Here is a 55,820-nt window from a genome sequence, read left to right as displayed (position 1 = left end):
TCGTGGGCGCGGTTCTCGTGTCCGCGCTCGGCGGCGGCCAGATCGCCCAGCAGCTTCCGCGTGCCGGCGTCCTGGCTGACCTGGGCGGCATGGGCATAGAACTCGGCCGCGTCGCGTTCCATGCCCGCGGCCTCGGCGCGGATGCGGTCCAGCGACAGGTTCTCGATCATCCAGGCGGGGCGGCGGGTGACATAGCCCGCGACATGTTCGCGGCGGATCACGGCGATGGCGTCCCCCCACCGGCGCTGGTGCATGTCCAGCAGCAGGCGGCGGTGGCCGTCCTCCTCGGCGCTCATGGCGTCGAACACGGCGGCGCTGGCGGGATAGTCCTTGCGCAGGAACGCCGCCCAGTTGCGATAGATGCGCGCGTCATCCTCCTCGGAGGCGATGGCCAGGGCCACGATCTCTTGCTCCGTCAACTCCGACAGGCGCTTGCGGGAGGGCAGGAAGGGCATGGTCATCGTCGGTGCTCAACTCTCTTCGGGGGCAGGATCGGCTGCCTGTCCGGTCGCGGGGCCGCGCCTGACCGTGAATTCCGTGACGCCGTCGCCCAGATCGCGCATCCCGATCATGGCATGCCCGGCCTGCCCGCAGAAATGCGGCACATCGACCATCGCCATGTCGTCCGTCGCGATCAGCCGCACGATGCCCCCTTCGGGTATCGCCAGCAGCTGCTTTCGCAGCCGCAGCACCGGCAGGGGACACAGCAGCCCCCGCGCGTCCAGGTCCGTCACGACGCCGCCGCGAATTGGTCCAGGCACCAGGACCGCAGCTGGTCGGGCCGGATCCGCACCGCCAGATCGCCCGCGAAATCCAGGAACGCCGCCTGCTGCTGGCGCGGCACATACAGGATCACCGGCTGCCCGTCGGCCACCGCCTGGCCGATCAGGTCACGAAAGCCGCGGCCCATCGCCTCCTGCCGGCCGAACTTGGGGATCACCACCAGGCCCGCGCCGGCCAGGCGGGGCGCGGTGCGCGCCACTGCCTCCTCCAGCGCGCCGGTATCCAGCCTGCAGCCCTGCGCCCCCGGCCCAAGCGACTGAGAGATGCGGACCGGATCGCCGGGATCGCCCAGCACGATCATCTCCATGTCGCAGGCGCAGTCGGGGCCCAGGTCCAGGTTGCGCTGCACCGCCCCCGCCACGGGCAGGCCGCGCGCCCGCAGGTCCGCCGCCAGCGCCTCCAGCGCCAGGTCGGCCGCGCCGGGCGTCGTGTCGGTGTCGTTCGTGAACCAAGCCAGCATGCCGACCCCCTATACGCCGCTGTCCAGCGCGAATTTCATCAAGCCGTTGATTCCGTCCACGCCCAGCTTCTTCTTGAGCGCCGACGAGGTGTTGGCCGCGGTCTTGTAGCTGACGCCCAGCTGATCCGCGATGGCCTGCAGCGCATGTCCCTGCCCGATCAGGGCCAGGACCTGGCGTTCGCGGTCCGACAGCGCGCCCAGGGGGTCGCCCGCCGCGCCCGCGCGCAGCGTGGCCAGCGCCATCGCCTGCTTGGGGGCCAGATAGAACTCTCCGGCCTCCAGCGTGCGCACGGCGTCGCGGAAATCGGACGGCGGGGCGTTCTTGGACAGGAACCCCTGCGCGCCCGCCTGCAGGGCACGGGCGGCAAAGCCTGTCTGGTCGTTCATCGAAAAGACCAGGATGCGCGCGTCGGGTGCGGCGGCCAGCAGCGGGGCGACCAGGTCCAGGCCACCCGCGCCGGGCAGGCTGATGTCCAGGACGATCAGGTCGGGGGCGGGGTCGCGGGTCAGCTGGTCCAGCGCCTCCTCTCCCGACATGGCCTGGCCCACCGGGTCATAGCCCAGATCGCGCAGCAGGCGGCTGGCGCCCAGATGGGTGATCGGGTGGTCGTCGATGACCAAGGCGCGTTTCGTCACGGGGTCGTCCTGTCCTCAGTGCTGGCGGTCGTCAGGGCTGTCCGGCCTGCCGGGGCAGGTCCGCGATCAGGCGCGTGCCGGGCGACCCGGCCTCGAGGCGCAGGGTGCCGCCCAGCAGGGTGATGCGTTCGCGCATGCCCGTCAGGCCGGTCCCCTCGCGCCGGTCGGGGGCCATGCCCACGCCGTCATCGGCCAGCACCATGCGCCAATGCGCCGGATCGGTCCAGAGCCGGATGTCCACCCGGTCCGCCCGGGCATGGCGCAGGGCGTTCGTGGTGCCCTCCTGCAGGATGCGGAACAGGGTCAGGGCGGTGGCCTCGTCGGGCTCGGGCAGGCCCGCGGCCATGTCCAGGGCAAAGCGGGTGCCCGGAAAGCGGCGGTTCAGATCGGCCACGTAATCCGCCAGCACCGTGGCCAAGGGCAGCTGTCCCACCGCCATCGGGCGCAGATCGTCCAGCAGGGTGCGGTTCACGCGGGCGATCTGTTCCGCGATCGCCGCGATCTGGTCGGCCGACGCGGCGGTCGCGGGGTCGGGCGCCGCCTCGCGCAGCGCATCGGCCTCGACCCGAAGGCCGAACAGGCACGGGCCCATCTCGTCGTGCAGGTCGCGGGCGATGGCCTTTCGTTCGGCGTCCGCGCGGGCGATCACCTGGTGCTGCAGGCGGGTGCGGTCGGTGCGGGCCTGTTCCAGCGCCTGCGCCAGCCGGTCGGCATGGGTGGCCAGCGCCGCCAGGTCGGGATGGGGCAGCGGGCCGATGCGGCTGTCCAGGTCGCCCCGCGTCATGTCGGACAGGCGCGCGGCGATGGTCGCGACCGGGCGCAACCCCTGTGCCAATGCCCCGGCGATCAGCGCCGCCTGCAGGACGGCCGCCGCCGCCGCCAGCGCCATCAGGTCGCGGATGTCACGCCAGGCGCGGGCGATCTCCTCGGCCGGGTCGCCGGTGATCAGCACATAGCCACGCGGGCGGCCGTCGATCACCACCGGCAGGCGGGTCTCCTGGGGGTCGGGGGCGACCAGGGCCGCGAACCAGCCGGGCGCGCGCAGCGCCGGGTCGGGCGGACCTGCGGGCTGGCGCAGCGTGCCGTCCAGCGCGTTCAGGATGCCGATGCGGGCATGGCGGGGTTCGGTCAGCCGTTCGGGCAGCCGCGCCATGATGCGGTCGGGCGGCACGGCCCCCTGCATCGTGCCAATCGTGGCCAGCACCAGGTTGCGCGCCGTCTCGGCGCCCATGCGCGTTTCGGTGGCGATGTCGCGGCGCAGCCGGTCCAGGCTGCCCAGGGCCAGCAGCGCGATCAGGCCCAGTTGGACGATCAGGATCAGCGTCAGGATGCGGGTGCGCAGCGTCATGGCGCGACAGTGCCGCCAAGCGGTTGCCGGGGCAATGGTCCGCGTCCCCGCCGCAATCGTCGCGGCGGTGAACGGGCGGGCTTTCCTGTCCCGACGGCCCCGCGTAAGGATATGCGGATGAGCGATTATGACGATCTGTCGGCCCGCATCCGGGCCCTGTGTGTGGGCGAGACCGACGAGGTCGCGCTGATGGCGACCGTCGCCTGCGAACTGCATCATTCCGACGACCGGTTCGACTGGACCGGCTTCTATCGCGTAGTGGACCCCGAACTGCTGAAGATCGGGCCCTATCAGGGCGGGCACGGCTGCCTGGTCATCCCGTTTTCGCGCGGGGTCTGCGGGGCGGCGGCGCGCACGCGCACGGTCCAGATCGTGCCCGATGTCGAGGCCTTCCCGGACCACATCGCCTGTTCCAGCAGCACCCGATCCGAGATCGTGCTGCCTGTCCTGGGCGCAGGCGGGCGGCTGATCGGGGTGCTGGACATCGACAGCGACCGTCCGGATGCCTTTGGTCAGGCCGACGTGGATGCGTTGACGGCGATTCTGGCGGACGCCTTCGGGCATCTGTGATCACGATGGGGACGGCAGCACGATGATCTGGGACACCTTGGCGAACATTCCCGCGGGACAGCTGACCGCGTTCATCGCGGGCGGGCTGGTCCTGAACTTTGCGCCCGGTCAGGACGTGTTCTTCGCTAGCGCCTGCGGCATCCAGGGCGGGCCGCGCGCCGGGGCCTGGGCCGGGTTCGGCGTGGGCCTGGGCGTGCTGATGCACGTGGCGCTGGCGACCGTGGGCCTGGGCGCGATCGTCGCCGCCCATCCCGAAGCGTTGCGCGCCATCAAATACGCGGGCGCGGCCTATCTGCTGTGGCTGGCGTGGAAAAGCTGGCGGTCGGGCGACATCGACCCGTCGGCCCGGGGCAGCGTCAGGGTCTGGAACATCATCCGCCGCGGGTTCCTGTCCAACGCGCTGAACCCCAAGCCGGTCCTGTTCCTGCTGGCCTTCCTGCCGCAGTTCACCAACCCCGCCTGGGGCCCGGTCTGGCAGCAGATCCTGGGCCTGGGGTTGATCTTCGCATTCACGGGGACGCTGGTGACCATGGGATACGGCATCGTCGGCGGGATCGCAGGTGGGGTGATCGGCAAGCGGCTGGGGATGGTCAACAAGATCGCCGCCGTCATGTTCGCGGGGCTGGCGCTGCGCCTCGTCTGGAAATGACCGAATTCGTCTATGCCCCGCCGCCGGACATCCCGGTAGTCCTGCATGCCGACGACCACGTTCTGGTGGTGGACAAGCAGGCGGGGTTGCTGTCGGTGCCGGGGCGCGGAGAGGATCGGGCCGACTGCCTGATCGCCCGCCTGCGCGAGGCGTTTCCGACCGTGCTGCTGGTGCATCGGCTGGACCTGGACACGTCGGGGGTGATGGTCTTTGCCTTGACCCCGCAGGCGCAGCGCGACCTGTCCAAGCAGTTCGAAGATCGGCTGACCAAGAAGGTCTATGTCGCACGGCTGTCGGGCCGCCTGCAGCCGGAAACCGGTCGGGTCGACCTGCCGCTGATCGTGGACTGGCCGAACCGGCCCCGCCAGAAGGTCGACCATGCCGAGGGCAGGCCCGCCCAGACCGATTGGCGCGTCGTCCGCGCGACCGATGCGGAAACACGGGTGCGCCTGATGCCCGTCACAGGGCGCAGCCACCAGCTGCGGGTGCACATGGCGTCCCTGGGCCACCCGATCCTGGGCGATCCGCTTTATGCGACGGGGACGGCCGCCGACCACCCCCGCCTGATGCTGCATGCCGAAAGCCTGCGGTTCCGCCACCCCGACACCGGGGTGCAGGCCGGGTTTTCGGCAAAGGTGCCGTTCTAGGCGTCCGCTTCGGCGTACCACGGCGCCACGACGACCTGGGTGCCCGACCCGCCCTCGGCCACCAAGGCCGCGAACGCGTCCAGGTCGCTGCCCCGGTGGTGGTAGGGATAGACCACGTCGGGGGCAAAGGCGGTGACTGCCGCCGCCGCTTGGTCCACCGACATCGTATAGGGCAGGTTCATCGGCAGGAACGCCACATGGATGTCGGTCAGGGCGCGCAGTTCGGGCGTATCCTCGGTATCGCCGGCGATCAGGAAACGCTGGCCCCCGATGGTCAGGATATAGCCGTTGTCGCGGCCCTGCGGATGGTTCTGCAGCCGGTCCTCGGTGATGTTGTATGCGGGGATGGCCTCGATCGGCAGGCCCAGGGCCTCTCCGCTGTCGCCATTGGCCATCGTCGTGGTGCGTTCGGCCATGGCGGCAGGCAGCATCCCGGCCACGGCGGGGTTGGCGATCATCGGCACCTCGGGCAGGGCGTCCACCGTCGGCTGGTCGTAATGGTCGCCGTGTTCATGGGTGATCAGGATCAGGTCGGGCGCAGGCAGGTTGGCATAGGCCTCGGCCCCGCCGACCGGATCGACATAGATCACCCCCGCAGGCGTCTCCAGGACCATGCTGGCGTGATCGACGGGGTGGATCACGACCTCTCCGCCCTCGACTGCATGGCGGAAGCCGCCGTCCTGTGCACGGGCGGCGCGGGGCAGGACCAAGGCGGGCAGGACGGCAGTGCCCATCAGGGCTGCGGCCAGTTTCAGCCCGGTGCGACGGGTCAGGTGCATGCTGTCTCCTGCGGAACGGCGGAAAGAAAGGCAAACCCCGGCGGCGTGCCGGGGGTTCCGGCCCGTGCTTGCGGCGCATTGCCGCGTGACCTACAGCTTGGGGCGCAAGCCGTGGCAGGGGATCGGGATGACACATCTGTGGGTCAGGGCGGAAAGCCGCTCGAACGAGGATCGCGTGGGCATCACCCCGGACGGGGTCGCCGCGCTGATCGGGCAGGGCATGCGCGTCACGGTCGAGGACAGCCCCCGCCGCATCATCCCGACCGAAGCCTATGCCAAGGCCGGCGCGACCATCGCCCCCGAGGGCAGCTGGCCCACCGCGCCCGACGACGCAATCGTCTTTGGCCTCAAGGAGCTGCCCGAGGACGGCACCCCCCTGCGCCATCGCCATGTGATGTTCGGCCACGCCTTCAAGGGCCAGCCCGCGGGTCGGGTGCTGCTGGACCGGTTCCGGGCCGGGGGCGGGGCGCTGTATGACCTGGAATATCTGACCGACGACACGGGGCGCAGGCTGGCGGCCTTCGGGTACTGGGCGGGCTATGCGGGGGCGGCGGTGTCGCTGATGGCCTGGGCCGCGCAGCAGTCGGGCGGCATCTGCGGGCCGGTGGCCGCCTATCCCGACCGGCACCGCCTGCTGGACGACCTGCGGGCGCGGCTGGACGCCACCGGCCGCCCGCGTCCGCGGGCCATCGTCATCGGCGCCAAGGGCCGCGTTGGCAGCGGCGCAGCCGACCTGCTGACCGCGATGGGCGTCACCGTGACCGGGTGGGACATGGCCGAGACCGCCCATGGCGGCCCCTTCCCCGAGGTGCTGATGCACGATGTCTTCGTCAACGCGATCCTGGCCCATCCCGGCGCCCCGGTCTTCGTGCCCGCCGATGCCGTGGCGCCGGGTCGTGCGCTGAGCGTCATCGGCGATGTGGCCTGCGACCCGACCAGCGATTTTTCCCCGATCAAGGTCTATGACCGCACCACCACCTGGGACGCGCCGGTCCTGCGGGTGGCGGATGCGCCGGTGCTGGACGTGATGGCGATCGACAACCTGCCCTCGATGCTGCCGCGCGAAAGCAGCGACGATTACGCGGCCCAGCTGCTGCCCGTGCTGCAGGGGCTGGACGACCTTGACGCGGGCGCCTGGGGCCGGGCGGGTGCGCTGTTTCGCGACCATCGCGACGCGCGCTGACATGGGCGCCGTCACGGCCGCCTGACAGGGACGTGTTGCCGCAGGGGGGAACGCCGGGCCGCGTCACGAATTGGGCAGGGTATTCACCGGATCGGAGGACCCCATGACGCGCCGTACGACGACAAGCCTGACCACCCTTGCCGCCACAGGATTCCTGGCCTCGATGGCCGCGGCGCAGGGTTTCAACGATGCCGCCCCCAACGGGGCCGCCTATGACCAAAAGCCCGCCTTCGAAGGCCAGACCCGCGCGCCCATGCTGGACAGCACCGGCCTGCAGCAGCAGGTTCTGGTCGAGGGGCTGGAGCATCCCTGGGGCCTGCAGGAGCTGCCCGACGGGAACTGGCTGATCACCGAACGCCCCGGCCGGATGCGCATCTATACCACAGACGGTACCCTGTCCGAACCCATTCAGGGGCTGCCCGAGGTCGATGCCCGCGACCAGGGCGGCCTGCACGACGTGTCCGTCGCGGACGATTTCGCCGACACCCGCCGCGTCTGGTGGACCTATGCCGAACCCCGCGGCAACGGCACGAACGCCACCGCCGTCGCGACCGGCATCCTGTCCGAGGACGGCACCACGATGGATGACGTCCAGCGCATCTGGCAGCAGCAGCCTGCATGGGCCTCGACCAAGCATTTCGGCGCGCGGATCGTGCACGACGGTGAGGGCCACATCTTTGTCGGCCTGGGCGAACGCAGCGACCCCGAACCCCGCCAATATGCCCAGGACCCGCAGGCGACATTGGGCAAGATCATCCGCATCAACGCCACCGACGGCACCCCGGCCGGGGCCGGAATCGAGGGCGCGCTGCCCGAGATCTGGTCCATCGGCCATCGCAACATCCAGGGCGCCGCGATGGGCCCTGACGGCCAGCTGTGGATGAACGAGCACGGCCCCAAGGGCGGTGACGAGCTGAATGCCGTCAATGGCGGCCTGAACTATGGCTGGCCCCTGGCCACCTACGGCACCGACTATAGCGGGGCCCAGATGGGCGCGACCCAGGTCGAGGGTACCGAACAGCCGGTCTATTACTGGGATCCGTCGCCCGCGATCAGCGGCATGGCCTTCTATGACGGCGACATGTTCCCCGACTGGCAGGGGGACGCGCTGATCGGCGGGTTGCGGTCGGGCGACATCATCCGGCTGGAACTGGACGGCACCACCGTGACCGGAGAGGCGCGCCTAGCCCAGGGCATCGGCCGCGTCCGCGAGGTCGAGGTCGCCCAGGACGGCGCCCTGGTCGTCATCACCGACGAGGAGAACGGCCGTCTGGTCCGCCTGACCCCGGAAGGGTGATCCGGCCACGATCGGTCTTGGTCTTGGGGCGGTCCTGCGGGGCCGCCCTTCGTCATACCGGACGCTGCAGGTCGTCCTCGATGTCGCCGGGAGAGATGCCCAGCCCTTCCAGCCCGGCCTCCAGCAGGTCGGCCAGTCGGGGTTCGCCCATCAGGTAATCCTCGGTCGGGATGGTCCGTTCGATCCGGGCGGTGCGGGTCGCCTCCTCCAGTTCGGACGGCTCAAAGCTGTCGCGCCCGATCCACATCACGGCGACCAGGCTGGCCTGCTCATCCTCGTTCAGGCCCGCGATGAAATCGTGCAACTCGCTCCGGGTGCCATGCTGGCGTCCGCCGCCCTGATGGGCCCAGGGATTCACGCCGCTTTCGTAATCGCGGGCGCGGATGATCACGTGGGCGATCTTGTCGACGGCAATCTGCAGCATCGCGGCACCTCCTGTCTGGGCACAGGATCGATCCGCGCGCGCCCTGCGTCAATCCCTGCGACCGAACAGGCGTTCGATGTCCGACAGCTGCAGCTTGACCCAGGTCGGGCGGCCGTGATTGCACTGGCCCGATTTGGGTGTCCGCTCCATCTCGCGCAGCAGGGCGTTCATCTCGTCCGCGCCCATCCGGCGGCCGGACCGGACCGACCCGTGGCAGGCCATCGACGACAGCACCGCATCGATGCGCGCCTGCAGCCGGTCCGACGCGCCCTGATCGGCCAGATCGTCCAGGATGTCGCGGATCAGCGCGCGCCCGTCCAGCCGCGCCAGCATTGCTGGCACCTCGCGCAGCGCGACCGCGCCCGGGCCGAACGGCTCGACCACCAGACCAAGCGCGACCAGATCGGCGGCGATGAACAGGATGCGATCGGCATCGGCCGGGGACAGCTCGACGATCTCGGGGATCAGCAGGGCCTGGGCCGGGATGCCCGCGGCCTGCGCCTGCGCCTTCAGCCGCTCATAGACCAGCCGTTCATGGGCGGCATGCTGATCGACGATCACCAGTCCGTCGGGCGTCTGCGCGATGATGTAGTTCTCGTGGATCTGCGCGCGCGCGGCCCCCAGGGGCGCGTCCTCCATCGGCGCGTCGGCCGCGACCGGGTCGAACCGCGCCGACGGCGTCTCGGCAAAGCCCGGCATCTGCAGGTCCAGCGCCGTCCGCACGGCCGCCGCTGACGGCCTGTCGGCCTGCCATGCGGGCCGCGGGTCTGACCGGTTTTCGGCCAGAGGTTCGGGTCGCGGTTCGACCTGCACCGCCTGCAGCGTCGCGTGGCCCACCGTGCTGGAGGCGCGGTGCCCGGCCCCCGCCATCGCGTGGCGCAGGCTGCCCACGACCAGCCCGCGGGCCGATTGCGGGTCGCGAAAGCGCACCTCGGCCTTGGCGGGGTGGACGTTCACGTCCACCATCTGCGGATCGCATTCCAGAAACAGCACCGCCGCCGGATGCCGGCCCGCCGCCAGCACGTCCATGTAGCCCGCCCTGAGCGCCCCGGTCAGCAGCTTGTCGCGCACCGGCCGCCCGTTCACGTACAGATGCTGCGCCACCGCCGCCCCGCGCGAATAGGTCGGCAGGGCGGCATAGCCCGTCAGGGTGATCCCGTCGCGTTCGGCATCCATGGGCAGGGCGTTGTCGATGAAATCCGTCCCCATCAGCCGGGTCAGCCGCATGGTCAGCGCCCCGAACAGCTCTCCCTGCTCGGCATCGGCGCGAAAGATCTCACGCCCGTCGGCGGTCAGCGAAAAGCCCACATAGGGTTCGGCCATCGCCAGGCGACGCACCGTGTCGGCCACCGCCTGCGTCTCGGCCCGGTCGGTGCGCAGGAACTTCAGCCGCGCGGGCGTGGCAAAGAACAGGTCGCGCAGCTCGACCACGGTGCCGCAATTGGCGGCCGCCGGGCGCAGCGGGTCCAGCCGCCCCCCGGTGACCGCGATGGACGCCCCCTCGCCCCCCCGGGTGCGCGAGGTGATGGTCAGCCGCCCGACCGCGCCAAGCGAGGGCAGCGCCTCGCCGCGAAAGCCGAAGCTGGTGATGGCCAGCAGGTCGGTCCCGTCGATCTTGCTGGTGGCATGGCGCGACAGGGCCAGCGGCAGGTCGTCCGGCACCATGCCGCAGCCGTCGTCGGTGACGCGGATCAGCCGCTTGCCGCCGTCCTGGATGGCGATCTCGATCCGGGTGGCGCCGGCGTCCAGCGCGTTCTCGACCAGTTCCTTGACCGCCGAGGCCGGGCGCTCGACCACCTCGCCCGCTGCGATGCGGTTGGCGGTGGCCTCATCCAGCTGGCGGATCACGGGGCGGCCGTCGGGGCGTATCTTGGGGGCATGGCTGTTCATCGCCCCAAATCTAGCAGGACCGCCCCGCCGCTGCCAGAGATTCGCGGGACATCAGCCCCCCGGAACGACCGCGCCGCGCCCCTTGGGGCGCGGCGCCACCGCTGTTGTCGGCTCAGTTGGTGACAGGGTCCGATTCGATCCCCTCGGGGCGGCCGACCAGCACGAAGCGCAGCCGTTCGGGGTCCAGCAGGCGCTGCGCCACGCGGGACACGTCCTCGGACGTCACCGCCTCGACTTTGGCATTGCGGGTATCGATATAGTCGATCGCGAATCCGATCAGCTGCATGCCTGCCAGGATCGATGCGATGCGTCCGTTCCCGTCGAACCGCAGGGGATATTCCCCGGTCAGATAGGTCTTGGCATCGGTCAGTTCCTGGTCCGTCACGCCCTCGGCCATGCGGGCCCATTCGGCGCGGATCAGCTCCACCGCCTCGGCCGTGGTGGCGTTCGATCCCGACATGCCGCCCTGCCAGGTCTGGCCGTACAGCCCCGTGGCCAGCGCCGTTCCCACGCCATAGGTCAGCCCGCGCTTCTCGCGGATCTCCTCCATCAGGCGAGAGCTGAAGCCCCCGCCGCCCAGGATGTGGTTGGCAACGAAAGCCGCGAAATAATCGGGGTCGTCGATCGGGATGCCCGGCCCGGCAAAGGCCACCACGGTCTGCGGACTATCCCAATCGATGACCGTCGTGCCGCCGGTCACCTGCAGCTCCGCCTGCTCGGGCAGGGGAGCGGTCGCCTGTTCCGGCAACCCGCCCAGGATGCGGTCCAGCAGCAGCCCCAACTCCTCGGCCGAGATGTCGCCCGCCGCGCCCACGACGACCCGGTCGCGCGCCAGTACGCGGTTCTTGGCCGCCACCAGGTCCTGCCTGGTCAGGGCCGCGACGCTGTCCGCCGTCCCGTTGATCGAGGTCGCATAGGGATGCGCGCCCCAGGCCAGCGCCGCCATCTCCTTGGCGGCGATGCTGTTCGGATCGGTCGCCTCGGACCGGATCACCGCCTGCACCTGTCCGCGCACGCGGGTCAGCGCATCGTCGTCGAACCGCGGCTGCGCCAGCGCCTGGGCCAGCAGGTCGGCGGCGGCGTCGCGGTTCTCGGTCAGGGACTGGAAGCCCACGGACACCGTGTCGTCGCTGGCCGAAAAGGACAGCCGCGCGCCCAGGTCCTCGACCGCCTGGGCGAACTGCGTGGCGCTGTTCGACCCGGCGCCCTCCTCCAGCAGCGCGGTCATCATGTTGACCGCGCCGCGCTTGCCCTCGGCGTCCATGCTGGCGCCGCCCCGGAACTGGATGTCCAGCGCCACAAAGGGGATGCTGTCGTCCTGGACCAGCCAGGCCTTGATCCCGCCCGGAGAGGTGACGTCCTGGATCTCGATCGCCTGCGCCGGCACGGCCAGCAGGGCAAGAACGGTGGCGATTGCGGCACGGATCATCCTTGCACCTCGGTCTGTTCGTCGGGGGTGGCCGGGGCCGGTTCCTGGGTCGCGGCGGCCTCCGCCTCTGCGGGGGCGGGCAGCAGCCAGCCGGTCACGGCGGGCGCCTGCAGCACGTCGCGGGCGGCGGCCATCACGTCCTCGGCGGTGACCGCGTCCAGGATGTCGGGCCAGTCATTCACGTCCTGCACGGTCAGGCTGGTCGACAGCCCCTGGCCATAGTCATAGGCCCGGCCATGCGCCGAATCGCGCGAATAGATCTCCTCGGCCCGGATGCGGGTCTTGACGCGCTCCAGGTCGACCTCGTCCGGACCCTCGGCCAGAAACTGCGCCAGCGCCTCGTCCAATGCCGCTTCGGCCTCCTCGGGCGGGGTGCCCTCGGCCGGAACCAGCGACAGCATGAATTCGGTCCGGTCCAGCGACAGCCCGTCATAGCTGGCCCCCGCCCACAGCGCGGTTCCCGGCAGGGTCAGCTGCTGCGCCAGATACGAGGTCTGCGACGACCCGCCCAGCAGCGCCGCCAGCACGGTCAGCGCCGCCGCATCCTCCTGCGCGCCCGGATCGCGCTCCGCGGCCAGCACGGTGCGGATCATCCGGGGCTGCGCAACGCGCGGGTCCGACATCTCCAGCCGCCGCGCGGTCCGCTTGGGCGGCTCTTGCGGGCGGGTGCGCGGTTCGGCCTCGCCCTTGGCGGGGATGGCACCGTAATGCTCCTCGGCCAGGGCGCGCGCCTCCTCGGGGGTGACGTCGCCGGCGATGACCAGAACGGCTTCGTTCGGCGAATAATGCGTGTCGTACCAGGCGACCGCGTCGTCGCGGGTCAGCGCCTCGATCTCGTCGCGCCAGCCGATGATCGGCCGGCCATAGGGGTGGTTGTCATAGACGACCGCGTTCAGCTCCTCGGCGAACAGGGCGGCGGGGTCGCTGTCGACGCGCTGCGCACGCTCCTCCAGCACGACCTGGCGTTCGGCCTGCCAGTCCTCGTCGCGGATGTTCAGGTTGGCCATGCGGTCGGCCTCCATCCCCATCACCAAGGGCAGGCGGTCGCTGGCGATGCGCTGGAAATAGGCCGTGAAATCCCACGATGTGAAGGCGTTGTCGCTGCCGCCGTTCGCGGTCACGGTCTTGGACAGCTCTCCGGGCTCTAGCGTGTCGGTGCCCTTGAACATCAGGTGTTCCAGATAGTGCGCGATGCCGGACTTGCCCGGCACCTCGTCCGCCGCGCCGATCTTGTACCAGACCATCTGCACCACGACGGGCGCGCGCTCGTCCTGGATGACCACCGTCTCCAGGCCGTTGGGAAGGGTGAAATGGGTGACGCCGTCGGGCATCGGGGCGGCGGCGTCCTGCGCCAGGGCGGGCAGGCCGGTCAGCGACGTGCCAAGCGCCAGGGCCACGGCCAGGGCGGAACGGGATGCGGAAAGACGCATGGGTGGAGCAACCTCCTCTTGCTGAGGGGCAACTTGGACTTCAGGGGCAAGCCGCGCAAGCCACGCTCGCGGGAATGTGCAGCGCCGGCGGCAGGGGTCGCGGCGCCAGCCGCACGCCCGGACGGCCCCCTCGATGGGGGCGGGCCGGGCGACCCGTTCCGACCCGCGCGCCGGTCAGGCGGTCAGACGCACCGGTAGGGACAGCGGCCCATGCGCCTGCAGCCCCTGCTTCCACCGCACTGGCCCATCCACCGCCATCCCCGGCGCGCGGGCCAGCAGGGCCGTGAACAGCGTCTCCATGTTCAGTCGCGCCAGATTGTTGCCCAGACAGACATGCACGCCTGCGCCAAAGGCCAGATGCACGTTCGGACGGCGGGTGACGTCAAAGCGGTCGGCATCGGCAAAGGCTTCGGGGTCGCGGTTGGCCGACGCGTAAAGCAGCCCGAACAGCGTGCCCTTGGGCCAGTCCCGCCCGCAGATCGTCAGGTCCTCGGACGCATAGCGGTGAAAGAACGGCAGCGGCGCGGCAAAGCGGAACATCTCCTGCACCGCCTGCGGCATCAGGTTCGGCTGCGCGCGCAGCAGCGCCGCCTGGTCCGGGTGATCCAGCAGCGCCACCATCCCCGACCCCAGCACGTCGATGGTCGATCCGTGCCCCGCATGCAGGATCTGCATGATCGTGGCGATCAGTTCGTCATGGGTCATCAGGCCCGCCCGCTCTGCCTCGATCATCGCGGACATCAGGTCGTCGCGCGGGCGGGCGGCGCGTTCGGCGTGCAGGTCCTCCAGCAGCGCCGCGAACAGGCGCGTGGCCTCCTCGGCGCGGGCCTTCTTGGCGGGCGTCCGGTCGATGTCGAAATAGCTGACCACGTGATCGGACCATTCGGTCATCTGCGGGGCCAGCGCCGGGTCCGTGCCGATCAGGTGGCCGATCACCTGCCCCGGCAGGTGCGCCGCCAGATCGGCGATGAAATCGATCCGCCCCTGCGGGACCAGGCGATCCAGCGCGGCATCGACCCAGGCCGTGACGAAGCCGCGCATCCCCTCCAGCCGGGTCCGGGTAAAGAACGGAAACACCGCGCGGCGCAGCCGGTCGTGATCCGGCCCGTCCGTGTCCAGCATCGAGGTCTGCACGAAGCGTTCGTGGAACGGCATGTCGTGGAAGTTGCCCGCGACCTGCATCGCGCGCACCTGTTCGGGCGGGGCAAAGGCCGCGGGCGCGCGCACCATGCGCCGGTCCAGCGCGATGGCGCGCACATCCGCCATGCGCGATGCCAGTTGGCCACCGAAGCCCGGCCAGAGGGGCAGGCCCGGCTGCGCCCTGAGCGCCGCATAGGCGGGCCAGGGATCGGCCCCGAAACCGGGGTCCGTCGGGTCGAAGACGGCGGTGCTCACTCTGCCGCGGGCGCCGGCGCGGTCGAGGTGATGGCCCCGGCGCGCTGCCAGCGCCGCTGTTCGCTGACGGGGTCCAGCGCCATTGGCGCATAGGCGCGCTGATAGACCGGCGTGCCCATGATGCGCTCCAGCGGGCGGCGGCCGTTGCGGGCCCGCCATTCGGCGTCCGATTGTGCAAGGCGTTCGCGGATCTGCGGGTCGGTGCCCGCGCGGGCGGCCTGCGCGACCAGCGCTTGGTCCGCGGCCCCGATGCCCTGGTTCGCCAGGCGTTCCGGGTTGCCGCCCAGGGCGGCGACCGCGTCGCCGCGGGGGTTCGGATCGGTGATGTTCGCGCCGCCCGGCGTGGGTGCGGGCAGCACCGCCAGATCGGGCGGCATCGACAGCGACCGCGTGGGCAGGATCGCGAATTCATCCGGCCCCACCTGGCCCGCGCCGATATTGTTCAGCGTCCCGCCGCCACAGGCGGAAAGCCCCATCGCGGCCGCAAATCCGATCACCAGCGCGCTTGTCCGCATGTCCTGCCCCCTTTGGTCCGTTGCGCCGTTCTAGCCCGGTTTTCCGTCGCCGTCACGACCCTGTTGGTCGGCGGGCGCGAACAGGTCGGGCTGGCGCGGACCGGCGGGCGGCGGCGAAGGCACCTTGGGTGCCGGACGCGCAGGCGGCTTGGGCGCCGTGCGCTGTGTGCGGGGCTTTGCCGGGGCGGGGGTTTCTGTCGTCTTGGGCTGCGGCATCAGCACCAGCCCCAACGCGCCCGCAAAGATCGAGATGTCGGCCACGTTGAAGCTGTAGGGGTTCTGCCAGCCCGGCAGCGACATGTTCAGGAAATCGGCCACCGCACCATAAAGAACGCGGTCCACCACGTTGCCCAGCGCGCCGCCGATCAGCAGCCCGGCCGAGATGCGGGCGAACCGCCCCAGGCCCGCGCGCCAGACCCAGATCCACACCCAGGTGCAAATGACCAGCGCCACCCCGATCAGCACCCAGCGCATGATGTCCGTATCCGACGCCATCAGGCCAAAGTTCACGCCCTGGTTCCAGGCCATGCGCAGGTTCAGCCAGGGGGGGAACACGTCGATCGACCGCACGCGGTCCAGGTCCAGCATGTGGACGACGACGTATTTCAGCGCCTGGTCGGCCAGAAAGATCGCCAGCGCGACCCAGATCACCGGCCGCATGTCGCTGCGCGCGGGCTGGGGTGCCGGGCGCGCCTTGCGGGCGGCGGGTTTCGCGGGCGCGGCCATCAGTGGCGGAAGTGACGCTGGCCGGTCAGGACCATCGCCAGCCCAAGGCGGTTGGCCGCCGCGATCACCTCGTCGTCGCGCATCGAGCCGCCGGGCTGGATCACCGCGCGGGCGCCCGCCTCGGCCAGGGCCTCGATGCCGTCGGCAAAGGGGAAGAACGCGTCCGAGGCCACCGCCGCGCCGTTGGTCAGCGGTTCCGACAGGCCCAGGACCTGGGCCATGTCCTCGGACTTGCGCCGCCCGATGCGGGTGCTGTCCACGCGGCTCATCTGGCCCGCGCCGATGCCGACGGTGGCCAGGTCTTTGGCATAGACGATGGCGTTGGATTTCACGTGCTTGGCGACGGTCCAGGCGAACATCAGGTCGGCCAGCTCCTGTTCCGACGGCTGGCGGTCGGACACGATGCGCAGGTCGGCGCGGGCCACATGGCCGTTTGTCGCGACCCTGGATCAGCATGCCGCCCGACACCTGCCGGAAGGTCAGCCCGCCCGCGCGCGGATCGGGCAGACCGCCCGTGGTCAGCAGGCGCAGGTTCTTCTTGGCGGCAAAGATGCGGCGCGCGTCGGCGTCGGCATCGGGGGCGATGACGACCTCGGTGAAGATCTTGACGATCTCCTCGGCGGTGGCCCCGTCCAGCGGCTGGTTCAGCGCGATGATGCCGCCGAAAGCGGAGGTGCGGTCGCAATCAAACGCCCGCTTATAGGCCTCCAGCGCGGTCGCGCCCTGGGCCACGCCGCAGGGATTGGCATGCTTGATGATCGCGCAGGCGGGGCCCTCCGCCGGGTCGAACTCGGACACCAGCTCGAAGGCGGCATCGGTGTCGTTGATGTTGTTGTAGGACAGCTCCTTGCCCTGATGCTGTTTGGCGGTGGCAACGCCGGGGCGCGCATCGCCCGTGACATAGAAGGCCGCCTGCTGGTGCGGGTTCTCGCCATAGCGCAGCCCCTGCGCCAGCGTGCCGGCGAAGGCGCGGCGGCGGGGCGTGGCCTCTCCGATCGCATCCGCCATCCAGGTGCTGACGGCGGCGTCATAGGCCGCGGTGCGGGCATAGGCCGTCTGCGCCATCCGCTGCCGGAAGGGCAGGGTGGTCCCGCCGTTGGCGTCCAGTTCGGCCAGAACGGCGTCGTAATCCTGAACGTCCACGACAACGGTGACAAAGCCGTGGTTCTTCGCGGCGGCGCGGATCATCGCCGGGCCGCCGATGTCGATGTTCTCGATGCAGTCGTCATGGGCCGCGCCCTTGGCGACGGTCTCCTCGAACGGATAGAGGTTCACGACCAGCAGATCGATCGCGCCGATGCCATGCTCCTCCATCGCCGCCACGTGGTCCGCGTTGTCGCGCAGCGCCAACAGGCCGCCATGCACCGCCGGATGCAGCGTCTTGACGCGACCGTCCATCATCTCCGGGAAACCCGTCACGTCTGCCACGTCGGTCACGGACAGGCCCGCGTCGCGCAGGGCCTTGGCGCTGCCGCCGGTGGACAGGATCTGGACGCCCCGCGCATCCAGGGCACGGGCGAAATCGATCAGGCCGGTCTTGTCGGAAACGGAGAGAAGCGCGCGTCGGATGGCGACGGGGTCGGACATGGGGGCCTCGTGTCTCTGGGTGACGCCCAATTACCGAAACCCCCGCCGAAGGTCCAGCGCCTCAGCGCTTGCGCGACGAGAACAGCTGCTGCGCCAGCTGCACCGCCGCCACGACCATCACGGCCGTGCCGATCCCCGAGGCAAGGCCGCCCGCACCCTTGGCCGCCGTGCTGGCGCCGCGCGTGCGCAGGACGGCCTGCGCCAGTTTAAGTCCCATCGCGACAGTGGTCAGCCTCATCTGGTCATCCTTTCATCCGCATTCGCGGAAGGAAGGCGCAAGGCGGCCCGACGGTTCCGTTCAGCCGGGCTTGCGCAGGCAGGCCATGTAGAACCCGTCCATCCCGCCCCGGTCGGCCCAGTAATCCGGGCGCAGGCGCAGGCCGCCCTCCTCGGTGATCCAGGCGGGGTCGATGCCGGGCAGGTCGATCCGCGCCAGATCCGGGCGTTCCACGATCAGGCCGGGATGGCGGACCAGCACCTCGTCGATCTGGACCTCGCCCTCGTCGGGGATCAGCGAACAGGTGGAATAGACCAGCCGCCCACCGGGCCGCAGCACCGACAGCGCGTGATCCAGCAGGGTCGCCTGCAGCTCGATCAGCTCGGCGATGCCGTGGCCCGTCGCGGATGAAGGGCAGGTCGGGATGGCGGCGGATGGTGCCCGTGGCGCTGCAGGGCGCGTCCAGCAGGATCGCGTCGGGTGCCACGTCGGGGCGCCAGTCCAGCACGTCGGCCGCGACCAGATCGGCGGTCAGCCCGCAGCGGGCCAGGTTCTCGGTCACGCGGCGCAGGCGCTGTTCGCTTATGTCCACGGCGGTGACATGGGCACCGGCCGCCGCCAGCTGCAGCGTCTTGCCGCCGGGCGCCGCGCACAGGTCTGCGATGCGTTCGCCGGGCCGCGGGGCCAGCAGGCGCGCGGGCAGGGCCGCGGCGGCATCCTGGACCCACCACTGGCCCTCATCGAACCCCGGCAGGGCAGTCACCTGCGCCGGACCCTGCAGGCGCCACGACCCGGTGGGCAGCGCATCGGCGCCCGGCACCGGGTCCGCGCCGGGCTTCATCGTCAGGTCCAGGGGCGCGCCGCGCTGATGGGCGGCCTCGATGGCGGTCATCACCGCGTCGCCGTAAGCTTCGACCAGCGGGCCGCGCAGCCATTCGGGCAAAGGTTGCGGTGCCAGATCGGCCCAGCCCTGATACGCGCCCGCCTTGCGCAGGACCGCGTTGACCATGCCCGCCGCCGCCTGGCCGCGCGCGCCCAGCGTCCGGGTCAGGTCGACCGCCGCACCCACGACGCCGTGGGCAGGGGCGCCCAGCTCCAGCATCTCGACCACGGCCAGGCGCAGCACGTCAGCGATCTGGGGGGCGGGCCTGCGGTTCACGAAGGCGTCGATCACCACGTCCGCGCGACCCTGATGGCGCAGCGTCTCGACCGCCAGCCGGGCCGCCCGGGCCTGTTCGGCAACCGGCAGCGCGCGCAGGCTGCCGGACTGGTCCGACAGGGACCGCCCGTCGCGCACGCCCTGGATCAATCGCAATGCGCCCTTGCGCGCCATATCGCCGCCCGGCTTTGCCAAAACGCTTTCCTTTGCCTAAGTGATGTTCAACACTGTTCCGCGACCCCTTACGCCCATTCGGAGGATCTTTCCATGAGCGATGACACCCCCGCCCTGCCCGCCGCCGCACAGCGCGCCCTGGCCGAGGCCGAGGCCCGCAGGAAACAGCAGGCCGGGCAGATCCTGCCGGTCGAATACGGCGGGCGCGACGGGCCAGAGCCGGTCCGCTATGGCGATTGGGAAAAGGGCGGAATCGCGGTGGATTTCTGAATGGACTGGTTGCGGGCATCGGCCACCCAGCAGGGCCGCGCCATCATGGCGGGGGTCCTGGACCCCATCGACCAGACCGAGGCCTATCTGGCCGCCGCGAAGGATCACCCCGACTGCGCGCGCATCTATGCCCGCCTGACCGCCGCCCGCGCCCGGTCCGAGGCCGTGGCCGCCCATGACCGCGCGAAACAGGAACGCCGCCACAGCCTGCTGGACGGCGTGGCCATCAGCTGGAAAGACAACATCGACAGCGGCGGCACCGTGACCGAGGCCGGATCGCGCCTGCTGGAGGGGCGCGTGCCGCGCAAGGACGCCAACATCCTGGCGCGCGCGGCCCGTCGCGGCATGGTCTGCCTGGGCAAGACCCACATGACCGAACTGGCGTTTTCCGGGCTGGGGCTGAACCCGCGCACGGCGACGCCGCCCAATGCGCTGGACCCGGACCTGGCGCCGGGGGGCTCTTCCTCCGGGGCGGCGGTGTCGGTGGCGCTGGGGCTGGCGGCGGCGGCGGTTGGCACCGACACGGGCGGGTCCGTCCGCGTGCCCGCGGCGTGGAACGGGCTGGTGGGGTTCAAGCCCACGCATGGCGCGCTGCCCGAAAAGGGCGTGGTGCCCTTGGCGCGCAGGTTCGACATCGCGGGCCCCATCGCCCGCAGCGTCGAGGACTGTGCCCAGATCTTTGCGATCATGGCCGACCAGCGGGCCCCCGACCTGGACGGCGCCAGCGTGCAGGGCCTGCGCCTGATGGTGCTGGAGGGGCTGCCCTTCGACGACGCCGAATCCGGGCCGGTGACGGCGTTCCAGGACGCGGTGGATAGGCTGGGTCGGGCCGGTGCGCAGATCGCGCACGTCTCGACCGACTGGCTGGACAAGGCCATGGCCCTGTCGCCGCAGCTGTTCGCCCCCGAGGCCTATGGCATCTGGCGCGCCCAGATCGAGGATGCGCCGGAACTGATGTGGCAGCCCATCCTGGAGCGGTTCCGCGGCGGGGGCAGGGGTCAGCGCGCCCGACTATGTCGCGGCATGGGAAAGCCTGGCCCGCGTGCGCCGCAAGTGGATCAAGGAGGTCGTCGGCGGATACGACGCCGTGCTGCTGCCGACGGTGCCGATCCTGCCGCCCGCGACCCAACGGCTGATGACCGACGGGTCGGAATTCGTGCGCGCCAACCTGCTGACCCTGCGCAACACCCGGATCGCGAACCTGCTGGGCCTGCCCGCGATCACCCTGCCCACCGGGCACCCGGCCTGCGGGATCAGCCTGCTGGGCCATGCCGGTCAGGACCGGCATCTGCTGCGCGTGGCGGCGGGGGCCGAGGCCGCGCTGGCGTGACCGGGTCTTTGCTGGACGCAAGGCCCGGATCACGCTAATGTTTCCGCCAAGGAACGGGGCGCAGACCCTGAAAAGCGAGGCAGAGATGGCATTCCCCGAGCGGTTCTCGAACCTGCCGGACTACGCGTTCCCGCGTTTGCGGGCGCTGTTGTCGGATATCGAGCCGGGGTTGGCCCCCGGCGAATCCCCCATGATCCTGACCATCGGAGAGCCCCGCCACCCGATGCCCGGTTTCGTGGCGCAGGTGATGGCCGACAGCCTGCACGAACTGGCGAAATACCCCCCGAACGAGGGCGCGCCCGAACTGCTGTCGGCGATCGGCGGCTGGCTGGACCGCCGCTATGGCCTGGACGTTTCACCTGACCGGCTGATGGTGCTGAACGGCACGCGCGAGGGGCTGTTCAACGCGGCCCTGGCCCTGTGCCCCGAGACCAAGGCCGGCCAGCAGCCGATCGTGCTGGTGCCGAACCCGTTCTATCAGGTCTATGCGGTCGCCGCCGCCGCGGTGCAGGCGCAGGCGCTGTTCGTGCCGGCCACGCCCGCCACGGGCAACCTGCCCGATTACGCGGGGCTGGACCCGGCGCTGCTGGACCGGGTGGCGCTGGCCTATCTGTGTTCGCCCGCCAACCCGCAGGGGCGGTGGCCGACCGCGAATACCTGGAAACGCTGGTGACCCTGGCCGAGAGGCACGATTTCCTGATCCTGGCCGACGAATGCTATTCCGAGATCTGGCGCGACGCGCCCGCGCCGGGTGCCCTGCAGGTCGCGACCGCGATGGGCCTGCCCGACCGGGTGGTGATGTTCAACTCGCTGTCCAAGCGGTCGAACCTGCCCGGCCTGCGGTCTGGCTTCGCCGCGGGCGGTCGCGCCCAGATCGCCCAGATGCGGCGGCTGCGCAACTATGCGGGCGCGCCCCTGCCGCTGCCGGTGCAGCGCGTCAGCGCCGCCGCCTGGTCGGACGAGGATCACGTGGCCGCCAGCCTGGCGCTGTATCAGCAGAAATACCGCATCGCTGATGAGATCCTGGGCGACATCCCCGGCTATCTGCCGCCGGAGGGCGGGTTCTTCCTGTGGCTGCCGGTCGCCGACGGAGAACAGGCCGCGCGGACGCTGTGGGCGCAGGCGGGCATCCAGGTGCTGCCCGGCGCCTATCTGTCGCGCGACGTGAACGGGATCAATCCCGGCGCGGGCTTCATCCGGGTGGCGCTGGTGGCCGATGCCGACCAGACGCGCGCCGCGCTGACCCGCCTGCGGGCGGTCCTACATGACGAAACGGGGGGCTGAGATCATGGCAAGCTGGCAGGCGAAACACCGCGACCCGCTGTTCGACCAGTCGACCCAGGCCGCCCTGGAACGACGCGGCAAGGAGGCCATCGGCGCGGGGCTGATCGTGCTGGGCATCCTGATCGCGATGATGCTGGGCAGCTGGTCGCCCGACGATCCCAGCTTCGGGTCGGCCACCGACGCGCCGGCGCAGAACATGCTGGGCGGGATCGGGGCGATGATCGCCTCGGCGCTGATCATGATCGCGGGCATGGGGGCCTGGATGCTGGTCGTCGCGGCCTGGGTCTGGGGCCTGCGCATGATGCTGCACAAGGGCGAGGAGCGCCTGATGCGCGGCATCTTCACCCCGATCGCCGTGGCCCTGGTGTCGATCTATGCCAGCACGCTGATCCCCGGCCCCGAATGGCAGCAGAATTACGGCCTGGGCGGCCATTTCGGCGACATGGTGATGGGCGCGATGCTGAACCTGCTGCCGATGAAGGCACAGCTGGGCATCCGCCTGGCGGCGTTGCTGGTCGCGGTGGCCGTGGTCGCGGCGGCGGCTTTCGTCCTGGGCTTCGACCGGACCGAGGTCGCGGCCCTGTGGCTGCGGTTCCGGCAGGGGCTGGCGACGGCGCTGCACGGGACGGTTCTGGCGGGATCGGCCGCCGCCGGCGCGGCGCAGCGCCTGCGCCAGCCGCGCGCCGAGGGCGCCGCCCCCCGCAAGGCCGCACCCGCCGCCCGCCGCCGTTCCGCCCCGCCGGCATTCGAGCTGGAATCCGAGATGCCCGAGCCAGAGCTGATCGAGCGCGATTCGGATTACGAGGGCGCCGCCCCGTCCGAGGCCGAGGTCCGCGGCCGCATCAGCGACGCCATCCGCACCAGCACCGCCAAGTCGTCGGTGCTGAAGGCGGTCGCGTCCCGGCTGGCCCGCGAGGGTGCGCCAGCGACCCCCGCCCCCGAGGAGCCGGTCGACCCGCGCCCCTTCGGCGCCGAGACGCCGCGCCAGATCATCGCCCCCGCCAAGCGCGCCGAACCCTCGCGCAGCGCGCGGGCCGAGGCCGAGCCCGCCCTGCGGTTCGACGACAGTGGCAGCCCCGCCTATGAGCGGCCGCCGCTGGCGCTGCTGTCGGCGCCATCGGACAGCGACGTGGTGCCCGTGTCCCACGAGGCGCTGATGGAGAACGCCCGCATGCTGGAGGCGGTGCTGGACGATTACGGCGTCAAGGGCCAGATCACCGAGGTCCGCCCCGGCCCGGTCGTGACGCTGTACGAGCTGGAACCCGCGCCGGGCCTGAAGGCCAGCCGCGTGATCGGCCTGTCCGACGACATCGCCCGGTCGATGTCCGCCCTGTCCGCGCGCGTCAGCACCGTTCCCGGCCGCACCGTCATCGGGATCGAACTGCCCAACGCCAAGCGCGAAAAGGTGCTGCTGCGCGAGATCTTCGCCTCGCGCGCCTTCGGCGACGGCACGCAGCCGCTGCCACTGGCGCTTGGCAAGGACATCGGCGGCGATCCGGTCGTGGCGAACCTGGCCAAGATGCCCCACCTGCTGATCGCGGGCACCACCGGGTCCGGCAAGTCAGTCGCGATCAACACCATGATCCTGTCGCTGCTGTATAAGCTGACGCCGGACGAATGCCGGCTGATCATGATCGACCCCAAGATGCTGGAACTGTCCGTCTATGACGGCATCCCGCACCTGCTGTCCCCGGTCGTCACCGACCCCAAGAAGGCCGTCGTGGCGCTGAAATGGGTCGTGGGCGAGATGGAGGACCGCTATCGCAAGATGTCCAAGATGGGCGTGCGCAACATCGAGGGCTATAACGGCCGCGTCACCGAGGCCCTGAAGAAGGGCGAGATGTTCAAGCGGACCGTCCAGACGGGCTTTGACGAGGATACCGGCGACGCGATCTGGGAGACCGAGGAGTTCCAGCCCGAGACCTTCCCCTATATCGTCGTGGTCGTCGACGAGATGGCCGACCTGATGATGGTCGCCGGTAAGGAGATCGAGGCCTGCATCCAGCGCTTGGCGCAGATGGCGCGGGCCTCGGGGATCCACCTGATCATGGCGACGCAGCGTCCATCGGTCGATGTCATCACCGGCACGATCAAGGCGAACTTCCCCACGCGGGTCAGCTTTCAGGTCACCTCGAAGATCGACAGCCGCACCATCCTGGGCGAGCAGGGGGCAGAGCAGCTGCTGGGCCAGGGCGACATGCTGTATATGGGCAACGGCGCGCGCGTCACCCGTATCCACGGTCCCTTTGTCAGCGACGAGGAGGTCGAGGAGATCGTGACCCACCTGAAATCCTTTGGGCCGCCCAGCTACAAGTCGGGCGTGGTCGAGGGCCCCGAGGACGACAAGGCCGACGATATCGACGCGGTGCTGGGCCTGGGCGGCGACGGATCGGACGATGCGCTGTATGATCAGGCCGTGATGATCGTGGCCAAGGACCGCAAATGTTCCACCAGCTATATCCAGCGCAAGCTGGCCATCGGCTACAACAAGGCCGCGCGCCTGGTCGAGCAGATGGAGGAGCAGGGCGTTGTCAGCAGCGCCAACCATGTCGGCAAGCGCGAGGTGCTGGTCCCCGAGGTCTGATGACCGCGGTAGGGACCGGCCAGAACGGGATGTGGCCATGACGATCTGGCAGTTGCACATGCTGAACGCCCGCAGCGCCCTGACGCCCGTCATGGCCGAGATCCGCGCCCATGCGCGCGAGATGGTGGCGATGGCCGAGGCGCATCTGGACCTGCCCCGGTTCGATCTTGTGGTGCGGGCGGGCGACGGGGTGATCCCCGAATGGGGTATCGCGGGCCACGCCCCGGCCCCCGGCATCATCGAGATCACGCTGGACCCCGACCGGGTCGAGCCCGAGCATTTCCGTCGCACCCTGATCCACGCATTGCATCGCCTGACGCGGTGGGACGGGCCGGGATACGGTCGGTCCCTGGGCGAGGCGTTGGTCAGCGAGGGACTGGCGGGACATTTCGTCCAGCAGGTTCTGGGCGGGCCGCCCGACCCTTGGGATCAGACGCGGCCGGGGCTGGGCACGCTGAAGCAGGCCGCGGGGCTGTGGGCGCGCCGCGACTATGATCAAGGCGAGTGGTTCCTGGGGCGTGGGCGGATGCGCAAATGGACCGGCTATGGCATCGGGCACCGCCTGGTGGCCGAGCACCTGGCGCAGGTCGAGGGGCAGGATGCGGCATCGCTGGTCTGGCAGCCCGCGGACGAGTTCCGCGCGGCGCTGCGGCGCCTGATGGCCGCCGAGGGGATCGAGGACGCCTTCGATCCCGAAGATGTCGTCCGCGACGATGCCGCCGCCGAGCCGGAAGCGGCCATCGAAGATGCGCCGGTCCGCGACGATCCGGGTGACGCTGACCCGGTGGAACAGCCTGCGACGGACAGCACCACCGCAGCGGTGGCGGATGACGAAAGCGCGCAGATTGCGTCCCGCGACGCCGGGGGGCAGGCCCCCCGGACCCCCCAGGACGGCTGAGGGCCGCACCGGCGTCGGCAGGGGGTCAGCGGCGCGGGATCAGGGCAAAGATCAGCCCCAGCATCAGGCCCGCCACGCCCCCGCCCAGATGGGCCTGCCAGGCGATCGAAGGCATCAGCAACGTCAGCGCCACGTTGAGCCCCAGGATCAGCGCCACGGCGCGCACCAGAGGGCTCATCGGGCGGTGACGGCGGCGCAGGGTGATCGCCGCATAGCCGACCAGCGCCCCCGCCAGCCCGAAGACCGCGCCCGACGCGCCGACCATCGGCCCGGCATCGGGCTGCATCCAGGCGAAGACCATGCCGGCGGCGATCTGGCTGAGCAGATAGGTCAGCGCCATGCGGGCCGATCCGATCATGCGCACCAGCTCTCGGCCGACGGCGGCAAGGGAGATCATGTTCATCGCCAGATGCAGCGGTCCGGAATGCAGCAGGCCGTAGGTCAGGAACATCGCGACCCCCTGACCGGGATAGAGCCCGACCCCGTCGCCCACCAGTGGCGCCCAGAAGCCGCCCAGCATCACCGAGGCCGTCCGCGCGCTGCCCAGGCCCAGCATGGGCGCGGCAAAGCAGAACGCCTCGATCATGCAGCAGGCGATGATGACGGCCCGCAGCCACAGGGGCAGGGCGGCGGGTTCGGGCCGGCGCGCGGCCGCCACCCGCGGGATCGCCACGGGGCGGTCCATGTCGGTCACGCCCCTGCGCGCGGGTCAGTCATCGGCGCGGATCTGGCGGGCCTCGTCGATCAGCATGATCGGGATGCCCGAACGGATCGGAAAGGCCAGCCCCGCCGTGCGGGACACCAGCTCCTGCGCCTGGGCGTCATAGCTGAGCGTGGCGTGGGTCACCGGGCAGACCAGCGCCTCCAGCATGTGGCGGTCGAAAAGGGGGGCATCGGTCATTGCAGGCGTTCCTCGTTCTCTCCGCCGTGCAGGGCGAATTCGATCAGGCCGACCAGCAGCTCGCGGCGGTCGGCCAGGGTGGGCGATTCCAGCAGCGCCTGCTTGTCGCCGGGCGTGAAGGGCAGCATCATCGACAGCGAATTGATCAACAGTTCGTCCTCCGCCTCGGCGGCGGCGTCCCAGTCCGTCGACAGCTCCTGCGTCTGCATGTAGCGGTCCAGCAGCGAAAACAGCGCCTTGCGGTCCAGCGTCGGGTCCTGCTCCGGGCCGGACAGGTCGCGCGCGAACGAAGACCAGTCGACGCGGCCCTGCAGGTAGGGGGCAAAGCCCTCCTCGACCTCCTGCAGGCGAAACCGCGAGATTGCCCCAAGCGAGATCATCATCCGCCCATCGCCGGTTTCCGAGAACGCCACGACCCGGCCCGCGCAGCCGATAGCAGACAGGCCGTCGCCCTCGGGCTGGATCATCCCGATCAGGCGGTGATCGGTCTTCAGCGTGTCTTCCAGCAGCTGCAGATAGCGCGGCTCGAACAGGTGCAGCGGCATGCGGGCCCGCGGCATCAGCACGGCCCCGGGCAGCGGGAACAGCGGGATGCGGTCGGGCAGGTCGAAACGCAGCGCCATCGGTCAGGCGAAGATCAGCGAGGACAGGCGGCGGCGGCCCTTCTGCCCGATGGGGTCGGTGGGCTTGAGGCTGTCGAAGATCGTGATCAACTGCGCCTTGGCGGCGCCGTCGTTCCACTCGCGGTCGCGGCGGAAGCTGTCCAGAAGGATGTCGATGGCGGCCTCCAGCTGGCCGTCGGCATGCAACGCCTGCGCGTATTCCAGCCGTGCCTGCTGATCGGCCGGATCGGCCTCGACACGGGCGGCCAGATCGTCCAGCGGACCGGCGCTGGCGGCCTGCTGGGCCAGGGCCAGCTTGGCGCGCGCGGCCTCGACCGGGCCGGCATGGGCCAGGGGGCTTGGCACCTGCGTCAGGGTCGAGGCGGCGGCGGCATGGTCGCCCGCGGCCAGATGGGCGCGGATCAGCCCGCCCCATGCCTCGGGGCTGTCGGGCAGCTCTCCGATGATGGCGGTGAAGGTCTCGATGGCGTCGGCGGCCTCACTGTCCTCGATCATCTGCTCGGCCGCGGCAAGGGCGTCGGCCAGGCCGCCGTCATCGCCCGACATCGCGGCCAGCTTGTCGACGAACTGCTTGACCTGGCTGGCGGGCACCGCGCCCTGGAAGGCATCGACCGGCTGGCCCTGGAAGAAGGCATAGACGGTCGGGATCGACTGCACGCGCAACTGGCCCGCGATGGTCTGGTTCTCGTCCACGTTGATCTTGGCCATGCGCACGCGGCCCTTGTGGCGGGCGACCTCGGCCTCCAGCGCGGGGCCCAGCGTCTTGCAGGGGCCGCACCAGGGCGCCCAGAAATCGACGATGACGGGCACCTGCATCGACGCCTCGACCACCTCGGCCATGAAGGTGGCCTCGGTCACGTCCTTGATGAAGTCGTCGGTCTTGGGCGCTTGGGCCCCCTCGAAAAGCATGGTCATCCTGGCCCCGCATGGTTCGGTTGGCGTGTTCCCCGCAATATGGGGCGCTTGGCGGCTGAACGAAAGGGCCGGTTTGCGCGTTGCGATCACGCAGGCCTCACGGCCGTGTGAAGACATGAGGGACATGACCATGACAGAGACCCCCCCGACCCGGCCGGGCCTGCCGCCTTTGTGGCTGGCCCTGCTGCCCATCGTACTGACGCTGGGCCTGCTGGCGCTGCAGCTGTTCTATTACGGTGATTTCACCCCGCACATCCCGCTGATCCTGGGGCTGGCCATCACCGGCCTTCTGGGCGTCCTGCGCGGGCAGGGGTGGATGGACATCCGCGAAGGAGTGTTCCACGTCATCCACGTGTCCATGCCGTCGCTGTCGGTGCTGATCGTGGTGGGCATGATCATCGGGGTCTGGATCGCGTCGGGGACGGTGCCGACGCTGATCTATTACGGGCTGACGCTGCTGAACCCGCAGATCTTCCTGGTCGCGGCGATGGTGCTGTGCGCGGTCGTGTCGCTGTCCCTGGGCACCAGCTGGGGAACCGTGGGCACCGTGGGCGTGGCGCTGATGGGCATCGGCGCGGGTTTCGGCATTCCGGCCTACTGGACGGCGGGGGCGGTCGTGTCGGGGGCGTTCTTCGGCGACAAGATCTCTCCGCTGTCGGACACGACGAACCTGGCGCCGGCGGTGACGGGGGTGAACATCTTCGATCACATCCGCAACATGCTGCCCACGACCGTGCCCGCGATGCTGATCGCACTGGTCATCTATTTCATCGCGGGGACGTGGCTGATCTCTCCGGCCGAGACCAGCATGGCGCGCATCGACGCGATCACCGACACGCTGGCCGCGCAGTTCACGCTGGGCTGGGTGCCGATGATCCCGGCGCTGGTGGTGATCGTGCTGGCCGTCACGCGCCGCCCGCCGCTGCCGTCGCTGTTCGCGGGGGTGCTGCTGGGCGGGATCATCGCGATCTTTCTGCAGGGCGCGGGTCTGCACGACGTCTTCACCTATGCCCAGTCCGGTTACGCGATCGAAACGGGCGTGGCCGACATCGACAGCCTGCTGAACGCGGGCGGCATCCAGTCGATGATGTGGACCATCTCGCTGATGCTGATCGCGCTGGGATTCGGCGGCGCGCTGGAGCGGACCGGCTGCCTGGAGGCGATCATCAATGCCATCATCAGCCGCGTCAAAAGCTTTACCGCCGTGCAAAGCAGCGCCATCGCGACCGCCTTCGCCACCAACGTGGTGGCGGGCGATCCCTATATCTCGATCGCGCTGCCGGGGCGGATGTATGCGCCGCTGTACCGCGGCATGGGCTACTCCACGCTGAACCTGTCCCGCGCGGTCGAGGAGGGGGGCACCCTGATGTCCCCGCTGATCCCGTGGAACGCGGGCGGCGCCTTCGTCATCACCGCCCTGTCGCTGGGCGTGATGGACGGCAACCTGACGAACCTGCTGTACATCCCGCTGGCCTTCGCCTGCTGGACGGCGCCGCTGATCGGTATCCTCTATGCGGTCACCGGCTGGTTCTCGCCCCAGGCGACCGATGCCGAACGTCGCGAGTGGGACCGCCAGAACGAGGACGTGCTGGACCTGGGCGATCACGCCCTGGGCGAAAACGCCTAGAGGTCGAAGCTGGCCATGACGGGGACGTGGTCGCTGGGCCCCTCCCAGCCGCGCAGGGGGCGCAGGATGCGGCTGCCATGGGCGGCGCCTGCAATGTCGGCGGTGGCCCAGATATGGTCTAGCCGCCGTCCCTTGTCGGCCGCGTCCCAGTCCTTGGCACGATAGCTCCACCAGCTGTAGAGCAGCCCTTGCGGGATGTCCTGCCGGGTGACGTCCACCCAGCCGCCCGCGTCCTGGGCAGCGAGCAGATACTCGACCTCCACCGGGGTGTGGCTGACGATCTTCAGAAGCTGCTTGTGCGACCAGACGTCGTCCTCGCGCGGGGCGATGTTCAGGTCGCCCACCAGGATCGACCGGGTCGGGCGGTCGGCATGGAACACGTCGCGCATCTCCGACAGGAAATCCAGCTTCTGCCCGAACTTCAGGTTCTGGTCACGGTCGGGGATGTCGCCGCCCGCGGGGACGTACATGTTGTGGATCACCACGCCGTTCTCCAGCCGGGCGGCGACGTGGCGGGCATGGCCCAGCTGCGCGTAATCGCGGTCGCCCGCATCCTCCAGCGGCAGGCGCGACAGGATCGCCACCCCGTTGTAACCCTTCTGCCCGCGCGCCACGATATGCGTGTATCCCAGGTCCGCGAACCGGGTCAGCGGGATCTTGTCCACCGGCGACTTGCATTCCTGCAGGCACAGCACGTCGGGCGCCTCTTCCTGCAGCAGGCGGGCGACCAGACCCTCGCGCAGGCGGACCGAGTTGATGTTCCAGGTGGCGATGGTGAACATGGGCAGGCTCCTTTGGGCGCGGACCCTAGCCGCGCGGGTCCGCCCTGTCGAGGCGCGGGCTTGCCATATGATCCCCGCGCGCTATGCAAGGGGCGCGGGGATTGGGGGGAACGGCCATGAAGATCACCATCGACGAGGCGCTGACGCGCGGCGGCACGGGCCGGTTCCAGTGGCGCCTGCTGGGCATCTTCGGCCTGGTCTGGGCGGCGGACGCGATGCAGGTGATCGCGGTGGGTTTCGCCGCACCCTCGGTCGCCGCGACCTTCGGCCTGGAGCGCGTGACCGCGCTGCAGATCGGGACGGTGTTCTTCTTGGGCATGTTCGTCGGCGCCTTTGCCTTTGGCCGACTGGCCGACCGGATCGGGCGCAAATGGGTGCTGATCGGCACCGTCGCGATGGACGCGGTGTTCGGGCTGGCATCGGTGATGGCCGGCGATTTCACCTGGCTGCTGATCCTGCGGTTTCTGACCGGGGTCGCGGTGGGCGGCACGCTGCCCGTCGACTATGCGATGATGGCCGAATTCCTGCCGCCCAGGAACCGCGGCCGCTGGCTGGTCTGGCTGGAGGGGTTCTGGGCGGTGGGCACCATCGTCGTGGCCCTGACGGCCTGGGCCGCCGCCAGCATGGGGGCCGTCGCGCCGTGGCGCTGGATCTTCCTGGTCGCGGCGATGCCGGCGCTGATCGGGTTCTTCCTGCGGTTCTGGATTCCGGAATCGCCGATGTACCTGGTCCGCAAGGGCCGCCAGGCTGAGGCGCGCGCCGTCATCGACCGCGTGCTGGCCGTGAACGGCGCGATGCCGCTGCCCGCCAACGCGCATCTGCGTCCCGCGCCGGTGCCGTCGGGAGGTGCCGTGTCGATCATGGCGGCCCCGCTGCGGCGCGCGACCATCGGCGTGCTGGCGGTGTGGTTCCTGGTGTCGCTGTCCTATTACGGCGTCTTTGTCTGGGTGCCGGGACAGCTGGCGACCGAAGGCTTCGGCTTCGTGCGCGGATACGGCTTCCTGGTGATCCTGGCACTGGCGCAGGTGCCCGGATACGCGCTGGCGGCCTGGGGGGTCGAGGCGGTGGGCCGTCGCCCCACGCTGGCGGCCTTTCTGGTCCTGTCGGCCCTGGGCTGCGGCCTGTTCGCCCTGGCCAGCAGCCCCGCCCTGGTCGCAACGGCCCTGATCGTGATGAGCTTTGCGCTGCTGGGCACCTGGGGCGCGCTCTATGCGTTCACGCCGGAACTCTATCCCACGCATCTGCGCGGCACGGGCATGGGCACGGCCAGCGCGGTCGCCCGCCTGGGCGGCATCCTGGCGCCCAGCCTGCTGGCCGTAGTCTTTGCGCGCGGCTTTGGCCTGGCCATCGGCAGTTTCGCCGTGCTGCTGCTGCTGGCGGCGGCGGCCCTGCTGCTGATCCGCATCGAGACCCGCGACCGCGCCATCGGGTGACGGGGAACAAGGCGGCCCCCCCGCCCGTTGCCCCGTCACATCACCGAAAGGAGTTCACATGGGCCAGCTGGTCGACGGCGTCTGGAAGGACGAATGGTATGACACCGACAGCACCGGGGGAGAGTTCAAGCGCGACACGGCCAAGTTCCGCAACTGGGTGACCTCGGACGGGCAGGCGGGGCCGACGGGCCAGGGCGGGTTCGCGGCCGAATCGGGACGCTATCACCTCTATGTCAGCCATGCCTGTCCCTGGGCGCATCGCACGATGATCTTCCGCGCGCTGAAAGGTCTGGAGGATCACATCGACATCTCGGTCGTCCACCCCGAGATGCTGAGCGAGGGCTGGGAATTTCGCACCGATTTCGACGGCGCCACGGGCGACCGGCAGTTCGGCCTGGACTATCTGCGCCAGGTCTATCTGAAGGACACGCCCGACATGTCGGGACGCGTCACCGTCCCCGTCCTGTGGGACCGTCAGACCGGCCGGATCGTGTCGAACGAAAGCGCCGACATCATCCGCATGTTCAACAGCGCCTTTGACGGCGTGACCGGCAACACGGACGATTACTGGCCCCAACCCCTGCGCGCGCGCATCAAGGCGATCAACGACCGCGTCTATGACACCGTCAACAACGGCGTCTACAAGGCGGGCTTCGCCACCACCCAGGAGGCCTATGACAAGGCGGTCCATCCGCTGTTCGACAGCCTGGACGGGATCGAGGGGCTGCTAGCCGAACACCGCTATCTGACCGGCGACCGCATCACCGAGGCCGACTGGCGGCTGTTCACCACCATCGTCCGGTTCGATGCCGTCTATCACACGCATTTCAAGTGCAACCGCCGCCGCGTGGTCGACTATCCGAACCTGTGGGGCTGGGCACGCGAGTTGTACCAGTGGCCGGGCGTCGCCCGGACGATCCATCCGGATCATTTCATGCGGCACTATTACTACAGCCACGACATGATCAATCCACACCGCATCGTGCCCATCGGTCCGGACGCGGACTGGACCGCGCCGCACGGACGCTGACCGGACAGCCGCCCAAAAAAGAAGCCCCGGCGCAGGGAACGCCGGGGCAGAACAGAGAGGGAGGGGTGTGGCCGCATCCGCCGACCACTGGGCTTCGGGGACAGAACGTCACATCAGGGCTTGGGTTCCCGGCAAAGTTGTCTGCGCAGAAACCCGCCGATGCCTCAGGCGACCAGGCGATAGCCGCCCGATTCCGTGACCAGAAGGCGCGCGTTCGACGGATCCGGCTCGATCTTCTGGCGCAGGCGATAGATGTGCGTCTCCAGCGTGTGCGTGGTCACGCCCGCGTTGTATCCCCAGACCTCGTGCAGCAGCACGTCGCGGGCCACCACCCCGTCCTGTGCGCGGTACAGGAACTTGAGGATGTTGGTCTCCTTCTCGGTCAGGCGGATCTTGCGGTCCTTGGCGTCGATCAGCATCTTCATCGACGGCTTGAACGTGTACGGCCCAAGCTGGAAGATCGCGTCCTCGGACTGTTCATGCGTGCGCAGCTGGGCGCGCAGGCGGGCCAGCAGGACCGGGAACTTGAACGGCTTGGTGACATAGTCGTTGGCGCCCGCATCCAGGCCCAGGATCGTGTCGGCATCGGTGTCATGCCCGGTCAGCATCACGATGGGGCATTTGACGTTCAGCTTGCGCAGCTTCTTGCACAACTCGCGTCCATCGGTGTCGGGCAGGCCGACATCCAGGACCACCAGGTCAAAGATCGCGTTCTTGGTGGCTTCGACCGCCTCGGCGCCGCTGCCGGCCTCGGTCACGTCGAAATCGTCGGTCGCGACCAGCTGTTCGGCCAGGGCCTCGCGCAGGTCTTCCTCGTCATCGACAAGCAGGATCTTCTTCAGTCCGGCCATGGTTGCCTCCTTTGCGTCATTGCGCAATGAGTTGGGCGTCGCGGCCCGGACCGTCCAGCGCCATGTGCGAATCCTCACATGGAGTTGTCGGATCGGTGCGTTATGTTTCAGACTGTTTCAAGAATGCGTGGCCCCATGAGCCTGATCCCGACCCTGCCCGAGACCATCGCCCGCGCCCGCGCCGACCTGCGCATGGGCCTGCCGGTGGCCTTTGGCGACCATCTGGCGGCCGCGGTCGAGACGCTGTCGCCCGCGCGTCTGACCGATCTGCGCGCGCTTGGCCCCGCCGTCCTGGCCCTGACCGGACGGCGGGCCGAAACGCTCAAGGCGCGCGCCTATGACGGCGATCTGGCGCGGGTGGCGGTTCCGGCGGCGGCCGATCTGGCATGGCTGCGGGCGTTGGCCGATCCCGCAGGCGACTTGATGACCCCGATGAAGGGGCCACTGACCACCCTGCGCGACGGCGATGCGGGACCCCATCGCGCGGCGCTGGCGCTGGCGAAATCGGCGCAGCTGCTGCCTGCCATGCTGATGGTCGCGGCCCCTGCGCCGCCGGGCCTGACGCGCCTGCCCGCGGGTCCGGTTCTGGCGCAGCTTGCGGCCGAGGCCGCGATGGCCCCGGTCGCGGCGGCGCGCCTGCCGCTGTTGTCGGCGGAGCGGTCGCGGCTGCACATCTTCCGTCCCGATGACGGTGGAGAGGAGCATTACGCGATCGAGATCGGCGACCCGCCCCGCGACGCGCCCGTCCTGGCGCGGCTGCATTCGGCCTGTTTCACGGGCGACGTGCTGGGCAGCCTGAAATGCGATTGCGGGCCGCAGCTGAACGCCGCACTGGCCGCGATGGGGCAGGCGGGGGCGGGGGTGCTGCTGTACCTGAACCAGGAGGGGCGGGGCATCGGGCTGGCCAACAAGATGCGCGCCTATGACCTGCAGAACCAGGGCTTTGACACGGTCGAGGCGAACCACCGCCTGGGATTCGAGGATGACGAGCGCGACTTCCGCATCGGCGCGGCTCTGCTGCGGCGGCTGGGTTTCGGCGCCGTGCGGCTGATGACCAACAACCCGCGCAAGGTGGCGATGATGCAGGCCCATGGCATCGCGGTCCCCGAACGGGTGCCGCTGGTCGTGCCGCGCAACCGTCACAACACCGGCTATCTGGATGTGAAGGCCGAAAAGTCGGGGCATCTGCTGTGACCGGCATGGTGCTGACCCCGCAGGGGCTGCGTTTTCTGGGCCGCGTCATTCCCTGCAGCATCGGTCGCGCCGGGATCACCCCCGCCAAGCGCGAGGGCGATCACGCCACCCCGTCGGGCCGCCATCGCATCACCGGGCTGTGGTACCGCCCGGACCGCCTGGCCCGCCCCGCGCCTTGGGCGCGGGTGATCGGGCCGGGCGATCTGTGGTGTGACGATCCGGGCCATGCGGCCTATAACCGGCACGCCCGCGCGCCGCTTGCGGCCAGCCACGAGCGGCTGCGCCGCGCCGACCCGCTGTACGATGTGATCCTGACGATGGACTGGAATGCGGATGCGGTTCCGGGGCGGGGATCGGCGATCTTCTTGCACCAGTGGCGCAGCCCTGGTTTCGGGACCGAAGGCTGCATCGCCTTTGCCCGCCGCGACCTGATGTGGATTGCGCGTCACGCCCCCCCGGGCACGCCGCTTTACGTGCCCTGAGCGTTCCGCGCCCCGAAGATCGCCGACCCCACGCGGACATGGGTCGCGCCATGGGCGATGGCAGTCTCGAAATCGGCGCTCATGCCCATCGACAGGCCGGGCAGGCCGTGGTCGCGCGCCAGGTCGCGCAGCAGGGTGAAATGCGGTGCCGGATCCTCGCCGTCGGGCGGAATGCACATCAGGCCCTCAGGCGACAGCGACAGCTCGGCGCACAACGCCAGGAAACCGGGCAGCTCATCCGCCAGGATGCCGGCCTTTTGCGGCTCGTCCCCGGTGTTGACCTGCACGAACAGCTGCGGATGGCGGCCCTGTTCGGCCATCTGCGCGGCCAGCTTGCGGGCCAGCGTCACGCGGTCCAGCGTGTGGATCGCGTCGAACAGCTGCACGGCGGCCCGCGCCTTGTTCGATTGCAGCGGCCCGATCATGTGGACCGACACGCCCGGATGTGCCGCGGTCCAGGCCGGCCACTTGGCCTGCGCCTCCTGGACGTAGTTCTCTCCGAAGACGGTGTGGCCCGCGGCCAGAACGCCCTCGACCCGTTCGGGAGGTTGCAGTTTGCTGACCGCGATCAGCGTGACGCTGCCCGGTGCGCGCCCTGCGGCGGATTCGGCCGCGCGGATGCGGCGGGTGATGTCGTCCAGTCCCATGATCCCACCTGACAAAAAGAAAAGAGCGGGCGCAAGGCCCGCTCTTTCCATGTGACGTCTGACCGCGAAGGATCAGAAGTTGAACTGCACGCCCATGTCGCGGTGATGTTCTCGTTGTAGCCGCGCTGAACCGAACCGGCCAGCATGGCGCCGCCCAGATCGTACGAGCCGCCGATACCGAACGCGTTGTCGGTTTCGTTGGAATCTGCGCTGTTATTGGCGACATAGCCGTTGATGGTGGTCAGCGGAGCAACCTCGTAGCTGCCGTACAGCGTGATGGTCTTGCCCAGGTCCGAGTCGTCGCCCAGGACTTCACCGTTGTCGAAGTACAGCAGGCCGATGTCGGTCTTGTCGTTGAACGCGTATTCCGCGCCGACGAAGTACTGGTCGTTGTCGTCGATGCCTGCGCCGTTCTTCACGTAGGCTGCCGACAGCGTCACCGAGTCATTCCAGACATAGTCGGCCGAGACGCTGTATTCTTTTTCGTCATCGCCACCAAGGCCATCATAAACCTGGTCGGGATCGACGACCGAGGCGCGCAGGTTCACACCGGCGACGGCGTACTTGACCATGACGCCCATGTAGTCGTTGCGGCGCTGGTTGGTCAGGTCGACCGTGTTGTCATAAGACGGGTAGCCGTCGGTGTTGAATGCGAAGAAGTCGCCGCGCGAGTTGCCGAACGAACGCGAGTAGACGCCGATTTCCGAGTTGTACAGCAGGGCAGCCGAGTCGTAGGCGGTGTTCGAGTTACCGATTTCCACGGTCAGGCCGCTGGCGGTCACGTAGACATAGCCGGGTGCGACGGTGGTTTCGTCATCGCCCTGGTCCCACTGGATGCGGATCCGGCCACCGAAGTCGACGCCCTGGTCGGTCGAGGTCGTCGCGTCGATGTTCATGCGCAGGCGCGACTGGACGATCGCCTCGCTGGCGGTGTAGACATCGCCGTCATCCGTAACGATCGCACCGCGCACGCCGTCTTCTTGGTACAGCACGCCGGTACGGCCATAACCCGAGATGGTGACGTCTGCAGCGGCGATACCCGCGGTCAGGACCAGCGCGGTCGAGGCGATAAGTGCCTTCTTCATGGTGTGTTCCCTCTTGTCTCTCTGTTGCCCAAGCCAGCTGTCCCGCCCTGGGTATGCAATTTGTTTCACTCTTTCGCGATTGTGATGCAACGGAATCACGCGTCTGCTGTTTTCTTTGCCCATTTCCGTGATGCACTTGGGCCACACCTGCCCCGACCGCCCTGTCCGGACAGGCCCCGCGTCGGCCGTGCGGACGGGGTCCGCGCCTCAAGTCGCTTGTTTCGCGGCGCCGATCCGGGCTAATGCTGACCCCAAGAGATTGTACCATTGAACTGACCTCCGGGGGACTGGGATGACCTATGCACGCGCCACGCGCCTGATGATCGTCACGACGCTGTGCGCGGGCCTGGCGGCCTGCGGCAACGGCACGACGGAAAACGCGGGCCCCACCCCCGACCGCGACATGCGCCCGTCCGAGCGGGGCACCCTGATCCAGGACCTGTTCATCCGGTCGGGCAACCCGGACCAGATGGTCGGGGTGAACAAGTACCTGTGGAACGCCAGCCTGGACGTGCTGAACTTTCTGCCGGTGCAGACGGTCGATCCGTTCACCGGCGTGATCCAGACCGGCTACGGCACGCCTCCGGGCGGGGGGCGGTCCTATCGTGCGACGATCCAGATCAGCGACCCGGCCCTGGATGCGCGCAGCCTGCGCCTGGCGTTGCAGGGGCCGGGCGGCGCCGCGGTCGAGGCGGGCACCGTCCGCGCGGTCGAGGATGCCATCCTGACCCGCGCCCGCCAACTGCGCATCCAGGACGGCCGCCTGTAAGGGCGCGTCCGCGCAGCGGGGCCCCGATCGCGGGGCATCCGGCGGTGTTTCGCGATGTCCGCGGACGGTCGCATTCGACGGGGTCCGGTCGGCCGCATCTGGACCCGCACAGGCGGGGCGTATAGACCCTGCGGGCAACGAATGATGCCCGAGGTTCCCCATGCCCTATGATCCCGCGACAAGCGAAGCCCGTTGGCAGACGGCCTGGGCCGATGCCGACGCCTTTGCCGCTATCCGCGACGAGCGCCCGAAATACTATGTGCTGGAGATGTTCCCCTATCCGTCGGGGCGCATCCACATGGGCCATGTGCGCAACTATGCGATGGGCGACGTGGTCGCGCGGTTCAAGCGGGCGCAGGGGTTCAGCGTGCTGCACCCGATGGGCTGGGACGCCTTCGGCATGCCCGCGGAGAACGCCGCGATGGAGCAGGGCGGTCATCCCCGTGACTGGACCTATGCCAACATCGCAACCATGCGCGAGCAGCTGAAGCCTCTGGGCCTGTCCATCGACTGGAGCCGGGAATTCGCGACCTGCGACGACGCCTATGTGGCGCAGCAGCAGGCGCTGTTCCTGGACATGCTGGACGCAGGGCTGATCACGCGCAAGTCGGCGCAGGTGAACTGGGACCCGGTCGACATGACCGTGCTGGCCAATGAACAGGTGATCGACGGCAAGGGCTGGCGGTCGGGCGCCACGGTGGAACGGCGCGAGCTGACGCAGTGGTTCTTCAAGATCAGCGATTACAGCGACGAGCTGCTGGAGGCGCTGGACGGGCTGACGGGCTGGCCCGAGAAGGTCCGCCTGATGCAGGCCAACTGGATCGGCCGGTCGCGCGGGCTGCAGTTCACCTTCCGCACGGTCGACGCGCCGACGGGCCATGAGGCGATCGAGGTCTATACGACCCGTCCCGACACGCTGATGGGCGCCAGCTTCGTCGCGCTGTCGCCGGATCATCCCCTGGTCAAGGAGCTGGCGGCCAGCCGCCCTGAGATCGAGGCCTTCCGCGAGGAATGCAAGCGCATCGGCACGACCGAGGAAGCCATCGAGACCGCGCCCAAGCTGGGCTTCGACACCGGCCTGTCCGTCGCGCATCCGCTGGACCCCGACTGGCGCCTGCCGATCTGGATCGCGAATTTCGTGTTGATGGATTACGGCACCGGCGCGATCTTCGGCAGCCCGGCGCATGACGAACGCGACCATGAATTCGCGCGCAAGTACGGCCTGCCCATCCGCGCGACCTTTGGTCAGCCCGGCATGACGCAGGACCAGGCAGACGCACTGGTGGCGGATGCGCCCTTCGTGCCTGCCAAGACCGAACCCGTGACCTATGTCCGCGGCTTCAGCGGCGCGGCCGATCAGACCGGAGAGGCCGCCGTCGACGCCGCCATCGCCCATGCGGAAAGCGCGGGATACGGCGAGGGCGTGACCAAGTTCCGCCTGCGCGACTGGGGCATCTCGCGCCAGCGCTATTGGGGCTGCCCGATCCCGGTCCTGCATTGCGACAGCTGCGGGACCGTGCCCGAGGCGAAAGCGAACCTGCCCGTGCTGCTGCCGCAGGACGTAACCTTCGACGTGCCGGGCAACCCGCTGGATCGCCACCCGACCTGGCGTCAGGCGACCTGCCCCAAATGCGGAGGCGCGGCGCGGCGCGAGACCGACACGATGGACACGTTCGTCGATTCGTCGTGGTATTACGCGCGCTTCACCTCGCCGGGGGCGGCGACGCCGACCGACCGGGCGGATGCGGAATACTGGATGAACGTCGACCAGTATATCGGCGGCGTCGAACACGCGATCCTGCACCTGCTCTATTCGCGCTTCTTCGCCCGCGCGATGGTCAAGACGGGCCACCTGCCCGAGAGGGCACGAGAGCCGTTCGACGCGCTGTTCACGCAAGGCATGGTCACGCACGAGATCTATCGCACCACCGACGACCGGGGGCGCCCGGTCTATCACCTGCCCGAGGACGTGACCGACGGGCGTCTGGCCGACGGCACCGCGGTCGAGGTGATCCCGTCCGCGAAGATGTCGAAATCCAAGAAGAACGTCGTCGATCCGGTCAGCATCGTCGAAAGTTTCGGCGCCGATACCGCCACGCTGGTTCATGCTGTCGGACAGTCCGCCCGAGCGCGACGTCGAATGGACCGCCGCCGGAGCGGAGGCCGCGTTCAAGTTCCTGTCCCGCGTCTGGCGCCTGGCCGACGAGGTTCCCGAAGGGGGCGACGATGCCGACCTGACGCGCACGGCGCACCGCGCCATCGCCGATGTCACCAAGGCCATCGAGGGCTTTGCCTTCAACAAGGCGGTCGCGAAACTCTATGAACTGGCCAACGCGGTCGCGAAATCGCAGGCCGGGGGCGAGGCGCGCCGTGCGGCCCTGCGGATCATGGCCCAGCTGATGGCGCCGATGGTGCCGCACCTGGCCGAAGAGGTCTGGTCGAAATCGGGCGGGCAGGGCATGGTCGTCGATGCAGGCTGGCCAAAGGCGGACCCGGCCCTGCTGGAGGACGACAGCGTGACCCTTCCGATCCAGATCAACGGCAAGCGCCGGGCCGAGATCACCGTTCCCAAGACCATGCCCAAGTCCGAGATCGAGGCGCTGGTGCTGGCCGACGACACCGTTCTGCGGTTCCTGGACGGGGCGGCGGTCAAGAAGCTGATCGTGGTGCCGGGGCGGATCGTCAATGTGGTCGCCTGATCGCCGCGCGGTCCTGCTGGGGCTGCTGGCCGTCTCGGGGCTGGCGGCCTGCGGGCTGTCGCCGGTCTATGGGCCGGGCGGCGGGGGCGGCAAGCTGTTCGGCAAGGTCCGCCCGCGCGACCCGGACACGCCGCTGGACTTCGTCTTCAACCGGCGCCTGGCCGAAACGGTTGGGCCCCGAGGACGCGGCCGTCTATGACCTGGATTACCGCATCAGCGCGGGCGTCGTCGCGCAGGCCATCACGCCCGATGAGGTCACGACCCGCTATTCGCTGAACGGCACCGCCGATTTCGCGCTGACCGGGCCGGGGGGCGCGATGATCACCCAGGGACGCGTCAGCAGCTTCACGTCTTATTCCACCACCGGGACCACGATCTCGACCTTGGCGGCCGAGGGCGACGCGCGCGAGCGGTTGGCGCTGATGCTGGCCGATCAGGTGGTCACGCGCCTGCTGGCGGCCGCATCCGGCCTGCCGGACTGATCCATGTTGCTGAAGGGGGCCGAGATCGCGCGCTATCTGGCCCGCCCCGACCCCTCGCGGCCGGGGGTGCTGATCTATGGGCAGGATGCGATGCGCGTGGCGTTGAAGCGGGCCGAGGTCGTGCGCGCCCTGACCGGCGAGAAGGCCGACGAGGAGATGCGCCTGATCCGGATGCCCGGCGCGGGCCTGAAGAAGGATCCCGCCCAGCTGATCGACGCGGTGCGCGAGGTGGGGTTCTTTCCCGGCCCCCGCGTGGTCGTGGTCGAGGACACACCCGACCTGGCCACCGACGCGATCCGCGATGCGCTGACAGGCTGGCGGCAGGGGGATGCGGTGATCGTGGTCACGGCGGCCGGCCTGTCCAAGTCGTCATCCCTGCGCCGCCTGTTCGAGACGCATGGCCAGGCGGTGACCGCCCCCATCTATGACGATCCGCCCTCCGAGGACGAGATCGGCCGCTGGCTGGCGGATGCCGGCCTGCGCGAGGTGCCGCGGGACGCGATGCGCGAACTGGGTCTTCTGGCGCGCGCGCTGGACCCCGGCGATCTACGCCAGACGGTCGAGAAGATCGGCCTGTACAAGTACCAGGACCCCGCCCCCCTGACGGTCGAGGAAATCGCCATGCTGGCGCCCGCCACGATCGAGGCCGACCTGGACGAGCTGATCCACACCGTCGCCGAACGCCGCGAGGCCGATTTCGGCCCGCTGATGCGGCGGATCGAACAGCAGGGGATCGCGCCCGTCACCCTGTGCATCGGCGCGCTGCGCCATTTCCGCACGCTGCACCTGGCCGCTGCCGACCCGGCGGGGCCGGGGGTGGCGCTGGCACGCGCGCGCCCACCCGTCTTCGGCCCCCGCCGCGACCGCATGACCCGCCAGGCGCAAAGCTGGGGCATGGGCCCGCTGGAGGAGGCGGTGTCGCTGCTGCTGTCGACCGACATGACCCTGCGGTCCGCCAGCCGCGCGCCGCAGATGCCGCTGGTGGAACGCGCGCTGCTGCGCCTTGCGATGAAGCCGCGGGGGCGGCGGTGACCCTTGCCCTGGTGATCGGGGCCGGACCTGCCGGGCTGATGGCGGCCGAGGCGCTGATGGCGCCCGGCCGTCAGGTGGTGGTGGTCGACGCGATGCCCACGCCCGCGCGCAAGTTCCTGATGGCCGGGAAATCCGGCCTGAACCTGACCCGCGACGAACCGCTGGCGGCCTTTGGCGCCCAGATCTCCGCGTCGGACGGGCGCGATTATCTGGCGACCGATGCGGGGGCGTTCGGCCCGCAGGCGGTGTGGGACTGGGCCCAGGGCCTGGGCATCGCCCTGTTTGCGGGATCGACGGGCCGGGTGTTTCCGGTGGGCATGAAGGCCTCGCCCCTGCTGCGGGCCTGGCTGGCGCGGCTGCGCGCGGGCGGGGTCGAGCTGCGGTCGCGCTGGCGATGGGTCGGGCTGGGCGGTGGTTTCGCCTTCGACACGCCCGACGGTCGCCGGGTTGCTGCAGCCCGACGTCACGGTGCTGGCCCTGGGCGGGGCCAGTTGGCCGCGGCTGGGGTCGGATGCGACCTGGGTGCCGATCCTGGCAGAGGCCGGTGTCGCCATCGCGCCGTTTCGTCCGGCCAACATGGGGTTCCGTGTCGACTGGTCGCCCGCGATGGCGCGGCTGCACGGCGCGCCGGTCAAGGGCGTCGCGATCCGCGCAGGCGACAGCGTCAGCCGCGGCGAGTGGGTCATCACCCCCGACGGGATCGAGGGCGGGGGCGTCTATGCCGTCGCGGCCCCGATCCGCGACGGGCAGGCGGCCCATGTCGATCTGGCCCCCGACCTGGACCACGCGTCCCTGGCGCGGCGCTTTGCACAGCCGCGTGGCAAGCTGAGCCTGGGCAACTGGTTGCGCCGCATCCTGGGCGATCCGGCGCGGGTCGGCCTGCTGCTGGAATGGGGGCGCCCCCTGCCGGACAGCGCCGAGGGCTGGGCCGCGCGGGCCAAGGCGCTGCCGCTTTGCCATGCGGGGCCGATGGGGCTGGACCGGGCGATCTCGTCGGCCGGGGGCATCCGGTCGGAGGCGCTGACGTCTGAGCTTGAACTGCGCGCCCTGCCCGGCGTCTTTGCCGCCGGAGAAATGCTGGACTGGGAGGCGCCGACAGGCGGCTATCTGCTGACCACCTGCCTTGCCACGGGGCTGCGCGCGGGGCAGGCCGCAGCCCGCAGGCTCTAGCGTGCCATGGCCCGCTGATAGGCGGGGCGCTGGCGGATGCGGTCCAGGTATTCGGTCAGGCGGTGTTCGACGATCGGGAACCGCGCCGACAGCGCCCAGTCCAGGCAATGCGCCAGGATCAGGTCGGGCACGGTCATCCGCTCTCCCATCAGATAGGGTCCGTCGGACATGCGGTGGACCAGGGTCTTCTGGCTGGCCTCGAATTCCCATCTCAGGGTGTTCTTGATCGCGCCAAGGCGCATCTCCTCGGGCAGGATGAAGCTGTGGCGCGCGGCCAGCCACAGCGCCGCGTCGAATTCGTCCAGCAGGAACTGGGTCAGGCTGTCCTGGCGTGCCCGGTCCAGGGTGCCCGCCGGGTGGGTCAGATCGCCATGGCGATCGGCCAGATAGGTCAGGATCGCGGTCGAATCGGTGATCGGCGTACCGTCGTCGATCAGGACCGGAACCTTGCCCGCCGGGTTGAACTGGGCCACGCCGTCGCTGCGCGGATTGGCGGGAATGTGGTCGTAAGGCTGTCCCAGCTCCTCCAGCATCCACAGGACGCGCAGGGCGCGGGACTTGGCGGTGCCGATGACGCGGTACATGGGGATCCTCCTGGCCGTTGGACGGACAGAAGGCCCCAGCCCCCGCGCCGCGTCAAGCGCGGCGGCAGCCGACCAGCTGCTGGCGGTACATCTCGGACCGCTGGCCCACGGATCCGGCCACGCGCATCAGCCAGCTTTTCTGGCGATAGCTGCCGCGGGCAAAGCCGCTGCGGCCTTCGTGATAGGCCAGGTACTGCGACGCGGCGTCGTTCTTGGACAGGCCAAGACGCTGCTGGCTGCCATGCATGTACCAGCCCATGAAATCGGTCGCGTCGCGGATGCTGTCGCGCCGGGCACGACGGTTGCCGGTCTCGCGCTGGTACTCCTCCCAGGTGCCGTCCAGGGCCTGGGAATAGCCGAAGGCGCTGCTTTGGCGGCCAATGGAATGACGCCAAGCGCGTATTGATGCGGGGTGCGCGCATCGCCGATGAATTTCGATTCCTGGTACAGGGTCGCCATCTGCACATGGACCGGCACGCCCCATTTGCGTTCGGTCTGGCGCATGGCGCGCAGATAGGCGGGTCGTTCCGACGTGATCGCGCACGCATTGTCCAGCTGCCGCGGCGCGCTGAAGTTCCCGCCGCCCCCGCATGAGGCGACCAGCCCGACAATGGCCAGCTTCAGTAGCCTGTTCATCCTGCCCTCGTTCTCTTGTTTTTGCGGACAGTCTACGCAAATTCACCCGCCTGTGAAATCACAAAGCCGGAAGCGGGGCAGGGACCGGCCGATGGATCAGCCCGATCCCTCGGGCCGCAGCAGGGCGTTCAGCGCCATCAGATCCGCGGCCCCGCATCCAGCAACAGCGATTCCAGCGCCCGGTAATGGGCCAGGACCTGCTGTCCGGTGGGGGTGACGGTCGCGCCGCCGCCCCCCGCCCCGCCGCGCGCGCTGTCGATGACGGGGTCGGCAAAGGCGGTGTTCATCTCCTCGACCAGGGTCCAGGCGCGCTTGTAGCTCATCCCCATCTCGCGCGCGGCGGCCGAGATCGAGCCGAGCCGCCCGATCCGCGCCAGCAGCTCGGCCTTGCCCGGCCCCAGGATCAGGGGCGAGTCGTATTCCAGGCGCAGCTTGATGCGCAGCCGGGGGCCGGTCTGGGTCATGGGATCTCTCTCGTTATTCCTGCGCAACATAGCGCCTTGCGCGGAGGCATGCCAATTTGCCGCGACGGCACGGTTGCGGGACGCGGGCAGCGCGCCCAGACTGTCGCCAAAGGCAAGAGGAGGCCCACCCATGTCCGCATCCGATATCGTCATCCTGTCCGGCGCGCGCACCGCCATCGGCACCTTCGGGGGCAGCCTGGCCGCGGTTCCGCCGATTCAGCTGGCCGCCACCGTCACCCGCGCCGCGCTGGATCGCGCGGGCGTCGCCCCCGACCGGATCGGGCAGGTGGTCTTCGGCCATGTGATCAACACCGAACCCCGCGACATGTACCTGTCCCGCGTCGCCATGCTTGAGGCGGGCATCCCGCATACCACGCCCGCGATGAACGTGAACCGCCTGTGCGGGTCGGGCGCGCAGGCCATCGTGTCGGCCGCGCAGGCGCTGATGCTGGGCGACGCCGATTTCGCGGTCGCGGGCGGCGCCGAGAGCATGAGCCGGTCGCCCTATGTCGTGCCCTCGGCGCGGTTCGGGGCCAAGATGGGGGACCAGGTCATGCTGGACATGATGACCGGCGCGCTGACCTGCCCGATGGGCACGGGCCACATGGGCGTCACGGCGGAGAACGTGGCCGCCGAACATGACATCACCCGCGAACAGCAGGACGCATTCGCGATGGAATCGCAGCGTCGCGCCGCGGCGGCGATCGCGGCGGGCCATTTCAAGGACCAGATCGTCCCGGTCGAGGTCAAGTCGCGCAAGGGCATGGTGGCCTTCGACACGGACGAGCACCCCAAGGACACCAGCCTGGAGAAGCTGGCGGGCCTGAAGGCCGTGTTCCAGAAGGGCGGCAGCGTGACCGCGGGCAATGCCAGCGGCATCAACGACGGTGCCGCGGCCTTGGTCCTGGCGCGGGCGGATGCCGCCGAACGCGCGGGCCTGACCCCGCGGGCGCGCATCCTGGGCTATGCCGTGGCCGGCGTGCGCCCCGAGGTCATGGGCATCGGCCCGGTCCCGGCGGTCGAGGCGCTGATGGCCCGCACCGGGCTGAAGGCCGGCGATTTCGACGTGATCGAATCGAACGAGGCCTTTGCCGCCCAGGCCCTGGCGGTGAACAAGGGCCTGGGTCTGGACCCTGCCCGCGTGAACCCCAATGGCGGCGCCATCGCCCTGGGCCATCCGGTCGGCGCCACCGGCGCGATCCTGATGGTCAAGGCCATCCACGAGTTGGAGCGCACGGGCGGGCGCACCGCGCTGATCACCATGTGCATCGGCGGCGGCCAGGGCATCGCCATCGCGATCCGCCGCGACTGACGCACCGTTCCGACACCGTTTGCGCAACCGGTCTGGTTTCCAGACCGGTTTTTTCTTGCTTTCCGCTGTGAACCTGTCCCGAATGATGCGGACAATTCGAGGAGGAGTTGGGGTGTCACAGGGAATAATGTTCATTGCCGCGGCCTTGCCCGTCGCGGTGGTGTTTGTGTTGCTGGTCGTCATGCGACGGTCGGCCAAGCTGTCGATGATGACCGCCTATGTGGTCACGGTGCTTCTGGCACTGTTCCTGTGGGGGGCGCCGCTGGCGCGGGTCGCGGGGGCCACGGTCAACGGGCTGGTGACGGCGGTGACGCTGCTCTACATCGTGTTCGGGGCGATCCTGCTGTTGTACACGGTGCAGGAATCGGGGGCGATCCGCACGATCCGGCGCGGGTTCATGGACATCTCGCCCGACCGGCGCATCCAGGCGATCATCATCGCATGGATGTTCGGGTCCATGATCGAGGGCGCGTCCGGGTTCGGCACGCCGGCCGCCGTGGCGGCGCCGCTGCTGCTGGCGATCGGCTTTCCGGCCATGGCCGCGGTCATGGTCACGCTGATCATCCAGTCGACGCCGGTGTCCTTCGGCGCGGTCGGCACGCCGATGCTGGTCGGCATCAACACCGGCCTGTCCAACAGCCCCGAGGTCGCCAGCGCCATCGCGCCCCTGACCCTGGCAGAATACGTGCCGGTGGTGGCCGCGCAGGTCGCGCTGGTCCATGCGCTGGTGGGCGTGCTGATCCCGCTGCTGATGGTCGGCATGCTGACGCGATTCTTCGGCACCGAGCGCAGCTTTGCCAAGGGCTTTCGCGCGTGGAAGTTCGCGATCTTTGCCGGGTTGGCCTTCACGATGCCCTATCTGCTGGTCGCGCGCATCCTGGGACCGGAATTCCCGTCCCTGCTGGGCGGGCTGATCGGCCTGATGATCGTGGTGCCGGCCGCGCGGGCCGGTTGGTTCATGCCGTCCGACAGCTTCGACTTTCCGGCACGCGCCCAGTGGGACGAAGGCTGGCAGGGCAACATCGAACCCGACCAGGCCGAACTGGGCCCCGATGACCGCCGCATCGGCCTGCTGACGGCTTGGATGCCCTATGTCATCGTCGCGGCGCTGCTGGTGCTGACGCGGACCATCGCGCCGCTGAAGGCGTGGCTGACCGGGCCGGACACCACGCTGGCGCTGCGCGACCTGTTCGGGTCGGGCATCAACGCGACCGCGCAGTTCGCCTATTCGCCGGGGACGGTGATGATCATCGCATCCCTGATCTCGGTCGCGCTGTTCCGCATGCGGGGCAGCGATTACGGCCGGGCCTGGGCGATCTCGGGTCGCACGATGCTGGCCGCGGCGCCCGCGCTGCTGCTGGCGGTGCCGATGGTGCAGGTGTTCATCAACTCGGGCTCGGAGGGCGTGGCGTCCATGCCGATCACCCTGGCCGAGGGGATGGCCGCGGCGACCGGTGCCAGCTGGCCTCTGTTCGCGCCGATCGTGGGCGCGCTGGGCGCGTTCATCGCGGGATCGAACACCGTGTCGAACATGATGTTCGCGCTGTTCCAGTTCTCGGCCGCGCAGGGCATCGGACTGGATCTTGCGGGGATCACCATCGTGGTGGTGCTGCAGGCCGTGGGCGGCGCTGCGGGCAACATGGTCTGCGTGCACAACGTGGTGGCCGCGTCCGCCGTCGTGGGCCTGACCGACCGCGAGGGCGACATCATCCGCAAGACGCTGATCACCATGGCGTATTACGTGGTGCAGGCGGGCCTGATCGGGATGGCGCTGATCGGCGGCGGGCTGTGGTGGCTGGCGGCGCTGATCTGGGCCGCGGTGGTGGTCGGCGCGATGCGCGCCAATCGCGACCGGGCCGCGGTGCCTGTCCGCGCCTGACGCAAGGCTGACGACATCGGTGCGGGCGGTCCCTCGGGGCCGCCCGTTCTCGTTGCGCCGGGCTGCACGGCCGGACACGAGGGCACAAACCGGACACGGGTGCGCAAAAAGGAACGGGCCGCCCAGCAAGAGGCGGCCCGCGAGATCCAAGGAGATGGTCCGGTTAGGGGCGGACGCAGGTCCGGTCCCAACCAGGGGTGGTGGCCTTTGGGGCTGCCCTCAGGCCGGGGTCCCCCGACTGTTCCGAAACGTCTCTCCACTATCACTCTAGACACTGGACCACCTCCTTTCAAAAGATTGCTGTATAGGCACAGGCTGACACAGATCGAAATTCTGTCAATCAGCTTTCTGCCCTGTGCCCCAACAAATTGCGGACGATGATGCGGAACGGCACAAGGGCCAGTATCGCCAGACCAAGTTTGACCATCCAGTCGGCAAGTGCCAGCGAAACCCACAGCGGGCTGAGCGGTCCTGCGCCAAGCAGCGGAACCGCCTCGTTGGCCCAGCCCGTGTTGGTGTCCGCGGGCAGCACGGCCGCAAAGGCGATTCCGAAGAACAGCACCGTGTCCAGCGCAGACCCCAGCAGGGTCGAGACCAGCGGCGCCCGCCACCAGGGCCCGCCGCGCAGCGTGTCGAAGACCTGCACGTCGACCATCTGCGCCGCCAGGAAGGCCGCCCCAGACGCGATGGCGATTCGCAGCGTGGTGGCATCCATCCCCGCGGCGATCAGCGACCAGACGACCCCGGTCACGAACCCTGCCAGCACCACGCGGCGCGCGGCGGCGGCGCCGTGGACGCGGTTCATGACGTCCGTGACCAGGAAGGCCAGCGGATAGGTGAAGGCCCCCCATGTCAGCCAGGTGGCGACCGTGAACTGGACCAGGACGTTCGAGGCCACGACAATGGCGGCCATGGCAAGGATGCCGGGCAGAAAGCGGATCATCGGTGGGTTTCCGTTTTTTGCGAAGGTTGCGGAAGAACTCGGCCCCCCGAACGGGTGGGGCAGCGCGCGCCTTACGCCCGCGCGGGCGGTCTTGTCAATTCCGCAGCGCCTGCAGGCCGGTATCGCGCAGGCGGTATTCGACGATCTCGGTCCGCTGGACGAACAGGAAGTTGTCGTCCGAGATCATGGTGATGCGCATGCCCACGCCGTCATCCCAGACCGAGATGCCTTCCAAGTTGTCGTATTGCAGGGGCCGCGTCTCCAGCAGGATCTGGTCGTCCTGGATCACCCCCGGCTCCAGCCGCATCCGCCGCACGCGCGAGACAAAGCCCAAGATGCCGCGGAAATCGCGCTCCAGCAGGTAGAACCAGCCGTCGGGCCCGAAATCCGCCCCCACCGCACGCCAGCGCGGATCGCGGCGGATCTGGCCGTATTCCGTCCAGGCGCCGTCGAACGAGAGGATGGTGAAGGGCTGGGTTTCCGAACCCGACCGCTCGGGGACGGCGAACAGGGTGCCGTCGTCGTCGATGGCCAGCGCCTCCAGCCCCACGTTCACGCCCATGCCGGGCAGGCGGTCCGGGCGGGGATGGGTGGTGGCGGGTGCGTCGGGGTGATCATAGGTCGCCACCCGGTCCAGCCCTTCGAAGCTGACATGGATGCGGCCGTCGGGGCCCACCGCGATGCCTTCGCTGTCGCCGGTATAGCCGGGGGGCAGGGGCTGGCCCTTGCTGTCCTTCAGGTTCGTGCGCCCGGCGACGGACATGCCGCGCACCAGGCCCTGGGCATCGCGTTCGATCCGCCCCCAGTACAGATGCGCCCGGTCGGTTAGGGCGTGGAACCCGGTGCCGTCCGGGCTGATGTCGATCGCCGAGAAGCCGCCGAAGGTCGATTGGTCCATCGTCCAGATATAGGTGCCGACATAATCAAGAACCGCGCCTGCACGGGCAGGCGCGGTGGCAAGGATCGACCCGGCAAGGGCCAGCGTCAGGGCGCCGATGCGACGGTCGAACATTGGGCTGGCAGGTCGCTCATCCGATAGGTGCGGGGGTGGCGATAGTTGGGGTCCGGGGTCGAGGGCTTGGCGCGGCTGGGGTCGATGCGGATGTTGATCCATTCCTGCGCCTCGGCGCAGCCGTCGCCGGCCGGGATCGGGTTCGGCGTCTGGCAGATCGACCCGGCAGGGCAGTTCATGCGGACGTGGAAATGGAAGTCGTGGTTGTTGATGGGGCGGATCTTGCGCAGCCAGTCGCGGTTGCCGGTCTCCATCTGGCACATGGCGACCTTGGCGACGGGATCGACGAAGATGCGTTCGACGCGGGGATCGCGCGCGGCGGCGCGCATGATCGACATGTGCCCGCCTGTCCAGTTGCCCGACAGCGCCGTGCCGCCATTCGCGACGACCGACACGGATGACAGGTTCTCGCGCTGCTGCGGGGACAGGCCCAGGGTCGGGGGCGGCAGCATCCAGATGTCGGCATCCAGCCCCAGCTGGTGGCTGGCATGGCCCGAGGTCATCGGCCCGCCGCGCGGCTGGCTGATGTCCCCAATATAGAGGCCCCGCCACCCGGCCTGCTGCGCCGCCCGCGACAGGCCCTGCAGAAAGCCGATCATTTCGGGGTGGCCCCAGTTGCGGTTGCGCGACAGGCGCATGGATTGCCAGCTGGGTCCGCTTTCGGGCATCTGCACCAGACCCTGCGCGCAACCTTGGGAATAGTTGCCGATCGACACGGCCGGCCCGCCCGACGCCGTGCGGAACGCGCCGAAGACGTCCTTGGCCAGGGATTGGGCCGATGCGGGCAAAGCCAGGCCCATCATGACGGCGGCGGCGGTCAGGGTCTTGCGGATCACGGGGACGTCTCTCCTTCGGGGTCCACCCACACTAGCAGAACCAGCGCGACAAGAAAGATCACGATCAGGGGAAGAAACCCGATGCGCTGATTCCCGGTCAGGTCGGTGGTCAGCGCGATCAGGAAGGGTGCCAGGAACGCCGTAGCCTTGCCCGACAGCGCGTAAAGCCCGAAACCCTCGGTTGCGCGGTCGGGGGTGGTGTGGCGCACCATCATCGTGCGGCTGGCCGCCTGCAGCGCGCCGCCCGCGCCCCCGATCACCGCCCCGCAGGCAAAGAAGATCAGGTCGGGCAGGCGCAGGGTGCCCAGGACCGCATCCGGCGTGGCAATGCCCAGCACGGATGTCCGGTCCATGCCCACAAGCAGCATGCAGACCGCCATCAGCGCCAGGATGCTGGCCACGATCACTGCGCGGGGGCCGAAGGCGCGGTCCGCGCGCCCGCCCAGCCAGCTGATCACCGCCGCCGAGATCGCGCTGACCACCCCGAAGACGCCGGCCAGGAACACCGGCCAGCCCAGCACCGTCCCCGCATAGACGCCTCCGAACCCGTACAGCGCGTTCAGCGCGTCGCGCGAGAACATCGACGATGCCAGCCACGCCGCCAGGCTGCGCCGATGCCGCAGGCTGCGGATCAGCGTCCACAGGTCGCGCAGGGCGCGGCGCACCTGCACCGGCCGGCCCGGCCCCGGTTCGCGGACCCACAGGAAGAACGGGATCATGAAGACCGCGTACCAGATCGCCGTCAGGGGGCCGACGAACCGCGTACCTTCGCGCATCGCGGGGTCCAGGCCGAACAGGGGCGGGATGCCCAGCAGCGTGCGCCCCGAGGGCATTTCGGCGAACAGCAGCAGCATCACGGCCAGCGCCGTCACTCCGCCCAGATAGCCGAAGGCATAGCCCGACCCGGACAAACGGCCGATCTCGTCGCGCGGGGCCAGGGCAGGCAGCATGGCATTGGTGAAGATGGTGGCGAATTCGACCCCGATCAGGCCGATGCCGAACAAGACGATGGCCTGGATCAGCGGCGGCTGGCCGGGGGTCAGGGTCCACAGCCCCGCCGCGCCCACCACGTAGAATGCCGAGAACACCCAGACCCAGGGCATCCGCCGCCCCGAACTGTCCGCGATGGCGCCCAGGACCGGGGCGGCCAGCGCGATGACCGCGCCCGCGATGGCCAGCCCGTATCCCCAAAGCGTCTGCGCCTGCGCCCCGGCCTGCGCGGCATCCAACCCCTGGGCGATGAAATGCGTGCGCGCGACCTCGGCGAAGTAGATCGAGAAGACGAAGGTCAGCAGCAGCGTGTGATAGGGCTGGCTGGCCCAGTCAAAGAACCACCAGCCCCAGACCCGCCTGCGATCGATCGTCATGTCCGTCCCTCATGGCTTTTCCGCCATAAGGAACAGAGCCCGTCAGAGTGGCAAGTGAAGTTTCGCGTCATCCGGGATGACGGGGGGCCAGGGCCGCGTCGCATCCGCCGCGATCCAGGCCGCGATCCAGTCGGGCAGGGGCGGGCTGTCGGGGGCGTGGCCCAGGGCCTCCATGACGCGGGCGGGGGCGACGATGCCCTGGGCCGAGGTCACGGCCGAGCGGATCATCACCTGGTTGCAGCATTCAGTGCCCTTCCACATGGACTGCTCCATATAGACGAAGCGTGCGTCCCAGCCCACCATGCGCGAGATCATGGTAAAGCGTTCGAAAGCCCGGACACGGCGGCGATAGCGAGTCGAGTTCCCCGCCACCGTGATGCCCCAGCCATTCGCCCGCAGCACCGGCACCAGCCCGGTCCGCCGCGCCAGCGGGATGCGGCCCAGATCGAACAGGGTCAGGGTGCGGCCGTTGTTCAGCTCCCACCAGGGGTCCAGGTCCCAGGGCCAGCACATGTGCGTGGACACATGCGTGCCCAAGGGGTCCAGGGCGGGGGCGTTGCGGAACTTGACCAGTTCCTTGGCAAAGCGGATCAGCGGATACATGGAGGGGCCTTTCGTCAGCAGGCCTTTCGGGGGCGGGCCTTTCGTTCTGCCCCGTGGGTGGCCCGCGATCACGCGGGCGTCAAGCCGGACGCGGCGGCATCCGGTCGCGCCCCGCTTGCGTCCCGCCACACGCGCGGCCATACAGGGCCCGAACGCGCGCGCAGCCAAGGAGACGACCATGGGAACCCTGTACGAAGCCCTGCAACTGATCCTGCAGGTCCTGTGGTTCATCATGATCGTGCACATCATCATGTCCTGGCTGATCAACTTTCAGGTGCTGAACCTGCGCCAGCCGCTGGTCGCGCAGATCTGGGACGGTCTGAACCGGTTGCTGGAGCCGATCTATCGCCCGATCCGGAACATCCTGCCCAATACCGGCGGGCTGGATCTGGCGCCGCTGGTCGTCTTCATCATCATCATCATCGCGCAGCGCGCCCTGGCGAACAACGCGGGCTTCTTCTACGGCATGTGATGTCAACGGACCTGCTGCGCCAGGTCTGGGGATTCGACGGTTTCCGCCCCGGACAGCAAGAGATCGTCGAGGCGGTGGCCGCAGGCCGCGACGTGCTGGCGATCATGCCGACGGGCGGCGGCAAGTCACTGTGCTTCCAGTTGCCCGCGCTGATGCGCGAGGGCGTGACGGTGGTCATCTCTCCGCTGATCGCGCTGATGCGCGATCAGGTGCGCGCGCTCCGCGAAGCGGGGGTCGAGGCGGGCGCGCTGACCAGCGGCAATACCGAGGCCGAGACCGACGCGGTGTTTTCGGCCATCGCCGACGGGCGGCTGAAGGTGCTGTACATGGCGCCCGAACGGCTGGCCTCCGGGGGCACGGTGAACCTCTTGCGCCGGGCGGGCGTCACGGCGATCGCGGTGGACGAGGCGCATTGCGTCAGCCAGTGGGGCCATGACTTTCGCCCCGACTATCTGCGCATCGGCGATCTGAAGCGCGCGTTGGACGTGCCGCTGGCGGCCTTCACCGCCACTGCGGACGTGGAAACGCGGGCCGAGATCGTCACCCGCCTGTTCGACGGACAGGCCCCCGTGACCTTCCTGCGCGGCTTCGACCGGCCGAACATCCGGCTGGCCTTCCAGCCCAAGAACAGCCCCCGCACCCAGGTCCTGGCCTATGCCGCCGCGCGCCGGGGACAGTCGGGCATCATCTATTGCGGCGCCCGCGCGCGGACCGAAAGCCTGGCGCAGGCGCTGCGCGAGGCGGGGCATCCGGCCATCGCCTATCACGCGGGGCTGGAGGCCGAGGCCCGGCGCGAGGCCGAGGCGCGGTTCCAGACCGAGGACGGGCTGATCGTCGTGGCGACCGTGGCCTTCGGCATGGGCATCGACAAGCCCGACATCCGTTGGGTGCTGCACGCCGACCTGCCGAAATCCATCGAAGGATACTATCAGGAGATCGGGCGTGCGGGCCGCGACGGCGACCCGGCGGATACGCTGACCCTCTACGGTCCCGACGACATCCGCCTGCGCCGCACCCAGATCGACGAGGGTTTGGGCGACAGCGCCCGCAAGGCTGGCGATCATGCACGTCTTAACGCGCTTTTGGGCCTGGCCGAGGCCACGGGATGCCGCCGCCGCCGCCTGCTGGCCTATTTCGGCGAGGAGATGGACCGCGACTGCGGCAATTGCGACCTGTGCCAGACCCCGCCCAAGCTGTTTGACGGCACGCTGGCGGTCCGCAAGGCGCTGTCGGCGATGGTGCGCACCGGCGAGTGGTTCGGCAGCGGCCACCTGATCGACATCCTGACCGGGACTACCACCGACAAGGTCCGCGAGCGCGGCCATGACCAGTTGCCGACCTTCGGCGTGGGGCGCGAACACGGGCGCGGGCAGTGGCAGGCGATCTTTCGGCAGATGATGGGGCTGGACCTGTGCCGCCCCGACCCGGAACGCCACGGCGCCCTGCACCTGACCGAGACCGCGCATCCGATCCTGCGCGGCGAGGAGAGCGTGACGCTGCGCGAGGACACGACCAAGGGCGCCAAGCCTGCCAACGTCCTGCGCACCCAGGTATCGGAGGAGGACGAGCCCCTTCTATCCGCGCTGAAGGCCAAGCGGCGCGCCCTGGCCGAGGCGGCGCGCGTGCCGGCCTATGTCATCTTCCCCGACCGCACCCTGATCGAGATGGCCGAGAAGCGGCCGCAAGACCTGGACCAGATGGCGCGGGTCGGCGGCGTGGGGGCAAAGAAGCTGGACAGCTTTGGCCGCGCCTTCCTGGAGGTCATCGCGGGGTCGCAGCCCGAGATGCACCCGGCACGGCGCGCGCTGGCCGGGCGTCCCGAAGGCGCGCTGTTCGACCGGCTGATGGCCGTGCAGCTGGACCTGCAGCGCGGCCCCGACGGCACCGACAAGCCGCTGTCCTGTTCGACCGCCCAGATCAAGCGCATCGCGGAAAGCCGCCCCGCCGGCGTCGATGGACTGGCGCGCCACCTGGACGCGCCGCGCATGGAGCGGTTCGCCGACGCCTTCCTGGCCGAGATCGAGCGCGTCGAATAAATCGCGCCGCGCCTGTAACGAACAGGCGCCCTGCAGCGAACAGTCAACCGAACGTGATGCATCATTTGCGCAACCCCCTGCGTGGATCATGCGATAACGCAAGGGTACCGCCCCGTTGGGGCAGCCCGATCGGAGGACATGATGAAGCTGAACTGGTCTGACGTCACGCCGCACAGGATCTTTCTGGATCGTCGAAAATTCATGGCCGCAGGGGCCGCCGCCGTGGCCCTGCCCGGACTTGTCCGCGCGCAGACGATCGATGCACGCCCGTCCCCGCTGTCGACCGACCA

51 protein-coding genes and 7 pseudogenes (2 of these 58 cut by a window edge) are annotated in these 55,820 nt (G+C 69.5%); 26 read left to right on the top strand and 32 right to left on the bottom strand.

Going from position 1 to position 55,820, the window contains the following annotated elements; all coding sequences use genetic code 11:
- The 5 genes in view from mbfA to F1642_RS07415 are tightly spaced (at most 31 nt apart) and all read right to left on the bottom strand, a layout consistent with a single transcriptional unit that may run on beyond the window.
- Positions 1-455: the start of an iron exporter MbfA gene (mbfA, locus tag F1642_RS07435; protein ID WP_127899244.1), read on the bottom strand. It extends 520 nt beyond the left edge of the window; the window shows 455 of its 975 coding nt (coding positions 1-455); its start codon is at positions 453-455; its stop codon lies beyond the left edge, outside the window.
- Positions 456-470: 15 nt separating this feature from the next.
- A complete protein-coding gene (locus F1642_RS07430; RefSeq protein ID WP_046000412.1) occupies positions 471-734 on the bottom strand; it encodes a sulfurtransferase TusA family protein in 264 nt (87 codons plus the stop codon).
- Positions 731-1,243, bottom strand: a complete 513-nt coding sequence (locus tag F1642_RS07425) for a DUF2478 domain-containing protein (RefSeq protein ID WP_194885911.1) — start codon at positions 1,241-1,243, stop codon at positions 731-733. Before F1642_RS07425 ends, F1642_RS07430 begins: the two co-directional genes overlap by 4 nt.
- A gap of 9 nt (positions 1,244-1,252) precedes the next feature.
- The gene (locus F1642_RS07420) at positions 1,253-1,879 is read right to left on the bottom strand and encodes a response regulator transcription factor (protein WP_046000410.1); all 627 of its coding nucleotides are present in this window, start codon (positions 1,877-1,879) and stop codon (positions 1,253-1,255) included.
- 31 nt (positions 1,880-1,910) lie between these two features.
- Positions 1,911-3,227 (bottom strand): histidine kinase, encoded by a 1,317-nt coding sequence (locus F1642_RS07415; protein ID WP_127897449.1) that lies wholly within the window; start codon positions 3,225-3,227, stop codon positions 1,911-1,913.
- Positions 3,228-3,344: 117 nt separating this feature from the next.
- Here F1642_RS07415 and F1642_RS07410 point away from each other — a divergent pair, with 117 nt between their 5' ends.
- The 3 genes from F1642_RS07410 to F1642_RS07400 are packed head-to-tail and all read left to right on the top strand — an operon-like array spanning position 3,345 to position 5,093.
- A complete protein-coding gene (locus F1642_RS07410; RefSeq protein WP_194885910.1) occupies positions 3,345-3,797 on the top strand; it encodes a GAF domain-containing protein in 453 nt (150 codons plus the stop codon).
- Between the two features lie 22 nt (positions 3,798-3,819).
- Entirely contained in the window at positions 3,820-4,446 is a 627-nt protein-coding gene (locus tag F1642_RS07405; protein WP_046000408.1) for a LysE family translocator, read from the top strand.
- A complete protein-coding gene (locus tag F1642_RS07400) occupies positions 4,443-5,093 on the top strand; it encodes a pseudouridine synthase (protein WP_194885909.1) in 651 nt (216 codons plus the stop codon). The genes F1642_RS07405 and F1642_RS07400 overlap by 4 nt, the downstream gene beginning before the upstream one ends.
- On the opposite strand, the gene F1642_RS07395 is transcribed toward F1642_RS07400, so the two are convergent.
- Positions 5,090-5,872, bottom strand: a complete 783-nt coding sequence (locus tag F1642_RS07395) for an MBL fold metallo-hydrolase (RefSeq protein WP_194885908.1) — start codon at positions 5,870-5,872, stop codon at positions 5,090-5,092. The two genes, F1642_RS07400 and F1642_RS07395, sit on opposite strands and share 4 nt — an antisense overlap.
- 127 nt (positions 5,873-5,999) lie before the next feature.
- Here F1642_RS07395 and F1642_RS07390 point away from each other — a divergent pair, with 127 nt between their 5' ends.
- Together F1642_RS07390 and F1642_RS07385 are read left to right on the top strand one after the other, a co-directional pair.
- Positions 6,000-7,055: a saccharopine dehydrogenase gene (locus F1642_RS07390; protein ID WP_194885907.1), complete on the top strand. Its 1,056-nt coding sequence runs from the start codon at positions 6,000-6,002 to the stop codon at positions 7,053-7,055.
- A gap of 103 nt (positions 7,056-7,158) precedes the next feature.
- On the top strand, positions 7,159-8,352 hold the full coding sequence (locus tag F1642_RS07385) for a PQQ-dependent sugar dehydrogenase (protein ID WP_194885906.1): 1,194 nt from the start codon (positions 7,159-7,161) through the stop codon (positions 8,350-8,352).
- A 52-nt stretch (positions 8,353-8,404) separates the two neighbouring features.
- On the opposite strand, the gene F1642_RS07380 is transcribed toward F1642_RS07385, so the two are convergent.
- The 10 genes and pseudogenes from F1642_RS07380 to F1642_RS07335 form a co-directional block, all read right to left on the bottom strand.
- Positions 8,405-8,776 carry a DUF3775 domain-containing protein gene (locus tag F1642_RS07380; RefSeq protein ID WP_046000403.1) on the bottom strand — a complete coding sequence of 124 codons (372 nt, stop codon included), beginning with the start codon at positions 8,774-8,776 and terminating at the stop codon, positions 8,405-8,407.
- A 48-nt stretch (positions 8,777-8,824) separates the two neighbouring features.
- Positions 8,825-10,666 carry a DNA mismatch repair endonuclease MutL gene (gene mutL / locus F1642_RS07375; protein WP_194885905.1) on the bottom strand — a complete coding sequence of 614 codons (1,842 nt, stop codon included), beginning with the start codon at positions 10,664-10,666 and terminating at the stop codon, positions 8,825-8,827.
- Positions 10,667-10,778: 112 nt separating this feature from the next.
- Positions 10,779-12,095 (bottom strand): pitrilysin family protein, encoded by a 1,317-nt coding sequence (locus F1642_RS07370; protein WP_194885904.1) that lies wholly within the window; start codon positions 12,093-12,095, stop codon positions 10,779-10,781.
- A complete protein-coding gene (locus F1642_RS07365) occupies positions 12,092-13,525 on the bottom strand; it encodes a pitrilysin family protein (protein WP_194885903.1) in 1,434 nt (477 codons plus the stop codon). The genes F1642_RS07370 and F1642_RS07365 overlap by 4 nt, the downstream gene beginning before the upstream one ends.
- A 174-nt stretch (positions 13,526-13,699) precedes the next feature.
- Positions 13,700-14,920 (bottom strand): cytochrome P450, encoded by a 1,221-nt coding sequence (locus tag F1642_RS16445; protein ID WP_194885902.1) that lies wholly within the window; start codon positions 14,918-14,920, stop codon positions 13,700-13,702.
- Positions 14,917-15,435 carry a DUF3035 domain-containing protein gene (locus tag F1642_RS07355; protein ID WP_139598632.1) on the bottom strand — a complete coding sequence of 173 codons (519 nt, stop codon included), beginning with the start codon at positions 15,433-15,435 and terminating at the stop codon, positions 14,917-14,919. The genes F1642_RS16445 and F1642_RS07355 overlap by 4 nt, the downstream gene beginning before the upstream one ends.
- A gap of 30 nt (positions 15,436-15,465) precedes the next feature.
- A complete protein-coding gene (lspA, locus tag F1642_RS07350) occupies positions 15,466-16,095 on the bottom strand; it encodes a signal peptidase II (protein WP_045982480.1) in 630 nt (209 codons plus the stop codon).
- A 65-nt stretch (positions 16,096-16,160) separates the two neighbouring features.
- A pseudogene (gene purH / locus F1642_RS07345) lies at positions 16,161-17,748 on the bottom strand (bifunctional phosphoribosylaminoimidazolecarboxamide formyltransferase/IMP cyclohydrolase).
- A 61-nt stretch (positions 17,749-17,809) separates the two neighbouring features.
- Positions 17,810-17,986 (bottom strand): hypothetical protein, encoded by a 177-nt coding sequence (locus tag F1642_RS07340; RefSeq protein WP_157001474.1) that lies wholly within the window; start codon positions 17,984-17,986, stop codon positions 17,810-17,812.
- Positions 17,987-18,046: 60 nt separating this feature from the next.
- Positions 18,047-19,298, bottom strand: a pseudogene (locus F1642_RS07335) (RsmB/NOP family class I SAM-dependent RNA methyltransferase).
- 93 nt (positions 19,299-19,391) lie between these two features.
- Here F1642_RS07335 and F1642_RS07330 point away from each other — a divergent pair.
- From F1642_RS07330 to F1642_RS07310, 5 genes and pseudogenes are all read left to right on the top strand, one after another.
- Entirely contained in the window at positions 19,392-19,568 is a 177-nt protein-coding gene (locus F1642_RS07330) for a DUF1674 domain-containing protein (protein ID WP_042251299.1), read from the top strand.
- Positions 19,569-20,898 (top strand): annotated as a pseudogene (locus tag F1642_RS07325) (amidase).
- Positions 20,837-22,182: pseudogene (locus F1642_RS07320) on the top strand (aminotransferase class I/II-fold pyridoxal phosphate-dependent enzyme). Before F1642_RS07325 ends, F1642_RS07320 begins: the two co-directional pseudogenes overlap by 62 nt.
- A 4-nt stretch (positions 22,183-22,186) precedes the next feature.
- A complete protein-coding gene (locus F1642_RS07315) occupies positions 22,187-24,766 on the top strand; it encodes a DNA translocase FtsK (RefSeq protein ID WP_194885901.1) in 2,580 nt (859 codons plus the stop codon).
- A gap of 37 nt (positions 24,767-24,803) precedes the next feature.
- Positions 24,804-25,664, top strand: a complete 861-nt coding sequence (locus F1642_RS07310; RefSeq protein ID WP_194885900.1) for a DUF2268 domain-containing putative Zn-dependent protease — start codon at positions 24,804-24,806, stop codon at positions 25,662-25,664.
- Between the two features lie 25 nt (positions 25,665-25,689).
- Here the strand turns inward: F1642_RS07310 and F1642_RS07305 are convergent, their stop codons facing one another.
- Genes F1642_RS07305 through trxA form a run of 4 tightly spaced genes read right to left on the bottom strand, consistent with a single transcriptional unit; the run spans position 25,690 to position 28,097 of the window.
- The gene (locus tag F1642_RS07305) at positions 25,690-26,349 is read right to left on the bottom strand and encodes a rhomboid family intramembrane serine protease (protein WP_255522371.1); all 660 of its coding nucleotides are present in this window, start codon (positions 26,347-26,349) and stop codon (positions 25,690-25,692) included.
- Positions 26,350-26,373: 24 nt separating this feature from the next.
- Positions 26,374-26,565, bottom strand: coding sequence for a Trm112 family protein (locus F1642_RS07300; protein WP_045983714.1), 192 nt, complete (start codon positions 26,563-26,565; stop codon positions 26,374-26,376).
- Positions 26,562-27,188 carry an LON peptidase substrate-binding domain-containing protein gene (locus F1642_RS07295; protein ID WP_194885898.1) on the bottom strand — a complete coding sequence of 209 codons (627 nt, stop codon included), beginning with the start codon at positions 27,186-27,188 and terminating at the stop codon, positions 26,562-26,564. The genes F1642_RS07300 and F1642_RS07295 overlap by 4 nt, the downstream gene beginning before the upstream one ends.
- Before the next feature lie 3 nt (positions 27,189-27,191).
- The gene (gene trxA / locus F1642_RS07290) at positions 27,192-28,097 is read right to left on the bottom strand and encodes a thioredoxin (RefSeq protein WP_370582863.1); all 906 of its coding nucleotides are present in this window, start codon (positions 28,095-28,097) and stop codon (positions 27,192-27,194) included.
- Positions 28,098-28,233: 136 nt separating this feature from the next.
- Here trxA and nhaC point away from each other — a divergent pair, with 136 nt between their 5' ends.
- The gene (gene nhaC, locus F1642_RS07285) at positions 28,234-29,730 is read left to right on the top strand and encodes a Na+/H+ antiporter NhaC (protein ID WP_194885896.1); all 1,497 of its coding nucleotides are present in this window, start codon (positions 28,234-28,236) and stop codon (positions 29,728-29,730) included.
- Here nhaC and F1642_RS07280 read toward each other — a convergent pair.
- The gene (locus tag F1642_RS07280) at positions 29,727-30,512 is read right to left on the bottom strand and encodes an exodeoxyribonuclease III (RefSeq protein WP_194885895.1); all 786 of its coding nucleotides are present in this window, start codon (positions 30,510-30,512) and stop codon (positions 29,727-29,729) included. The two genes, nhaC and F1642_RS07280, sit on opposite strands and share 4 nt — an antisense overlap.
- Before the next feature lie 116 nt (positions 30,513-30,628).
- Here F1642_RS07280 and F1642_RS07275 point away from each other — a divergent pair, with 116 nt between their 5' ends.
- Positions 30,629-31,945, top strand: coding sequence for an MFS transporter (locus tag F1642_RS07275; RefSeq protein ID WP_194885894.1), 1,317 nt, complete (start codon positions 30,629-30,631; stop codon positions 31,943-31,945).
- Between the two features lie 58 nt (positions 31,946-32,003).
- Positions 32,004-32,975, top strand: a complete 972-nt coding sequence (locus F1642_RS07270) for a glutathione S-transferase family protein (RefSeq protein WP_194885893.1) — start codon at positions 32,004-32,006, stop codon at positions 32,973-32,975.
- 164 nt (positions 32,976-33,139) lie between these two features.
- Here the strand turns inward: F1642_RS07270 and F1642_RS07265 are convergent, their stop codons facing one another.
- A complete protein-coding gene (locus tag F1642_RS07265) occupies positions 33,140-33,826 on the bottom strand; it encodes a response regulator transcription factor (protein WP_127897427.1) in 687 nt (228 codons plus the stop codon).
- Between the two features lie 135 nt (positions 33,827-33,961).
- Between F1642_RS07265 and ribA the strand changes: the two genes are divergently transcribed.
- Both ribA and F1642_RS07255 read left to right on the top strand, forming a co-directional pair.
- A complete protein-coding gene (ribA, locus tag F1642_RS07260; RefSeq protein WP_194885892.1) occupies positions 33,962-35,020 on the top strand; it encodes a GTP cyclohydrolase II in 1,059 nt (352 codons plus the stop codon).
- Positions 35,021-35,025: 5 nt separating this feature from the next.
- Entirely contained in the window at positions 35,026-35,502 is a 477-nt protein-coding gene (locus F1642_RS07255) for a L,D-transpeptidase (protein WP_194886243.1), read from the top strand.
- Here the strand turns inward: F1642_RS07255 and F1642_RS07250 are convergent.
- Both F1642_RS07250 and F1642_RS07245 read right to left on the bottom strand, forming a co-directional pair.
- Positions 35,490-36,149, bottom strand: a complete 660-nt coding sequence (locus F1642_RS07250) for a YggS family pyridoxal phosphate-dependent enzyme (protein WP_045983149.1) — start codon at positions 36,147-36,149, stop codon at positions 35,490-35,492. The genes F1642_RS07255 and F1642_RS07250 overlap by 13 nt on opposite strands.
- Entirely contained in the window at positions 36,071-37,234 is a 1,164-nt protein-coding gene (locus F1642_RS07245) for a porin (RefSeq protein ID WP_194885891.1), read from the bottom strand. The genes F1642_RS07250 and F1642_RS07245 overlap by 79 nt, the downstream gene beginning before the upstream one ends.
- A gap of 292 nt (positions 37,235-37,526) precedes the next feature.
- On the opposite strand from F1642_RS07245, the gene F1642_RS07240 reads away from it, so the two are divergent.
- The 6 genes and pseudogenes from F1642_RS07240 (at position 37,527) to F1642_RS07220 (ending at position 43,386) form a co-directional block, all read left to right on the top strand.
- Complete coding sequence (locus F1642_RS07240) at positions 37,527-38,003, top strand: DUF3576 domain-containing protein (RefSeq protein WP_045983147.1); 477 nt, start codon at positions 37,527-37,529, stop codon at positions 38,001-38,003.
- Positions 38,004-38,163: 160 nt separating this feature from the next.
- A pseudogene (leuS, locus tag F1642_RS07235) lies at positions 38,164-40,702 on the top strand (leucine--tRNA ligase).
- Positions 40,689-40,901: a hypothetical protein gene (locus F1642_RS15690; protein ID WP_255522240.1), complete on the top strand. Its 213-nt coding sequence runs from the start codon at positions 40,689-40,691 to the stop codon at positions 40,899-40,901. Before leuS ends, F1642_RS15690 begins: the two are co-directional and overlap by 14 nt.
- Entirely contained in the window at positions 40,873-41,184 is a 312-nt protein-coding gene (gene lptE / locus F1642_RS15685; RefSeq protein ID WP_255522238.1) for an LPS assembly lipoprotein LptE, read from the top strand. The genes F1642_RS15690 and lptE overlap by 29 nt, the downstream gene beginning before the upstream one ends.
- Before the next feature lie 3 nt (positions 41,185-41,187).
- Positions 41,188-42,216: a DNA polymerase III subunit delta gene (holA, locus tag F1642_RS07225; protein WP_139599433.1), complete on the top strand. Its 1,029-nt coding sequence runs from the start codon at positions 41,188-41,190 to the stop codon at positions 42,214-42,216.
- A 38-nt stretch (positions 42,217-42,254) separates the two neighbouring features.
- Positions 42,255-43,386 (top strand): annotated as a pseudogene (locus tag F1642_RS07220) (TIGR03862 family flavoprotein).
- On the opposite strand, the gene F1642_RS07215 reads toward F1642_RS07220, so the two are convergent.
- From F1642_RS07215 to F1642_RS07205, 3 genes and pseudogenes are all read right to left on the bottom strand, one after another.
- The gene (locus tag F1642_RS07215) at positions 43,383-43,970 is read right to left on the bottom strand and encodes a glutathione S-transferase family protein (RefSeq protein ID WP_046000383.1); all 588 of its coding nucleotides are present in this window, start codon (positions 43,968-43,970) and stop codon (positions 43,383-43,385) included. The pseudogene F1642_RS07220 and the gene F1642_RS07215 overlap by 4 nt on opposite strands.
- Positions 43,971-44,022: 52 nt before the next feature.
- Positions 44,023-44,606, bottom strand: a pseudogene (locus F1642_RS07210) (lytic transglycosylase).
- A gap of 137 nt (positions 44,607-44,743) precedes the next feature.
- Entirely contained in the window at positions 44,744-45,070 is a 327-nt protein-coding gene (locus tag F1642_RS07205; RefSeq protein ID WP_255522236.1) for a winged helix-turn-helix domain-containing protein, read from the bottom strand.
- 130 nt (positions 45,071-45,200) lie between these two features.
- Here F1642_RS07205 and F1642_RS07200 point away from each other — a divergent pair, with 130 nt between their 5' ends.
- On the top strand, positions 45,201-46,382 hold the full coding sequence (locus tag F1642_RS07200) for an acetyl-CoA C-acyltransferase family protein (protein ID WP_194885890.1): 1,182 nt from the start codon (positions 45,201-45,203) through the stop codon (positions 46,380-46,382).
- A gap of 112 nt (positions 46,383-46,494) precedes the next feature.
- Entirely contained in the window at positions 46,495-48,261 is a 1,767-nt protein-coding gene (locus tag F1642_RS07195) for an L-lactate permease (protein ID WP_217845287.1), read from the top strand.
- A gap of 340 nt (positions 48,262-48,601) precedes the next feature.
- On the opposite strand, the gene F1642_RS07190 is transcribed toward F1642_RS07195, so the two are convergent.
- The 5 genes from F1642_RS07190 to F1642_RS07170 all read right to left on the bottom strand — a co-directional run bounded on the left by F1642_RS07190 (position 48,602) and on the right by F1642_RS07170 (position 53,022).
- The gene (locus tag F1642_RS07190; protein WP_194885889.1) at positions 48,602-49,204 is read right to left on the bottom strand and encodes a VUT family protein; all 603 of its coding nucleotides are present in this window, start codon (positions 49,202-49,204) and stop codon (positions 48,602-48,604) included.
- Between the two features lie 94 nt (positions 49,205-49,298).
- Positions 49,299-50,216 carry an esterase-like activity of phytase family protein gene (locus F1642_RS07185; protein WP_045983137.1) on the bottom strand — a complete coding sequence of 306 codons (918 nt, stop codon included), beginning with the start codon at positions 50,214-50,216 and terminating at the stop codon, positions 49,299-49,301.
- Positions 50,189-51,052: a penicillin-insensitive murein endopeptidase gene (mepA, locus tag F1642_RS07180; RefSeq protein WP_194885888.1), complete on the bottom strand. Its 864-nt coding sequence runs from the start codon at positions 51,050-51,052 to the stop codon at positions 50,189-50,191. Before mepA ends, F1642_RS07185 begins: the two co-directional genes overlap by 28 nt.
- Positions 51,049-52,419 carry an MFS transporter gene (locus F1642_RS07175; protein ID WP_194885887.1) on the bottom strand — a complete coding sequence of 457 codons (1,371 nt, stop codon included), beginning with the start codon at positions 52,417-52,419 and terminating at the stop codon, positions 51,049-51,051. Before F1642_RS07175 ends, mepA begins: the two co-directional genes overlap by 4 nt.
- Before the next feature lie 42 nt (positions 52,420-52,461).
- The gene (locus F1642_RS07170; protein WP_045983134.1) at positions 52,462-53,022 is read right to left on the bottom strand and encodes an acyl-CoA thioesterase; all 561 of its coding nucleotides are present in this window, start codon (positions 53,020-53,022) and stop codon (positions 52,462-52,464) included.
- Positions 53,023-53,200: 178 nt separating this feature from the next.
- Between F1642_RS07170 and F1642_RS15680 the strand changes: the two genes are divergently transcribed.
- The 3 genes from F1642_RS15680 to msrP all read left to right on the top strand — a co-directional run.
- Positions 53,201-53,494, top strand: coding sequence for a YggT family protein (locus tag F1642_RS15680; protein ID WP_045983133.1), 294 nt, complete (start codon positions 53,201-53,203; stop codon positions 53,492-53,494).
- Entirely contained in the window at positions 53,494-55,530 is a 2,037-nt protein-coding gene (gene recQ, locus F1642_RS07165; protein WP_255522235.1) for a DNA helicase RecQ, read from the top strand. Before F1642_RS15680 ends, recQ begins: the two co-directional genes overlap by 1 nt.
- Before the next feature lie 138 nt (positions 55,531-55,668).
- Positions 55,669-55,820, top strand: partial view of a protein-methionine-sulfoxide reductase catalytic subunit MsrP gene (msrP, locus tag F1642_RS07160; protein WP_194885885.1) — the beginning only. The gene runs 760 nt beyond the window's last position; only the first 152 of its 912 coding nucleotides appear in the window; its start codon is at positions 55,669-55,671; the stop codon falls past the right edge of the window.

The sequence above is a fragment of the Paracoccus sp. NBH48 genome (assembly GCF_015390265.1).
Lineage (GTDB): Bacteria > Pseudomonadota > Alphaproteobacteria > Rhodobacterales > Rhodobacteraceae > Paracoccus > Paracoccus marcusii.
The sequence above is the reverse complement of the archived record's forward strand: the minus strand, read 5'-3'. Positions and strand labels throughout refer to the sequence as shown.

Bases quoted from the DNA above. Each gene is read 5' to 3' on its own strand.
- F1642_RS07425 (WP_194885911.1), bottom strand. From the start codon at position 1,243: ATGCTGGCTTGGTTCACGAACGACACCGACACGACGCCCGGCGCGGCC.
- F1642_RS07415 (WP_127897449.1), bottom strand. From the start codon at position 3,227: ATGACGCTGCGCACCCGCATCCTGACGCTGATCCTGATCGTCCAACTG.
- F1642_RS07410 (WP_194885910.1), top strand. From the start codon at position 3,345: ATGAGCGATTATGACGATCTGTCGGCCCGCATCCGGGCCCTGTGTGTG.
- F1642_RS07405 (WP_046000408.1), top strand. From the start codon at position 3,820: ATGATCTGGGACACCTTGGCGAACATTCCCGCGGGACAGCTGACCGCG.
- F1642_RS07400 (WP_194885909.1), top strand. From the start codon at position 4,443: ATGACCGAATTCGTCTATGCCCCGCCGCCGGACATCCCGGTAGTCCTG.
- F1642_RS07395 (WP_194885908.1), bottom strand. From the start codon at position 5,872: ATGCACCTGACCCGTCGCACCGGGCTGAAACTGGCCGCAGCCCTGATG.
- F1642_RS07390 (WP_194885907.1), top strand. From the start codon at position 6,000: ATGACACATCTGTGGGTCAGGGCGGAAAGCCGCTCGAACGAGGATCGC.
- F1642_RS07385 (WP_194885906.1), top strand. From the start codon at position 7,159: ATGACGCGCCGTACGACGACAAGCCTGACCACCCTTGCCGCCACAGGA.
- F1642_RS07380 (WP_046000403.1), bottom strand. From the start codon at position 8,776: ATGCTGCAGATTGCCGTCGACAAGATCGCCCACGTGATCATCCGCGCC.
- mutL (WP_194885905.1), bottom strand. From the start codon at position 10,666: ATGAACAGCCATGCCCCCAAGATACGCCCCGACGGCCGCCCCGTGATC.
- F1642_RS07370 (WP_194885904.1), bottom strand. From the start codon at position 12,095: ATGATCCGTGCCGCAATCGCCACCGTTCTTGCCCTGCTGGCCGTGCCG.
- F1642_RS07365 (WP_194885903.1), bottom strand. From the start codon at position 13,525: ATGCGTCTTTCCGCATCCCGTTCCGCCCTGGCCGTGGCCCTGGCGCTT.
- F1642_RS07355 (WP_139598632.1), bottom strand. From the start codon at position 15,435: ATGCGGACAAGCGCGCTGGTGATCGGATTTGCGGCCGCGATGGGGCTT.
- lspA (WP_045982480.1), bottom strand. From the start codon at position 16,095: ATGCGGCCGGTGATCTGGGTCGCGCTGGCGATCTTTCTGGCCGACCAG.
- F1642_RS07340 (WP_157001474.1), bottom strand. From the start codon at position 17,986: ATGAGGCTGACCACTGTCGCGATGGGACTTAAACTGGCGCAGGCCGTC.
- F1642_RS07330 (WP_042251299.1), top strand. From the start codon at position 19,392: ATGAGCGATGACACCCCCGCCCTGCCCGCCGCCGCACAGCGCGCCCTG.
- F1642_RS07315 (WP_194885901.1), top strand. From the start codon at position 22,187: ATGGCAAGCTGGCAGGCGAAACACCGCGACCCGCTGTTCGACCAGTCG.
- F1642_RS07310 (WP_194885900.1), top strand. From the start codon at position 24,804: ATGACGATCTGGCAGTTGCACATGCTGAACGCCCGCAGCGCCCTGACG.
- F1642_RS07305 (WP_255522371.1), bottom strand. From the start codon at position 26,349: ATGGACCGCCCCGTGGCGATCCCGCGGGTGGCGGCCGCGCGCCGGCCC.
- F1642_RS07300 (WP_045983714.1), bottom strand. From the start codon at position 26,565: ATGACCGATGCCCCCCTTTTCGACCGCCACATGCTGGAGGCGCTGGTC.
- F1642_RS07295 (WP_194885898.1), bottom strand. From the start codon at position 27,188: ATGGCGCTGCGTTTCGACCTGCCCGACCGCATCCCGCTGTTCCCGCTG.
- trxA (WP_370582863.1), bottom strand. From the start codon at position 28,097: ATGCTTTTCGAGGGGGCCCAAGCGCCCAAGACCGACGACTTCATCAAG.
- nhaC (WP_194885896.1), top strand. From the start codon at position 28,234: ATGACAGAGACCCCCCCGACCCGGCCGGGCCTGCCGCCTTTGTGGCTG.
- F1642_RS07280 (WP_194885895.1), bottom strand. From the start codon at position 30,512: ATGTTCACCATCGCCACCTGGAACATCAACTCGGTCCGCCTGCGCGAG.
- F1642_RS07275 (WP_194885894.1), top strand. From the start codon at position 30,629: ATGAAGATCACCATCGACGAGGCGCTGACGCGCGGCGGCACGGGCCGG.
- F1642_RS07270 (WP_194885893.1), top strand. From the start codon at position 32,004: ATGGGCCAGCTGGTCGACGGCGTCTGGAAGGACGAATGGTATGACACC.
- F1642_RS07265 (WP_127897427.1), bottom strand. From the start codon at position 33,826: ATGGCCGGACTGAAGAAGATCCTGCTTGTCGATGACGAGGAAGACCTG.
- ribA (WP_194885892.1), top strand. From the start codon at position 33,962: ATGAGCCTGATCCCGACCCTGCCCGAGACCATCGCCCGCGCCCGCGCC.
- F1642_RS07255 (WP_194886243.1), top strand. From the start codon at position 35,026: ATGGTGCTGACCCCGCAGGGGCTGCGTTTTCTGGGCCGCGTCATTCCC.
- F1642_RS07250 (WP_045983149.1), bottom strand. From the start codon at position 36,149: ATGGGACTGGACGACATCACCCGCCGCATCCGCGCGGCCGAATCCGCC.
- F1642_RS07245 (WP_194885891.1), bottom strand. From the start codon at position 37,234: ATGAAGAAGGCACTTATCGCCTCGACCGCGCTGGTCCTGACCGCGGGT.
- F1642_RS07240 (WP_045983147.1), top strand. From the start codon at position 37,527: ATGACCTATGCACGCGCCACGCGCCTGATGATCGTCACGACGCTGTGC.
- F1642_RS15690 (WP_255522240.1), top strand. From the start codon at position 40,689: ATGTGGTCGCCTGATCGCCGCGCGGTCCTGCTGGGGCTGCTGGCCGTC.
- holA (WP_139599433.1), top strand. From the start codon at position 41,188: ATGTTGCTGAAGGGGGCCGAGATCGCGCGCTATCTGGCCCGCCCCGAC.
- F1642_RS07215 (WP_046000383.1), bottom strand. From the start codon at position 43,970: ATGTACCGCGTCATCGGCACCGCCAAGTCCCGCGCCCTGCGCGTCCTG.
- F1642_RS07205 (WP_255522236.1), bottom strand. From the start codon at position 45,070: ATGACCCAGACCGGCCCCCGGCTGCGCATCAAGCTGCGCCTGGAATAC.
- F1642_RS07200 (WP_194885890.1), top strand. From the start codon at position 45,201: ATGTCCGCATCCGATATCGTCATCCTGTCCGGCGCGCGCACCGCCATC.
- F1642_RS07190 (WP_194885889.1), bottom strand. From the start codon at position 49,204: ATGATCCGCTTTCTGCCCGGCATCCTTGCCATGGCCGCCATTGTCGTG.
- F1642_RS07185 (WP_045983137.1), bottom strand. From the start codon at position 50,216: ATGTTCGACCGTCGCATCGGCGCCCTGACGCTGGCCCTTGCCGGGTCG.
- F1642_RS07175 (WP_194885887.1), bottom strand. From the start codon at position 52,419: ATGACGATCGATCGCAGGCGGGTCTGGGGCTGGTGGTTCTTTGACTGG.
- F1642_RS07170 (WP_045983134.1), bottom strand. From the start codon at position 53,022: ATGTATCCGCTGATCCGCTTTGCCAAGGAACTGGTCAAGTTCCGCAAC.
- F1642_RS15680 (WP_045983133.1), top strand. From the start codon at position 53,201: ATGGGAACCCTGTACGAAGCCCTGCAACTGATCCTGCAGGTCCTGTGG.
- recQ (WP_255522235.1), top strand. From the start codon at position 53,494: ATGTCAACGGACCTGCTGCGCCAGGTCTGGGGATTCGACGGTTTCCGC.